General features: G+C 44.5%; 66 protein-coding genes, 8 tRNA genes and 2 pseudogenes (1 of these 76 cut by a window edge). 16 read left to right on the top strand and 60 right to left on the bottom strand.

Annotated elements, in window-relative coordinates:
- A protein-coding gene (locus tag HUG20_RS04300) for an arsenic resistance protein (RefSeq protein ID WP_200088441.1) crosses the window boundary here: on the top strand, positions 1-684 show its 3' portion. Its footprint begins 264 nt before the window's first position; only the last 684 of its 948 coding nucleotides appear in the window; its start codon lies beyond the left edge, outside the window; it ends in the stop codon at positions 682-684.
- Positions 685-993: 309 nt separating this feature from the next.
- On the opposite strand, the gene HUG20_RS04295 is transcribed toward HUG20_RS04300, so the two are convergent.
- The 7 genes and pseudogenes from HUG20_RS04295 to HUG20_RS04265 all read right to left on the bottom strand — a co-directional run bounded on the left by HUG20_RS04295 (position 994) and on the right by HUG20_RS04265 (position 4,845).
- A complete protein-coding gene (locus HUG20_RS04295; RefSeq protein WP_200088440.1) occupies positions 994-1,278 on the bottom strand; it encodes a hypothetical protein in 285 nt (94 codons plus the stop codon).
- Positions 1,279-1,435: 157 nt separating this feature from the next.
- Positions 1,436-1,627: a hypothetical protein gene (locus tag HUG20_RS04290; protein WP_200088439.1), complete on the bottom strand. Its 192-nt coding sequence runs from the start codon at positions 1,625-1,627 to the stop codon at positions 1,436-1,438.
- Positions 1,628-2,185: 558 nt separating this feature from the next.
- Complete coding sequence (locus tag HUG20_RS04285; RefSeq protein ID WP_200088438.1) at positions 2,186-2,782, bottom strand: class I SAM-dependent methyltransferase; 597 nt, start codon at positions 2,780-2,782, stop codon at positions 2,186-2,188.
- A 56-nt stretch (positions 2,783-2,838) separates the two neighbouring features.
- Positions 2,839-3,012, bottom strand: coding sequence for a hypothetical protein (locus HUG20_RS04280; protein ID WP_200088437.1), 174 nt, complete (start codon positions 3,010-3,012; stop codon positions 2,839-2,841).
- Between the two features lie 62 nt (positions 3,013-3,074).
- Positions 3,075-3,147: pseudogene (locus HUG20_RS19905) on the bottom strand (arsenate reductase/protein-tyrosine-phosphatase family protein); the annotation flags it as partial.
- Between the two features lie 34 nt (positions 3,148-3,181).
- Positions 3,182-4,479: pseudogene (locus tag HUG20_RS04270) on the bottom strand (arsenic transporter).
- Between the two features lie 15 nt (positions 4,480-4,494).
- On the bottom strand, positions 4,495-4,845 hold the full coding sequence (locus HUG20_RS04265; protein ID WP_200088436.1) for an ArsR/SmtB family transcription factor: 351 nt from the start codon (positions 4,843-4,845) through the stop codon (positions 4,495-4,497).
- Between the two features lie 172 nt (positions 4,846-5,017).
- On the opposite strand from HUG20_RS04265, the gene HUG20_RS04260 reads away from it, so the two are divergent.
- The 3 genes from HUG20_RS04260 (at position 5,018) to HUG20_RS04250 (ending at position 6,485) form a co-directional block, all read left to right on the top strand.
- On the top strand, positions 5,018-5,344 hold the full coding sequence (locus HUG20_RS04260) for an ArsR/SmtB family transcription factor (RefSeq protein ID WP_200088435.1): 327 nt from the start codon (positions 5,018-5,020) through the stop codon (positions 5,342-5,344).
- A gap of 90 nt (positions 5,345-5,434) precedes the next feature.
- Positions 5,435-6,322: a permease gene (locus HUG20_RS04255; RefSeq protein ID WP_200090379.1), complete on the top strand. Its 888-nt coding sequence runs from the start codon at positions 5,435-5,437 to the stop codon at positions 6,320-6,322.
- 13 nt (positions 6,323-6,335) lie between these two features.
- Positions 6,336-6,485, top strand: coding sequence for an alcohol dehydrogenase (locus HUG20_RS04250; protein WP_200088434.1), 150 nt, complete (start codon positions 6,336-6,338; stop codon positions 6,483-6,485).
- 348 nt (positions 6,486-6,833) lie between these two features.
- On the opposite strand, the gene HUG20_RS04245 is transcribed toward HUG20_RS04250, so the two are convergent.
- The 10 genes from HUG20_RS04245 to HUG20_RS04200 form a co-directional block, all read right to left on the bottom strand.
- Positions 6,834-6,971 carry a hypothetical protein gene (locus HUG20_RS04245; RefSeq protein WP_200088433.1) on the bottom strand — a complete coding sequence of 46 codons (138 nt, stop codon included), beginning with the start codon at positions 6,969-6,971 and terminating at the stop codon, positions 6,834-6,836.
- 510 nt (positions 6,972-7,481) lie between these two features.
- Positions 7,482-7,569: transfer RNA gene (locus HUG20_RS04240), tRNA-Leu, on the bottom strand.
- 94 nt (positions 7,570-7,663) lie between these two features.
- Positions 7,664-7,748, bottom strand: a tRNA-Leu gene (locus HUG20_RS04235).
- Positions 7,749-7,786: 38 nt separating this feature from the next.
- Positions 7,787-7,861, bottom strand: a tRNA-Gln gene (locus HUG20_RS04230).
- A 16-nt stretch (positions 7,862-7,877) separates the two neighbouring features.
- A tRNA-Asp gene (locus tag HUG20_RS04225) sits at positions 7,878-7,953 on the bottom strand.
- A gap of 54 nt (positions 7,954-8,007) precedes the next feature.
- A tRNA-Val gene (locus HUG20_RS04220) sits at positions 8,008-8,083 on the bottom strand.
- Positions 8,084-8,091: 8 nt separating this feature from the next.
- Positions 8,092-8,166, bottom strand: a tRNA-Glu gene (locus tag HUG20_RS04215).
- A 99-nt stretch (positions 8,167-8,265) separates the two neighbouring features.
- Positions 8,266-8,356, bottom strand: a tRNA-Ser gene (locus tag HUG20_RS04210).
- 2 nt (positions 8,357-8,358) lie between these two features.
- Positions 8,359-8,433 (bottom strand) — tRNA-Asn (locus tag HUG20_RS04205).
- A gap of 154 nt (positions 8,434-8,587) precedes the next feature.
- Entirely contained in the window at positions 8,588-9,037 is a 450-nt protein-coding gene (locus tag HUG20_RS04200) for a SprT family protein (protein WP_200088432.1), read from the bottom strand.
- Between the two features lie 107 nt (positions 9,038-9,144).
- Here HUG20_RS04200 and cmpA point away from each other — a divergent pair, with 107 nt between their 5' ends.
- Complete coding sequence (cmpA, locus tag HUG20_RS04195; RefSeq protein ID WP_200088431.1) at positions 9,145-9,288, top strand: cortex morphogenetic protein CmpA; 144 nt, start codon at positions 9,145-9,147, stop codon at positions 9,286-9,288.
- Positions 9,289-9,348: 60 nt separating this feature from the next.
- Here cmpA and HUG20_RS04190 read toward each other — a convergent pair whose 3' ends face one another.
- The 14 genes from HUG20_RS04190 to acpS form a co-directional block, all read right to left on the bottom strand.
- On the bottom strand, positions 9,349-11,523 hold the full coding sequence (locus tag HUG20_RS04190; RefSeq protein WP_425504091.1) for a Tex family protein: 2,175 nt from the start codon (positions 11,521-11,523) through the stop codon (positions 9,349-9,351).
- 71 nt (positions 11,524-11,594) lie between these two features.
- Complete coding sequence (locus HUG20_RS04185; protein WP_200088430.1) at positions 11,595-12,215, bottom strand: PP2C family serine/threonine-protein phosphatase; 621 nt, start codon at positions 12,213-12,215, stop codon at positions 11,595-11,597.
- Entirely contained in the window at positions 12,215-13,012 is a 798-nt protein-coding gene (gene sigB, locus HUG20_RS04180; protein ID WP_200088428.1) for an RNA polymerase sigma factor SigB, read from the bottom strand. Before sigB ends, HUG20_RS04185 begins: the two co-directional genes overlap by 1 nt.
- Entirely contained in the window at positions 12,966-13,454 is a 489-nt protein-coding gene (rsbW, locus tag HUG20_RS04175) for an anti-sigma B factor RsbW (RefSeq protein WP_200088426.1), read from the bottom strand. The genes sigB and rsbW overlap by 47 nt, the downstream gene beginning before the upstream one ends.
- Entirely contained in the window at positions 13,451-13,783 is a 333-nt protein-coding gene (locus tag HUG20_RS04170) for an STAS domain-containing protein (RefSeq protein ID WP_200088424.1), read from the bottom strand. The genes rsbW and HUG20_RS04170 overlap by 4 nt, the downstream gene beginning before the upstream one ends.
- Before the next feature lie 116 nt (positions 13,784-13,899).
- Positions 13,900-14,910 carry a PP2C family protein-serine/threonine phosphatase gene (locus HUG20_RS04165; protein ID WP_200088422.1) on the bottom strand — a complete coding sequence of 337 codons (1,011 nt, stop codon included), beginning with the start codon at positions 14,908-14,910 and terminating at the stop codon, positions 13,900-13,902.
- A gap of 12 nt (positions 14,911-14,922) precedes the next feature.
- Complete coding sequence (locus tag HUG20_RS04160) at positions 14,923-15,324, bottom strand: anti-sigma regulatory factor (RefSeq protein WP_200088420.1); 402 nt, start codon at positions 15,322-15,324, stop codon at positions 14,923-14,925.
- Positions 15,325-15,326: 2 nt separating this feature from the next.
- The gene (locus HUG20_RS04155; RefSeq protein ID WP_200088418.1) at positions 15,327-15,683 is read right to left on the bottom strand and encodes an STAS domain-containing protein; all 357 of its coding nucleotides are present in this window, start codon (positions 15,681-15,683) and stop codon (positions 15,327-15,329) included.
- A gap of 76 nt (positions 15,684-15,759) precedes the next feature.
- On the bottom strand, positions 15,760-16,611 hold the full coding sequence (locus tag HUG20_RS19365; protein ID WP_200088416.1) for an STAS domain-containing protein: 852 nt from the start codon (positions 16,609-16,611) through the stop codon (positions 15,760-15,762).
- 162 nt (positions 16,612-16,773) lie between these two features.
- A complete protein-coding gene (locus HUG20_RS04145) occupies positions 16,774-16,911 on the bottom strand; it encodes a hypothetical protein (protein WP_200088414.1) in 138 nt (45 codons plus the stop codon).
- 250 nt (positions 16,912-17,161) lie between these two features.
- Entirely contained in the window at positions 17,162-17,419 is a 258-nt protein-coding gene (locus tag HUG20_RS04140; RefSeq protein WP_200090377.1) for a CopG family ribbon-helix-helix protein, read from the bottom strand.
- Between the two features lie 306 nt (positions 17,420-17,725).
- Entirely contained in the window at positions 17,726-18,862 is a 1,137-nt protein-coding gene (alr, locus tag HUG20_RS04135; protein ID WP_246476533.1) for an alanine racemase, read from the bottom strand.
- 733 nt (positions 18,863-19,595) lie between these two features.
- A complete protein-coding gene (locus tag HUG20_RS04130) occupies positions 19,596-20,633 on the bottom strand; it encodes a LolA family protein (protein ID WP_200088410.1) in 1,038 nt (345 codons plus the stop codon).
- A 680-nt stretch (positions 20,634-21,313) separates the two neighbouring features.
- Positions 21,314-21,676, bottom strand: coding sequence for a holo-ACP synthase (acpS, locus tag HUG20_RS04125; protein ID WP_200088408.1), 363 nt, complete (start codon positions 21,674-21,676; stop codon positions 21,314-21,316).
- Between the two features lie 102 nt (positions 21,677-21,778).
- On the opposite strand from acpS, the gene HUG20_RS04120 reads away from it, so the two are divergent.
- Positions 21,779-22,558, top strand: a complete 780-nt coding sequence (locus HUG20_RS04120) for a rhomboid family intramembrane serine protease (protein ID WP_200088406.1) — start codon at positions 21,779-21,781, stop codon at positions 22,556-22,558.
- Positions 22,559-22,708: 150 nt separating this feature from the next.
- On the top strand, positions 22,709-24,031 hold the full coding sequence (locus tag HUG20_RS04115) for a S8 family peptidase (RefSeq protein ID WP_200088404.1): 1,323 nt from the start codon (positions 22,709-22,711) through the stop codon (positions 24,029-24,031).
- A 34-nt stretch (positions 24,032-24,065) separates the two neighbouring features.
- Here HUG20_RS04115 and HUG20_RS04110 read toward each other — a convergent pair whose 3' ends face one another.
- Together HUG20_RS04110 and HUG20_RS04105 are read right to left on the bottom strand one after the other, a co-directional pair.
- A complete protein-coding gene (locus HUG20_RS04110) occupies positions 24,066-25,334 on the bottom strand; it encodes a hypothetical protein (RefSeq protein WP_200088402.1) in 1,269 nt (422 codons plus the stop codon).
- On the bottom strand, positions 25,297-25,863 hold the full coding sequence (locus HUG20_RS04105; RefSeq protein WP_200088400.1) for an RNA polymerase sigma factor SigX: 567 nt from the start codon (positions 25,861-25,863) through the stop codon (positions 25,297-25,299). Before HUG20_RS04105 ends, HUG20_RS04110 begins: the two co-directional genes overlap by 38 nt.
- A gap of 213 nt (positions 25,864-26,076) precedes the next feature.
- Here HUG20_RS04105 and HUG20_RS04100 point away from each other — a divergent pair, with 213 nt between their 5' ends.
- The 3 genes from HUG20_RS04100 (at position 26,077) to trhA (ending at position 28,535) form a co-directional block, all read left to right on the top strand.
- Positions 26,077-26,709, top strand: coding sequence for a GerMN domain-containing protein (locus HUG20_RS04100; protein ID WP_200088398.1), 633 nt, complete (start codon positions 26,077-26,079; stop codon positions 26,707-26,709).
- Positions 26,710-26,908: 199 nt separating this feature from the next.
- Positions 26,909-27,493: a cell wall hydrolase gene (locus HUG20_RS04095; protein ID WP_200088396.1), complete on the top strand. Its 585-nt coding sequence runs from the start codon at positions 26,909-26,911 to the stop codon at positions 27,491-27,493.
- Between the two features lie 394 nt (positions 27,494-27,887).
- Positions 27,888-28,535: a PAQR family membrane homeostasis protein TrhA gene (trhA, locus tag HUG20_RS04090; RefSeq protein ID WP_200088395.1), complete on the top strand. Its 648-nt coding sequence runs from the start codon at positions 27,888-27,890 to the stop codon at positions 28,533-28,535.
- 59 nt (positions 28,536-28,594) lie between these two features.
- Here trhA and HUG20_RS04085 read toward each other — a convergent pair whose 3' ends face one another.
- The 3 genes from HUG20_RS04085 to HUG20_RS04075 form a co-directional block, all read right to left on the bottom strand.
- Positions 28,595-29,428 (bottom strand): CAP domain-containing protein, encoded by an 834-nt coding sequence (locus HUG20_RS04085; RefSeq protein ID WP_246476532.1) that lies wholly within the window; start codon positions 29,426-29,428, stop codon positions 28,595-28,597.
- Positions 29,429-29,666: 238 nt separating this feature from the next.
- Positions 29,667-29,804, bottom strand: a complete 138-nt coding sequence (locus tag HUG20_RS04080; protein WP_200088393.1) for a hypothetical protein — start codon at positions 29,802-29,804, stop codon at positions 29,667-29,669.
- 104 nt (positions 29,805-29,908) lie between these two features.
- Positions 29,909-30,559, bottom strand: a complete 651-nt coding sequence (locus HUG20_RS04075) for a TVP38/TMEM64 family protein (protein ID WP_200088391.1) — start codon at positions 30,557-30,559, stop codon at positions 29,909-29,911.
- Positions 30,560-30,659: 100 nt separating this feature from the next.
- Between HUG20_RS04075 and HUG20_RS04070 the strand changes: the two genes are divergently transcribed.
- Entirely contained in the window at positions 30,660-31,535 is an 876-nt protein-coding gene (locus HUG20_RS04070) for a Cof-type HAD-IIB family hydrolase (RefSeq protein WP_200088389.1), read from the top strand.
- 84 nt (positions 31,536-31,619) lie between these two features.
- Here the strand turns inward: HUG20_RS04070 and HUG20_RS04065 are convergent, their stop codons facing one another.
- The 6 genes from HUG20_RS04065 to HUG20_RS19075 form a co-directional block, all read right to left on the bottom strand.
- Positions 31,620-32,888 (bottom strand): NCS2 family permease, encoded by a 1,269-nt coding sequence (locus tag HUG20_RS04065; protein WP_200088387.1) that lies wholly within the window; start codon positions 32,886-32,888, stop codon positions 31,620-31,622.
- A gap of 85 nt (positions 32,889-32,973) precedes the next feature.
- Complete coding sequence (locus HUG20_RS04060) at positions 32,974-33,156, bottom strand: SE1832 family protein (protein WP_200088385.1); 183 nt, start codon at positions 33,154-33,156, stop codon at positions 32,974-32,976.
- Between the two features lie 678 nt (positions 33,157-33,834).
- Positions 33,835-35,190 carry a peptidoglycan-binding domain-containing protein gene (locus HUG20_RS04055; protein WP_200088383.1) on the bottom strand — a complete coding sequence of 452 codons (1,356 nt, stop codon included), beginning with the start codon at positions 35,188-35,190 and terminating at the stop codon, positions 33,835-33,837.
- Between the two features lie 242 nt (positions 35,191-35,432).
- Complete coding sequence (locus tag HUG20_RS04050) at positions 35,433-35,966, bottom strand: GNAT family N-acetyltransferase (RefSeq protein ID WP_200088375.1); 534 nt, start codon at positions 35,964-35,966, stop codon at positions 35,433-35,435.
- Between the two features lie 24 nt (positions 35,967-35,990).
- Positions 35,991-36,974, bottom strand: a complete 984-nt coding sequence (locus HUG20_RS04045) for a M20 family metallo-hydrolase (protein ID WP_246476531.1) — start codon at positions 36,972-36,974, stop codon at positions 35,991-35,993.
- A 14-nt stretch (positions 36,975-36,988) separates the two neighbouring features.
- The gene (locus tag HUG20_RS19075; RefSeq protein ID WP_246476530.1) at positions 36,989-37,213 is read right to left on the bottom strand and encodes a hypothetical protein; all 225 of its coding nucleotides are present in this window, start codon (positions 37,211-37,213) and stop codon (positions 36,989-36,991) included.
- Positions 37,214-37,333: 120 nt separating this feature from the next.
- Here HUG20_RS19075 and HUG20_RS04040 point away from each other — a divergent pair, with 120 nt between their 5' ends.
- A complete protein-coding gene (locus tag HUG20_RS04040) occupies positions 37,334-38,692 on the top strand; it encodes a DHA2 family efflux MFS transporter permease subunit (RefSeq protein WP_200088373.1) in 1,359 nt (452 codons plus the stop codon).
- A 224-nt stretch (positions 38,693-38,916) separates the two neighbouring features.
- On the opposite strand, the gene HUG20_RS04035 is transcribed toward HUG20_RS04040, so the two are convergent.
- The 5 genes from HUG20_RS04035 to HUG20_RS04015 all read right to left on the bottom strand — a co-directional run bounded on the left by HUG20_RS04035 (position 38,917) and on the right by HUG20_RS04015 (position 42,027).
- A complete protein-coding gene (locus HUG20_RS04035) occupies positions 38,917-39,114 on the bottom strand; it encodes a YwbE family protein (RefSeq protein ID WP_200088371.1) in 198 nt (65 codons plus the stop codon).
- Entirely contained in the window at positions 39,111-40,019 is a 909-nt protein-coding gene (locus tag HUG20_RS04030) for a DMT family transporter (protein ID WP_246476529.1), read from the bottom strand. The genes HUG20_RS04035 and HUG20_RS04030 overlap by 4 nt, the downstream gene beginning before the upstream one ends.
- Positions 40,020-40,130: 111 nt before the next feature.
- A complete protein-coding gene (locus HUG20_RS04025) occupies positions 40,131-40,406 on the bottom strand; it encodes an HU family DNA-binding protein (RefSeq protein ID WP_200088367.1) in 276 nt (91 codons plus the stop codon).
- 95 nt (positions 40,407-40,501) lie between these two features.
- Positions 40,502-41,293, bottom strand: coding sequence for an SDR family NAD(P)-dependent oxidoreductase (locus HUG20_RS04020; RefSeq protein ID WP_200088365.1), 792 nt, complete (start codon positions 41,291-41,293; stop codon positions 40,502-40,504).
- Positions 41,294-41,436: 143 nt separating this feature from the next.
- Positions 41,437-42,027 carry a TetR/AcrR family transcriptional regulator gene (locus tag HUG20_RS04015; protein WP_200088362.1) on the bottom strand — a complete coding sequence of 197 codons (591 nt, stop codon included), beginning with the start codon at positions 42,025-42,027 and terminating at the stop codon, positions 41,437-41,439.
- A gap of 105 nt (positions 42,028-42,132) precedes the next feature.
- Between HUG20_RS04015 and HUG20_RS04010 the strand changes: the two genes are divergently transcribed.
- Positions 42,133-42,474 (top strand): DMT family transporter, encoded by a 342-nt coding sequence (locus HUG20_RS04010; protein ID WP_200088360.1) that lies wholly within the window; start codon positions 42,133-42,135, stop codon positions 42,472-42,474.
- Positions 42,471-42,788 (top strand): DMT family transporter, encoded by a 318-nt coding sequence (locus HUG20_RS04005; RefSeq protein WP_200088358.1) that lies wholly within the window; start codon positions 42,471-42,473, stop codon positions 42,786-42,788. Before HUG20_RS04010 ends, HUG20_RS04005 begins: the two co-directional genes overlap by 4 nt.
- Before the next feature lie 27 nt (positions 42,789-42,815).
- Here HUG20_RS04005 and HUG20_RS04000 read toward each other — a convergent pair whose 3' ends face one another.
- The 7 genes from HUG20_RS04000 to HUG20_RS03975 form a co-directional block, all read right to left on the bottom strand.
- A complete protein-coding gene (locus tag HUG20_RS04000) occupies positions 42,816-44,300 on the bottom strand; it encodes a BCCT family transporter (RefSeq protein WP_200088356.1) in 1,485 nt (494 codons plus the stop codon).
- A 205-nt stretch (positions 44,301-44,505) separates the two neighbouring features.
- Positions 44,506-44,634: a hypothetical protein gene (locus HUG20_RS19360; protein WP_281392507.1), complete on the bottom strand. Its 129-nt coding sequence runs from the start codon at positions 44,632-44,634 to the stop codon at positions 44,506-44,508.
- Between the two features lie 280 nt (positions 44,635-44,914).
- A complete protein-coding gene (locus tag HUG20_RS03995) occupies positions 44,915-45,289 on the bottom strand; it encodes a hypothetical protein (RefSeq protein ID WP_200088354.1) in 375 nt (124 codons plus the stop codon).
- A 4-nt stretch (positions 45,290-45,293) separates the two neighbouring features.
- Entirely contained in the window at positions 45,294-45,503 is a 210-nt protein-coding gene (locus HUG20_RS03990) for a hypothetical protein (protein WP_200088351.1), read from the bottom strand.
- 64 nt (positions 45,504-45,567) lie between these two features.
- On the bottom strand, positions 45,568-47,214 hold the full coding sequence (locus HUG20_RS03985; RefSeq protein WP_200088350.1) for a glutathione ABC transporter substrate-binding protein: 1,647 nt from the start codon (positions 47,212-47,214) through the stop codon (positions 45,568-45,570).
- A 151-nt stretch (positions 47,215-47,365) separates the two neighbouring features.
- Positions 47,366-48,526, bottom strand: a complete 1,161-nt coding sequence (locus HUG20_RS03980; protein WP_200088348.1) for a lactate 2-monooxygenase — start codon at positions 48,524-48,526, stop codon at positions 47,366-47,368.
- A gap of 302 nt (positions 48,527-48,828) precedes the next feature.
- Complete coding sequence (locus HUG20_RS03975; RefSeq protein WP_200088340.1) at positions 48,829-49,359, bottom strand: hypothetical protein; 531 nt, start codon at positions 49,357-49,359, stop codon at positions 48,829-48,831.
- Between the two features lie 198 nt (positions 49,360-49,557).
- On the opposite strand from HUG20_RS03975, the gene HUG20_RS03970 reads away from it, so the two are divergent.
- A complete protein-coding gene (locus HUG20_RS03970; RefSeq protein ID WP_200088338.1) occupies positions 49,558-50,931 on the top strand; it encodes a dipeptidase in 1,374 nt (457 codons plus the stop codon).
- 15 nt (positions 50,932-50,946) lie between these two features.
- Here the strand turns inward: HUG20_RS03970 and HUG20_RS03965 are convergent, their stop codons facing one another.
- The 3 genes from HUG20_RS03965 to tatC are packed head-to-tail and all read right to left on the bottom strand — an operon-like array spanning position 50,947 to position 52,064.
- Positions 50,947-51,087 (bottom strand): hypothetical protein, encoded by a 141-nt coding sequence (locus HUG20_RS03965; protein ID WP_200088336.1) that lies wholly within the window; start codon positions 51,085-51,087, stop codon positions 50,947-50,949.
- A 24-nt stretch (positions 51,088-51,111) separates the two neighbouring features.
- The gene (locus tag HUG20_RS03960) at positions 51,112-51,291 is read right to left on the bottom strand and encodes a YfhD family protein (protein ID WP_200088334.1); all 180 of its coding nucleotides are present in this window, start codon (positions 51,289-51,291) and stop codon (positions 51,112-51,114) included.
- 38 nt (positions 51,292-51,329) lie between these two features.
- Entirely contained in the window at positions 51,330-52,064 is a 735-nt protein-coding gene (gene tatC, locus HUG20_RS03955; RefSeq protein ID WP_200088332.1) for a twin-arginine translocase subunit TatC, read from the bottom strand.
- A gap of 140 nt (positions 52,065-52,204) precedes the next feature.
- Between tatC and HUG20_RS03950 the strand changes: the two genes are divergently transcribed.
- Entirely contained in the window at positions 52,205-53,143 is a 939-nt protein-coding gene (locus HUG20_RS03950) for an aldo/keto reductase (protein WP_200088330.1), read from the top strand.
- A 103-nt stretch (positions 53,144-53,246) separates the two neighbouring features.
- Here the strand turns inward: HUG20_RS03950 and wrbA are convergent, their stop codons facing one another.
- From wrbA to HUG20_RS03935, 3 genes are all read right to left on the bottom strand, one after another.
- Entirely contained in the window at positions 53,247-53,858 is a 612-nt protein-coding gene (gene wrbA / locus HUG20_RS03945) for an NAD(P)H:quinone oxidoreductase (RefSeq protein WP_200088328.1), read from the bottom strand.
- 49 nt (positions 53,859-53,907) lie between these two features.
- Positions 53,908-54,339 (bottom strand): MarR family winged helix-turn-helix transcriptional regulator, encoded by a 432-nt coding sequence (locus HUG20_RS03940; RefSeq protein ID WP_200088326.1) that lies wholly within the window; start codon positions 54,337-54,339, stop codon positions 53,908-53,910.
- A 96-nt stretch (positions 54,340-54,435) separates the two neighbouring features.
- The gene (locus tag HUG20_RS03935; protein WP_200088324.1) at positions 54,436-55,344 is read right to left on the bottom strand and encodes an aldo/keto reductase; all 909 of its coding nucleotides are present in this window, start codon (positions 55,342-55,344) and stop codon (positions 54,436-54,438) included.
- Between the last annotated feature and the right edge of the window lie 88 nt (positions 55,345-55,432).

Below are 55,432 nucleotides of genomic sequence, written 5' to 3'. Positions count from 1 at the left end.
CTCGCCGACTATCCTGCATTATGGATAGGATTTATCATGTTCATGGTTACACCGTGTACAGATTGGTATTTAGTTTTCACAAAAATCGCTAAAGGCAACATGCCATTATCGACCTCTGTATTGCCCATCAATTTACTTCTGCAAGTGTTATTGATCCCAGTGTATTTGTTTATCTTTGTAGGTACGATGGAATCTGTTTCCCTTTCAACCGTTATCGAAAGTGTTGTATTGGTTTTAGTCGTACCATTTACCATTGCTCAATTATCGCGTTATTTATTAAAAAACAAGAAAACATTTTTAAACGATAAACTGATTCCTTTTTTCTCTTCGGTCCAAATTATTTTTTTAGCATTAGCCATTACAGCAATGTTTGCTTCAGAAGGATCTTATTTAATGAACAATCTAGAGGTCATTTTAATCTTATTGATTCCAGTCATGCTTTTCTTTTCCATTAACTTTGTTGTGGCACAAACGGTTGGAAAAGCATTGAAGTTTTCTTATGAAGATACAGTGAGTCTAAGTCTGACCATCATTGCACGTAATTCCCCTATTGCTTTGGCGATCGTAATAGCAGCCTTTCCAGATCAACCATTGATTGCGTTGGTCTTGGTGATTGGACCACTCATTGAGTTGCCTATATTAGCGATTGTATCTCGAATCTTGCTTTCATTAAGAGAGAAATGAAGCAATTAAAACAACCAATCCCTCCTTCTCCACAAGCTCAGCGGACTGCCGGAATTCTTCGATTACATCAAAGACAGCATTGCTTTTGAAACGCGTGATAAATCGAATATCGCCGGTTCGAAGTACCGATCAAAGGCGTCATAACTCATTCTAACCGCGATCAGACAAGTACAGGGCATCTTTTCCTTATTTGGGACGATAAGTTGCCCATCGACAGAGGACAGGCAGAGCGGAATGATGGAAGCATCCACAAGATAGATGGGGCTCATCTACCTGTAAATGATAGCGGGGATGAATTTCTCGCTTCATTTAGTTCACCATATCGGAAAATAAGGTCCGGCTCACATCAGCGCCAATGTCACGCAAGCGGCGTGTAGGCTGTGAGCTGCTAATCGAAGAAAGATTCACGCTTGCTTGGAGTTCTTCGCTATTCTTGAGGGTCAACGCTAACTGCTTCGCGTTTGGCATTCGGTAGATCTGTGCATCAATCATCAGAGCAACCAATTTTTCATAGGTACATTTTCTAAAACCTCTTTGATATTTAACGGGGTATATAGCTTCCTTAAATGTGGTTGTTGTGGTAGTCTTGTCCATGTAAACTCCTTATAGCGAGAGATTTGAATTTGGATGTGGACCACCTTCACCTCTCATATAAGGGTTTTTATTGTTTTTGGACAAAAATTCCGATAAAATTTTTCATTGAATTTCGAGTCTTTTTGTTTGATAAATAGTGTTTCTATCTACATTTATACTATTCAACACCAAAATTGCGGAATAAAGAAGCATGAAGGTGATCAGCCTTATCCGTGTGCATCTTCTTTCTTTGCTCACTCATGAAATCATTAATCGCATAAGAATAAGCATAATGTTCAGTAATCCCTGTTTTTTTCAGTAGATTCTCCGCTCGACGTTGAACTTCCATCACACATTCCAGTTGGTCCATCGCTTCTTCTTCCTTTCAATTTACTTTAGATTTTATTATATTAATCCTCACATTAGTTTAAGATCCCTTGATTTATATTACATTTTCATTACATTTACATATCATTTTAAACTATTTTATTACATATGTAAAATTTATCATTTCAAAAGACAGCTCTCAGAGCAAATACTTATTTTCAATTGCCCCTGCCACTTGCTGTTAAAGTCGGGAAAGATGTGATCGAAGAAGGTAGAAATACAATCACCTTATGATAAATTGTTCTCGAATTTCATCGTGACTGTAACGTTTACAAAAGGTTCAGCTTTTTGCTTTCATCCTACCCCTGATTATTGCCGGTTTTTTTACGATCAATCAGCATATAAGCGGCTACCTGTTCATGTTACTATCTGCGGCCGCATTGGACGAATATCAGTTGCAAAAGAAGAAAGAAATGTATGAAAAAATGACTGCGCTTTCCTATCAGTCTCCGTGTTTTTCCTCCGCTGGCTAGTCAAAATCATAAGTGTTCACTTTTATCAACGATAGATTTTGGTGAAGAGCCAACAAACGCGCTCGAAATCACCTTATACTACTGGCTATAAACATTGAGGCATCTTGGTTCATAAAAATACGATTTCCGCTATAAAATGTCTTAATTTTGATGGATTTGAACCCTACCTCGGATAATAGTTTTTTTAAGCTTTCATGCGAAAAACCATTATGAACCCTTGGATGATTCACTTTATTGTTTTTGTCAAAATCAATAATAATTAATTCGCCGCCATTGTTTAAAACGTTATATAATTTTTGTAGAATTTTTTTAGTATCCGGGATATGTAGGAGGACTAGTGACATTAAAATTATGTCTGTCTTAAGATTAGGTGTTTCTTTGATAAAATCTGAACAAATCACCTTGGAGTTTGTAATTCCCCTGCGAAAAATTTTTTCTTCCGCTACCTCCAACATTTGTTTTGATGAATCCACCAACAAAACAGAATCCACCATGTCTGATAACTCTAAACCAATTAGACCAGTTCCACTCCCATAGTCCATGAAAGATTTTGATCTGCTATTTCGTAATTTTGGTTTTACTTCCTTAACTATAACATTGGCTAGTTCAATTCTTTCATCTGTATCATATTTTTTTGCCATCTGTTCAAAAACATTGTTTTCCATACTCTGCTCCTTTAGCCTAGGTATATTTCTTTTCAAACTTCCCTACTTGGTTTGATTTATTCCGCAATATGATCCGATTGCAGAACATATTGACGAACGGTCAATCCTCCTCTCGTAAAACCGGCGCTGCGGGGGCTTGACGCGTCCGTTTCTCGCCATTGCAGCACCGTCCCTCCGTACGTTGCCAGAAGTGCAAGAGTTTTTTGCTTATAGGATGGATTTCCTTGCATCCAACTTTGACAACACCAACGGAAAATGCTTATGTGCCAGTCTTTTTCCGTTATTCAGCAGTCCCTAAATAATGCTTTGCCCAACCTTCTGCAATTTTGGCTTCGACAAGAATTCTTTGTGCAAAGAAAGTAGATCGTTTTTTAGCCATGATGGGTTTTCTCCTTTTCTTTAACCAATTACCATTAACCAGAGATACAGACCGAGTAAGGTGATAAATAAGACAGGTAATGTGATAACAATGCCTGTTTTAAAGTACGTCCACCAGGAAATCTTTACACCTTTTTGGCTAAGCACATGAAGCCACAATAGGGTGGCTAATGATCCGATAGGTGTGATTTTCGGCCCTAGGTCAGAACCAACCACGTTTGCATAAATGAGCGCTTCTTTCATTAATCCGGTTGCCGCCGTTGCATCAATCGCAATGGCGTTAATCATAACTGTTGGCATATTGTTCATGACTGAAGATAGAATAGCTGCTAAAAACCCCATCCCCATCGTTGCGGCAAAGACGCCTTGTTGTGCTACATATTCAAGTCCTCCAGCTAAGAGGTCTGTTAATCCTACATTTTGAAGGCCAAAAACGACGACATACATTCCGATAGAAAAAAAACAATATTCCATGGAGCACCTTTCATCACCGAACGTGTAGCAACGGCGGGACTCTTACTAGCAATCGCTAAGAAAATAAGTGCAATGATCCCCGCGACAATGGATACAGGAATATGCAAAATTTCACTTACAAAGTAACCAACAAGCAGAACCCCTAGTACAAACCATGATAAACGAAACATTTTCCCATCCTGAATAGCTTCTCTTGGTTTTTGTAACTGCTCGTAGTCATACCGCTTGGGAATGCTCTTTCTGAAATACAGATAAAGAACAAGAATACTCGCTCCTAATGCAAAGAAATTCGGGACAATCATACGTGTCGCATATTCCACAAATCCTATCCCAAAGAAGTCTGCCGATACAATATTTACAAGATTACTGACGATCAAAGGAAGCGATGTAGTATCTGCAATAAATCCACTGGCAATAATAAATGGAAAGACCATCTTTTCGTTGAAATTCAGCGAACGAACCATGGCGAGAACGATCGGTGTCAAAATAAGTGCCGCTCCATCATTTGCGAAGAACGCTGCCACAATGGAACCCAAAATACAAACATAGACGAACATAAGCACAGCGTTTCCTTTAGCCGCCCTTGTCATATGTAAAGCTGACCATTCAAAAAAACCAATCTCATCGAGGATCAAAGAAATGATAATCACAGCAATAAACGTTAACGTAGCATTCCACACAATGCTCGTGACTTCAATGACATCACCAAACGAAACAACTCCCAAGAGTAACGCAATGATGGCACCACCACAAGCAGACCAACCAAGATCAAGGTTTTTAGGCTGCCAAATGACTAACACAAGCGTAATGATAAATATCACTGACGCTAAGATGACTGAAAGCAACGCTTGATTCCTCCTTTAACAGCAATCAACAGGGGTTTCTTTCTTTAAAAGTTCCAAATACTGTTGATCATAATCATCAATTTGATCCAAAATAGCTTGAATGACAGCAACTTTCGGTGCAGATCTATCCATGGAATAGAATCGCCATTGCCCACGGCGATCTTCTTCGACAACACCTGCTTGCTTCAACTTACGGATATGTTGACTTACTGCAGGTTGACTGATTTCAAACATATCAACGAACTGACAAACACAGTATTCCTTTTTTGAAATAAGCTTCATCATCAACAACCGTGTAGGGTCACTGATGACTTTTAAAGCGTCAGCCACTTCAGTGGAATTTAACCTTGTATTTAATGTGCTCATATGCATTCTCCTTTTCATAAGCATTATATAACTACCTTATTATATAAGTCAATCGCTATAAACAACTAGTCCTTTTCATCAAATTTTTTTGTTCTAAAGGTTGCATTTTCTTTCTATCAGGCATATAATTCAAGTAAATCAAAAAAAATTGATTTGAAATGAGGCATTGAACATGAAAGAAACCATGGCTACATCAAAAGTTGACCAAGATCAGCTTTTTCAAACATATAAAGGGAAATTTAAAGCCCTTGCGGATGAACTTCGTCTAAAAATCATGTATGAATTGAATCAACGTGGCCAAGTATGTGTTTGTGATCTAACAGACATTGTTGGATTACCACAATCGAAGCTGTCCTATCATTTAAGAATATTACTCGATGCGAATTTGATTCTACAAGAAAAAATCGGCACTTGGAATTACTATCGTTTGAATGAAACCGAAGTTAAAAACTTGTTATCCGAAGAACTCTGCTGTATTTTCTATCCAAATAGCCCCTAATCACTGGGGATTACTTTTTGATTATTTAATCAAAAAAAGTTGATGAAGTAATCGCTTATATATCAAAAAAAATTGATTTATAAGGAGCCAATCATGGATACCTTTTTAAGCTTCCTAAACACCTTTTTCATTCTGTTTTTAGAACTGACCGCTTTGTTTATACTCATTAGTTTTTTGGTCAGTTGGTTACAACAAAAGGTGACAGAAGATCGAGTTAGACGCATCCTTAATCGACCAAATAACTGGATTGGCTATCTCTATGGCGTAGGGTTAGGGTCACTAACCCCCTTTTGTTCTTGTTCAACGATACCAATTTTAGCAGGATTGTTATCTTCTAAAGCTCCCTTTGGACCGTCGATGTCATTTTTAATTGCTTCTCCTCTCTTGAATCCAGTGATCATTATCATGATGTTGACCTTGTTGGGATGGGAATTAACCTTATACTACGCAATCGTCATAACCATTTTTTCTATACTTATTGGTGTTGTATGGAGCGCTTTAGGTCTTGAGCAATCGGTGAAAGAAGTGAGAGTGAGAAAGAAAGGGAGTTCAAACGAAGATCAAAATATTTCCAAATGGAAGTTGGCTCTTCAAGATACATGGACGTTCTTTTATCCTTTATTTCCTTACTTGCTTATCGGCGTTTTTATTGGAGCATTTGTTTATGACGTCGTTCCGCAAGAATTTATTGTTCAATATGCCGGAGGAGATAATCCCTGGACGATTCCCATTGCATCAGTGATCGGGATTCCCATGTATATTCGCGCAGAAACCATATTGCCGATTGCGGGCGCCTTAGTTAGCCAAGGGATGGATTTGGGAGCTGTGATTGCCCTTTTAATCGGCGGTGCCGGGGCGAGTATTCCAGAGGTTATTTTATTAAGCAAATTATTTAAACGAAAATTAGTTGTGGCTTTTGTCGTTTCCATTTTGATTGTTGCTATTGGTACAGGATTTATCGTGCAGATCATCCTATAAAGGAGGTGACCCCATGGCCCAAAAAGAATCTAGCTTGAAGAACTTCTTCTCAAAAGCGAAGCCGACTCAAAAAGATTGTTGCAGTGTAGAAATTGAAGAAGTTGAATCCAGTCAGGAGAACTGCAGTGATTCTACCGATCAACAGAAGAAAAACGCGGAATAACATTGTGAAACGCAATGGATAACGACTGGTTTCGAACCGTGTTCAAGGGGCTTCATTTTAAGAAGTCCCTTGTTTTAGTTGAAAATACAATTGAGTGATCCAGAGATTTTTCGTTCTCCACGATGTAATTCAATCATCTCTCTTTTTCAAAAATAGCAAAAGGAGATGGCTGACCGATTGGACGATCATGCTTAGATAAAACCGAACTCGTGTCGGGCAGTCATACATATCGTAGCCAATTGCGTTCATATGATTCCTTTTTGGTTTTTCGTAAGAGTGTATCAGCAATATCTATGGTGGACATGTTTTGAAGTTCATTGGCGCTTAAATTCAGCCCCTTTTCAGCGATCATTTGCCGCCCAACGTCACGGATATAATCGTACATAATGTGGCCATCGGATGTGCATTGATACGCTGGTAATTCATGGACGGCAACATGTTTAACGGGTGCATCAATAAAATTAATGACATAACGGCCGCAAACAAGTAATCCATCTCCTGTTTCCCATGTATCCGGTTCATCCGGCGTTTGACCATCAACGTCGTTCGTACTTTTTTGACGGAATGTCGTTCTTTTATTTTAACCTCCCTCCTTTAGTTAGGGATTGCTGAACAACTTGCAGCTATCAGCTGAAGCCGCTTCCATGGCTTCGTTTTTCCGCTGAAGTCTCGCTATTGCAGCGTCATCCCTCCGTACGTTGCCCGAAATGCAAGGGTTTTTTTGTTTATAGGATGGATTTCCTTGCATCCAGCTTTGACAACACCAACGGAAAATGCTTATATGCCAGTCTTTTTCCGTTATTCAGCAGTCCCTAAATACCGAACTCCTTGCCAAACCATCATATTCAATACATTTTCGCGCCTGTTCATATTTTTATTATATCAACCACCGTGTCTTAGAATTATGTGAATCGATTATACTTCCTTGGACAAATTTTCTAATCAAAATATAAAAAAACCAACACGCTCAAAGTGTTGGTGTGTCAGTATCTTTATTGGTGCGGTCGAGTGGACTTGAACCACCACGGGATTTAACTCCCACTAGGCCCTCAACCTAGCGCGTCTGCCATTCCGCCACGACCGCAATTATAACAATAGAAAAAAGTCTTAAATCATACTAGTTATATCTTTCGCCAGGCCCTCAACCTAGTGCGTTGTGTCATTTCAATACAATAAAATGGTGCGGGCGGTGGGACTTGAACCCACACGTCGTAAGACACTAGATCCTAAATCTAGCGCGTCTGCCGATTCCGCCACACCCGCTTGTGCAACGTCCCCAGCCGTTCATAAGGGGATATAAATGGCTGGGCCAGCTGGATTCGAACCAGCGCATCTCAGGATCAAAACCTGATGCCTTACCGCTTGGCTATGGCCCAACAATAGAAATAAAGATGGCGGGCCTGACGGGATTCGAACCCGCGATCTCCTGCGTGACAGGCAGGCATGTTAACCGCTACACCACAGGCCCTTGTTTGATAATGTTAATGGGTGTTTCCCTTCCTTCTCATTCGTGAGGAAGACATGGTGGAGGGTGACGGGCTCGAACCGCCGACCCCCTGCTTGTAAGGCAGATGCTCTCCCAACTGAGCTAACCCTCCACTGGAAATGGTGACCCGTGCGGGATTCGAACCCGCGTTACCGCCGTGAAAGGGCGGTGTCTTAACCCCTTGACCAACGGGCCATGACGGATATCAGATGTCGGAGGCCGGATGTCGGATTTAATGTACGAATTGGCAAACCAATTCGATTCATTCCGGCTTCTGACTCCTGTAATCTGGAATGGCGGAGAAGGAGGGATTTGAACCCTCGCGTCGCTTGCGCGACCTACACCCTTAGCAGGGGCGCCTCTTCAGCCACTTGAGTACTTCTCCGCTGGCTCCACAGGCCGGACTCGAACCAGCGACCCATCGGTTAACAGCCGATTGCTCTACCACTGAGCTACTGTGGAATGTGAAATAGGTTTAGTTCGTTTTCGACAAATAAGATAGTACATGAATTCAACGAGCATGTCAACTCATAATTGCAAGCAATTGGAACTATGTATTCCGCTTTAAGCGACCTTTTATAATGTACCATAGGAACGTAGCATCGTCAACGCTCTTTCATGATTTTTTTAGTCTCCCACTGCAAGCCCCGCAAACGTATCGGGCCGTATCCATCGCTCGCTTCCGCGGATAAACATGGCCACAATCTTCACATCGATAGTAATATTTAACCGGCAGCGTTCTTCTCATGCCGGGAACCGTTTGGCAATGCCTGGATCCACCCACTTTTTTTAGCAAGTGTTTAAAATCCCTGTCTCTATGTTGGTAGCCCTTGTCCTCTAAATGAAGATGATAATGACACAATTCATGTTTGATAATCGACTTTAATTCCTCGCGGCCGAAGTGCTCTTCATGTTTGGGGTTTATTTCAATGTTATGGCTTGCAAGCATATAGCGTCCGCCGGTTGTTCTTAAACGTGAATTAAAGCGAATATGATGCCGAAACGGCTTCTTAAAATAAAGGTCGGACAAATTTTCCGTTAATCGTTGCAATTGCTCATCCTTCAATCTTGTTCGTCCTCTCTAAAGCGATAAATCATGCTCAACGTTTACAAGCCTTGCGGCATATAATAAAGGAAAGCCTTTAAGGTCTCATGAACAAGGAGGGATCTCAAGTGCCTTACTGGCTAAAAAAACAATTGGCAAAAGCCTATTTTGAAAAAAACCGCTATGAGATTGTCATGCTTAACCAATGTTGGTTCGCGTATTTGAAACGCAATGCTCCAACAAGCGCTATAACAATGGAAAATACGAAATAAGTCTCTTCATACATGTTATCATCCGAATTCCCGTTTTGGAAGAAAAAAACCTGCGGATGCTCACGCAGGTTTTTTCATCGTCAGTGCAATTCTTCCCTTTTTCAAATCAACATCATCCACCCACACACTAACGATGTCGCCGACAGCGACCACTTCTTGTGGGTGCTTAACGAAACGATTGGCAAGCTTTGAAATATGCACAAGGCCGTCTTCTTTTACTCCAACGTCAATGAATGCACCGAAATCGACGACATTTCGGACGGTCCCTTGGAGCTCCATCCCTTTCTCCAAATCCTCCATTGCCATAACGCCCGTTTTCAACAATGGCTGTGGCAAGTCTTCACGGGGATCACGATTCGGGCGAGCCAGCGCTTCCGCAATATCTTGCAACGTCATTTCTCCAACATCCAATTGTTCCGATACCTCGGAAGTATCAAGCAGCCCTACTTTTTCCTTAATCATAGTTGAACCGAGGGCATTTTCGAAAACGTCCATCTCTTGTAACAATTGTTTGCTAACTGCGTAGCTTTCCGGGTGGATCGGCGTTCGGTCGAGTGGCTCGTCTCCGTCTGAGATTCGCAAAAAACCGGCTGCCTGTTCAAATGTTTTCGCCCCTAAACGAGGTACCTCATTCAATTGCTTTCTCGTATTATACTTTCCGTTGTCTTCACGGTATTTGACAATTTGGTTCGCAACCGTTTTATTCAAACCCGACACATGTTGAAGCAGGCTTTGCGAAGCTGTGTTCACATCGACTCCCACTTGGTTGACCGCCGTCTCAACCACAAAATCCAGGGAACTTCCTAGTGATTTGGCACTGACATCATGTTGATATTGACCGACCCCGATCGATTGGGGATCGATTTTCACAAGCTCGGAAAGAGGATCCTGAAGTCTTCTTGCAATCGAAATGGCACTTCGTTCCTCAACTTCCAACTCGGGGAATTCCTTACGGGCAATGTCTGATGCAGAATAAACACTTGCACCTGCCTCATTAATGATCACATAGGCTGCCTCGGAATCCGATTCGGATAGAAACTCCGAAACAAACAATTCCGTTTCCTGTGAAGCCGTTCCATTCCCGATGGCAATCACCTTACACTGGTACTTTTCCAACAAGGATGCCAGTTCCTTGGCGCTTTTTTCCTTTTCATTTTTCGGAGGTGTGGGATAAAAAACACCCGTTTCCAACATTTTCCCCGTTTCGTCAATAACTGCCCACTTGCAACCGGTACGATAGGCAGGGTCAATGCCGAGAACCATTTTTCCCAAGAACGGCGGTTGCAACAATAATTGTTTTAGGTTATCCGAAAAAACACGAATCGCCCGATCTTCCGCTTTTTCGGTCAATTCATTTCGAATCTCTCGTTCAACTGCCGGGGCAATCAAACGCTTATACCCATCTTTGATCGCCTCTTGAACCATAGGAACAGCTGGCGATCCAAACCGCTTGATGACGAGATTTTCGATTTTATTGATTAAAAATGAAGCGTCTGCATCCACGTTCACTTTTAGAACGTTATCCTTTTCTCCTCGGTTCACCGCTAAAATCCGATGCTCAGGCATCCGGTTTATTCGCTCGGAATACTCATAATACATTTCGTAAGTACCAGCTTCATCTTTTGCGTCTTTTTTGCGTGCGGTCTGCAACTGCCCGTTTTGAAAGGTCAGTTCCCGAATCGTTTGTCGAACGGCCGGATCATCTGCCGTCCATTCCGCGATAATGTTATTCACTCCTTCCAATACAGCGGCACGATCGTTAAGATCCTCCTCCGGATTAATATATGTATCCGCTTCTCGTTCTACGTCAATCTCTCGCGGCAATTGGAATAGACGCGTGGCAAACGGCTCCAACCCTTTTTCTTTGGCAATCGTAGCTTTTGTGCGTCTTTTTTGCTTGTAAGGGCGATAGATATCCTCTACATCTTGTAGCTTGGTCGTTGAATGGACCGCTTCGGCCAAATCATCGGTAAGTTTTCCTTGCTCGTCGATTAAGCGAAGGACCTCTTGCTGTCTATCGTGAAGTTGATTCGCATATTGCCATTGGTCCAGCACTTCCCGAATATTCAGTTCATCCGCATTTCCGGTTTGTTCTTTCCTGTAACGTGCGATAAAAGGAATCGTGTTCCCATCCTCATGCAGATCAATAATGGCTTTCACATATTGTTGTCCCGTTGTTATGCTGTGGGCAATCCGCTCGATCGTCTTTCCTGTATCAATTGTGGCAGTTTCCAACGGCCATCCTCCTTTGTAGATTCAAACTAAACCGGCATACGAAAACCGCTTGTCTACGATCGACAAAACGGTTATTGGCTTTGGATATGCCCGGACACAATCGTTATGTCATCTTTTCGCGCGGTGTCATTAGAGCCAACCATATTTTGCATAAATTCAGAAGGTACTGCGGCGTACTGAACGAAGCAATCTTTCATATTACGCACTTCTGCACCATCGGAATATAAAGCAAATGAAACTTTTGAATCAAACGGATAATTGTATATTTTCGGTGTGATGCGACGTCCCGCAAGAAAACCGGTACCGGGGATTGGACGATAACACTCCCTATCATCAACGTTTAATATACAACCGATGTTTCCGATGTTCCCATATAAGATTCTTTTCGAATCATAATCGATTTTTAAAATCGTCATCACGACGCCCCGTTCTCCACATAGCGCTTCATTACAGGCAGAAAACAAGCCTTCAAGGCTTGTGCCGCCATGTTGTTTTTCAATGGTGTTTACGGCTATAAGAGCCGAACGGTTGGCATTTCCCCCACTCCCGAGGCCATCGGCGATGGCAACGAGAAAGTACCTGTCATTCTCAGTCATGTAGTATGCATCGCCGCATATCGAGTACCCATGTTTTACCTTTTGGTATACGGCGGTTTTTCCATTGAGATGTTCCTTTTCGACAATGTTGACCATCACAGACACTCCGATGGTTCGACGCGGATTGAATCACGCAATTTATGCAGTGCCCGCCGTTGCAAGCGGGAAACGTGCATTTGCGAGATGTCCAGGCGTTCGCCTGTCTCTTTTTGGCTTAGGTTGTCAAAATAGGTACAACGTAAAATTTCTTGTTCGCGGTCGGTGAGTACGGTAAACGCTTTTTCCAAAAGAAGGCGTTGGTCGGTCTTTTCAAAACCATCCTCCGTTGAACCAACGAGGTCCAACAACGTTACTTCGCTTCCTTCGGCATCCGCTTCAATGGAACGATCCACAGAAAGCGCCTGATAGCTTTTGCCCATTTCCATCGTTTCCAACACTTCTTCTTCCGTAACTTCTAAATAAGCGGCGATTTCAGACACTTGTGGCGAACGTTGGTATTCGGTTGTTAACTCTTCCACAGCGTTTTTGATTCTTGGCCCTAATTCTTTTATTCGCCTGGGCACGTGAACGCTCCACGTTTTATCTCTAATAAACCGCTTGATTTCACCTACAATCGTAGGAACCGCAAATGACTCAAATGATCGCTTGTAGGCAGGGTCGAAACGGCGAAGAGCAGCGAGCAAACCGATCATGCCGACTTGATAAAGATCGTCATCGTGGCCTTGGCTTCGGGAGAATTTACGCGCAAGCGATTGGACGAGTGAATCGTAGTGACGGATTAACGCTGTTTGAATCTCCTCTGTCGGATTTTGTTGAAAGCTTTCAATCCATCTATAAATTTGCGCTTCATCGATGTTTGTTGATTGTTTCTGTTTCGATTCCGTTGGTCCCATGCGCTACCCCATCCTTTTGAAAATACTTCTTCATTACAATGGCCACGCCTTTATTTTTTCTGATTTCGACGTCATCCATTAATGTTTCGATAAGGAAAAGGCCTAGGCCGCCTTCATTAAGTTTCTGGATAGGCTCCTCTGGCTTAATCGGACCCCTGTATTTTTTTAGTTCTTCTACATCTACATTTGTCCCATTATCGGCAATTTTGAACTCGACAAATTGATCATGGACATGAAACTGCAGCGAAATTAAACCTTCATCATCGTAAGCGTGATCAACGACATTCGTACAAGCTTCGGCAATCGCGACTTTAATATCCTCAATCTCATCATAAGTGTAACCAACTCGATTCGCAACCCCTGAAACCGTCAGTCTGACAACCCCTACATATTCCGGTTTGGCAGGTACCTTCATTTCAATGAGTTCCTCGCACACAGTCATTTCCCGGCACCCTCCCTTCGCTCCTCAATATCGATCACTTCATCAAGCCCGGTAATCGAAAAAAGTCGTTTCACGCGCTCATTAAGGGATACAAGACGTAGCGTTCCATTATTTTGATCCGTCGATTTCAACGCACCGACGAAAATGCCGAGACCCGTGCTGTCAATGTAATCGACGCCCCCCAAATCAACGGTGACCGATGGCTCCTGTGCCTCGACCAAGGGCATCAATGCTTCTTTTAATTGCGGAGCCGTATAAGCATCAATTTCCCCCGATACGAACATTTTCGTTTCATTGCTCAACGTTTCTGTTTTTACATCCAAGTTCATTTTATTTCCTCCTCTTGATGGATCTTCACGCGATGGTATTTTTATAAATAGATAAATGCATCTAAAATAAAACGGCCCGATAGGCCGTAATTGTTCATACCCAGTATTCTTTTAAGTTAAACGTTTCGCCGTAAAATAATAAGGGTAAAATCATCATGAAGTTGAAAGTCCTGCCATTTTTCCAAGTCTTGATAAACATGGTCAACCATTTCCTGCGCACTTTTATTTTGGTATAAACGAAGGAGTCTCATCAGCTCCTTCCGTTCCAGAAATTCGTCACCTGCCCTGCATTCCGTAACGCCATCAGACAGCAAGACAATATAATCCCCGGGAGAAATCGCCAATTGATACTCTCTGTATTGTGTGTTGCGGGAAATGCCGAGGGCCATCCCTTTGGCGTATAATTCTTCAAATCGGTCTTCATGGGAATTATAATAAAAACCAGGCTCATGACCGGCACCAGAATAAGATAAATGATTTGTACGGAAATCATAAGACGCATACATCATCGTCACAAACATGTGGGCGGCAATGTTTTGCTCGACAGTCCGATTCAAGCTTGCCAACAGTTGGCCCGGTTGCATTAATCCTTCAGGAAGGCTGTCCATCGCGTATTTGATCATTGACATGCAAAGAGCCGCGGGGACCCCTTTTCCGATAACATCGGCAATCGCGATACTGATGCTTTCCTTGTCCGGTTGGATGATATTATAGTAATCCCCATTCATCTTTGAAGCGGGGACACTGATCACTCCTATGTCTAAACCGTCGCTTTGCGGAATCTCCTTGGGCAAAAATGTATCTTGCATATTAGCCGCCACATCGATTTCCGATTCAAGCTCCAGTTGTTTTTGTTTCAGAATTTGGTGCTCGCGATATGCCATTCCGTAACCGATCATCACTTCCAACAAAAACTCGAACGATTTCCGTGTTTCAGGCGACAGATCGGGATACAACTCTTCAATGACTTCAAGATGAATGCTTACAATCTCTTCGGGCGCAATGTCTTCTTCAATAACTTTTTTGCTGAATTGTTGCGCATCATACAGGCTTTGCTCACTTTTTTGATGAAGAAAATTGTAAAGGATATGTTTGTAACTGCTTTGCAGCACTTGATACGCTTCCATCTTCACACCTCCCTACCGGAGCCATTTAATTGCGGTAATAACTGTCCCCTTGCCGGGCTCGGATTCAATATCAAATTCATCCATTAACCGCTTCGCCCCAGGAAGCCCTGCTCCCAGGCCATTTGATGATGAATGGCCATCTGTCATAGCCTCTCCTAAATTTTCAATGCCCGGTCCTTCATCGCGGGAAACAATTTTAATACCTTTTAAACACCCTCGCTCCACAACTTCCAAACCAATCATGCCATTGTCTGTATATAAATATATATTTCGTGCCAACTCCGATATGGCGGTTGCTATTCGAGCCTGATCCACATTGTTGAAACCTACTTCTTTTGAAAGCTCACGGCCGGCTTGACGCGCCGATACGATGCCCCATTCCGTTCCTATTTCAACAGAGGATTGCGTGCGCATGATCAACCCTCCAATTCCTCTTGCAATTTCTCAAGCCCTTGCTCCAAATTTAGTGCTGTAGGAACTCCGCTCAGTGTGACACCCATCTCAACTAATGTAATGGCAACGCTTGGCTGTATACCGGTCAAGACGACTTTCGCACCCATTAGATTGGACATTTCAACAACGTCACCGATTATTTTTGCTATATAGGAATCGATCATCTCAACGGATGTCAAGTCAACGACAATGCCCTCGGAACCTTCTTCATGGATCCGGTTTAATAGATCCTCTTGAAATTGAAGGGCTGTCTGGTCATCCAGTTCTACTTGAATCGAAATCAATAAATACTTCCCTAGTTTTAATATTGGTATTCTCATAATGCATGCCTCCGTACTAGATGTGAAAAGTAAGAGATGGGAGGTGAAAGGTGGGAAATGCAACCGGCATACCTACTCATTTTTCAGAAAAACCAACCTCCGGCTGTTTTATTTTGTCGGTATATGCGCGCGGAACTTCTTTAATCTCGCGATTTGTTATTTCCAAGGCTGCTTCGACGCCCTTTTGTAACGTACTTTTTGTCGAGAAATTGCGTAAATCGATCCCCAAACTGACGATTGTTTGGGCAATTTCAGGCCGTATGCCCACGAGAATGCAATGAACCCCCACAAGCCGCACTGCCTCATATACTTTAATAATATGGTGGGCAACCATCGTATCAACGACCGGCACGCCGGTAATATCAATCAATATCACTTGGGCACGGTTATCGACAATCCCTTGCAATACATTTTCCATGATATGCTGGGCACGCGTGGTATCAATCGTACCAATTAAAGACATCACGCTGACGTCGTCAAATACCGGAATCAGGGGGACGGATAGCTCCTTAAGCGCATGATTTTGTATGTGAATCACGTTTTCCCTCATTTTCGCAGACTCGTCCACCAATTTGCTGATTAAGTCATCCATCCGAGCCTCAAATTCCAAAATACGTTCTTCCGTATATGCTGCGGCCAAATCATTTCTAAGCATGCGCCGAAAAGCATGCAAACCGCGAATAAAATTTCCTAACGATAATTCATGATAGATCATACGTTCGGAAAGTCGCCGTAGTCGTTCTCCTTGCCCTCGCTCTTCGGTGTAGATGTCAGTTAAAATAATATCTATCATTTCAATTTTTAGTTCGTCTGCCAGAACCTCTGAAAGATGCGCATTATTAAATGCAAGTGGATCAATATCTTCTTTCCATCGAGTAATATAGTAATCTCTTCTTTGATGTATAAAATCTAGAACCGAAGAACTCATTCATATGCCTCCCATATTGCAATCTAACCCCGAACATTAGTATATAGATTAATTATTTCATTATTTATACATAAACGCAAACCCTACGTCCATAAAGTTCATGCGTGTCGACGCAAGACAAAAGGGATTCATACTTAGGGATTGCTGAACAACTTGCAGCTATCAGCTGAAGCCGGGATGCCGCTTCCATAGCTTCGCTTTCCGCGGACGAACGGTCGGCCAAGCCATTGCAGCATCATCCCTCCGTACGTTGCCAGAAGTGCAAGGATTTTTTTGTTTACAGGATGGATTTCCTTGCATCTAACTTTGACAACACCAACGGAAAAAATGTTTATGTGATGTGCCAGTTTTTTCCGTTATTCAGCAGTCACTAGTTAGAAAAACTTGGCTTCCGCCAAACTTTTATGGCGAAAGCCTTCGCTGCATTTATGCAGCTAAGAGAGAGTGATTTATACTTTCTTAGCTACCAAAAAAAGTTGCTACCGATCTTCATTGATCGAAGCAACTGTAATCCATAGGGGTCGTCTTATATAAAATGATAAGAGAAAAACTAAAGTTGGACCCCTTTGATATTCGTGTGATGAACCTGCGATTCTGCTTCCTCTTCCAACTGAAACGACTCATCTGCGATGTTCAAATTGATGGTGGCCATCTCAATATAGCCCCTTTGCATGGACTCCCGCACGACCTGTTTACGCTCATGCAAATACTTTGTCGCCGCTTGGTGAATAAAATCACTGCGGTTTAACCCATCGCGTTTTGTCATCCGGTCCACCTCTTGTAATAAATAGTTCGGAAGGCTGATCATAATTTGTCTGCCATTCTCCTGAGACAAGTTGGACACCCCCTGCAAACACCACTCGGACACGTTCTTTGATTACTCTGTACATATAATAGCATCCAGCCCCCCATTTTGCAAAACAGTTTTTCCTCATCTTGCTACCAAAAACTACGGGTTTTATCAGCGTAATTCGACGTGTTTCGAAAAATTCCTGCATAAATCTTAGAAAACTTGGCTTTTCGCCAAGCTTTTATAGCGAAAAGCCTTAGTTGCACTTATCTGCCAAAATTAATCATATTTTTTATGTGCCGTCAATGCTCATTTATGAAGCGTTTACTTATATACACGGGGGATCCTGGCATTCAGGGTACAAGGGATTTCATACGTGATGGTGGAGAGGCGTTCCGATACTTCTTCTATGCTGATTTCTTCACGTTCCTGCTTTCCGATTAACGTTACTTTCGTTCCTACCGGAGCTTTCTCGGGAAGTCTGATCATCATTTGATCCATGCATATTCTGCCAACAATTGGACAGCGCTTCCCTTCCACAAGCACTTCCCCCCCATTTGTCGCATTCGCTCTTAACCATCCATCCCCATAGCCGATCGGCACCGTTCCGATCCATTCTTCTTCGTTTGCTTGATACGTAGCTCCATAACTGATGAAGGTTGCCGGCTGTACTTTTTTTACATGTGTCAATCGGCTATGCAGTGACATTGCCGGTTTTAGAGGAACCGGAATATCCGACGCCGTCTCAACCGCGGGAACAAGGCCGTACATCGAAATGCCAAAACGGATCATATTATAATCATTTCCCGGGTAACGCAAACTCGCAGCACTATTGCTGTAATGAACATATGGGATGTGTCCGGCTGCTTCTTTCGCCAAAAGAACAAACGATTGAAACGCTTTTAATTGCCGGGACAAATAATCGCTTCCCCATTCATCTGCGGTTGCCAGGTGCGTAAAAATTCCGGTCATCTCAAACCTTTTGTCTTGCTTCAATAGCTTTATCATGTTCAGCAACGTCTGTTCATCCGTTAATCCAATTCTCCCCATCCCCGTATCACATTTAAGATGCACATGCAGCGGTGGATCCGGATCAAGATAGCTCCCCGCCTCCGCTAGCCACTCTTGTTGAAAAGCCGTAACTGCAATACGGTATCGTTGGGCAACAGATGCATCTTGGGGATGAATAGGACCGAGTATTAATATTGGGACATCTATACCTGCTTCCCTTAGTTCCAGCGCTTCTTCCAAAAGAGCCACACCAACCCATTCCGCCCCTGATTCGATCGCCGTTCGGGCAACGGTTATCGCTCCATGGCCATAACCATCCGCTTTTACTACTGCCATTACGTGAACATCCGGATGATGAAGCGTTTTAACTGCTTTCACGTTGTCTGCTATTGCGTTTACATCGACTTCTATCCATGTGTCTCGATACGAATTGACCTTATAAGTGTCCACAATGATATCTCCTTGTTTACCGATCTGTTCATTGTTTATTATTGGACGCTTTATCATCGATGTCAAGGTATCTTTTTATTATAGAGTAGGATAACCTTTCTCAAGGCTACCTCCGGGTAGAATGGCCACCCATTGGTGCCCTAAACCCCCTCAGAACCTGGCGTGCAGATTTCCCGCACCAGGCTCTTCAGAAATGGTTTTACAGCATTGCGTAGAATTTCAGTTTCCGATACGGAATTGAAATTTTCGGACGCAATAATGGAAACAATGTCCGCAACTCATGGAATTTCTCCCACGTGACATATCCTTTTCGACTCCGACTGCTTAACATTTTCCGCCAATACTTGACGGTTGCTTCGTAGACTTTAACAAGGGATTGAAAATTCCCAGCTACGCCGCCGTACTTCACACTAATGCATTTGGGTCTGCATCTCCGACTGCGGGTCTCTCGATTCTCCGCATCTCCTTGAGACACCACCTCACGATGCCCTAGATTAGTCTTCACCAGTTGTATCAGCACTCTGGTGGAAGGACTTTCAGCTTCGAGATCACATACTTTCCAGGATTTTCAGAACCGTGTTTACCCAAAGTAACGTGTCCCAATCCTTTAACAGTATGTTGAGTGTAGTTCCCTACACTAGGTGCGACTGCCCGTCGCACAAAAAAGACCCAGAAAATACTCTGGGTCTGGCCCGATTATATTACGGGACTATTTATTTTCGTTCATGCCGGGTTATTTTGCCGATGTAGATGTCATGGATTCAGCGACGGCGGACATTTCTTCAGACTCCATCGAATCGGAAGCAATGATAAACTCAATCCCGTCACTCGTCCAGGTCAGCGTCTCCTCTGACATGACACCTACCACATCCCCCAACACTTCAGGCTCTCCATAACCCAATTCCGTTGGCGATGTTCCGGAAGCGGCAGAAATGCTTGCCGGCTGTTGGATAATAGTAAACGGTTGGTCCCCCTCATAGGTTAAAATCACACGTTTCCCTACATCTGTCTCAACTTCTTCACTTTCTGCCAACTCTGTATTCGCCGGTTCATGGGATGGCATAAGCACGTCGAAGGTTGTTTCATCCTCTTCTTCCTCTTCAACCGCCGCCGGTTCTTCCCCTTCTTCCTCGCTCTCCATATTGGCATCCATATCGAATGCTTCCCTTTCCAATGTTTCGTTGAGCGTGAACGATTCGAAGACGACTTCCACTAGGGTATTATAATCCTCGTCAAACACTCGAACCGCGTGAGGGGACAAATCATCGCTATTGAGCACAATTTCTTGTTGATGAAGGTTTTGATTTTGATAATTCGTGTTCGTTTCAAATACGTACCGATCTTCTTCCACGGCAAATTCGCGTTCGGTATCTGTTAAAATATCTCCAATTAACGACTCATACAAATAGATTTGGCTGTTATTATTCGGCCAGTCGCTTTGAAACCGAAAACTTTTGTCCAGTGCCGGAGTAAGCAGAAAAACACCTTCATCATTCCGCAGGATCATTTGATTCTGTTCCTCGTCTTCATTTTGCAGTTCCACACGATAGTACCGGTTTTCTTCGTTTTGCATATGCGCAATCTCTACGTCGTATTGCCGTGGCTCTTGTCCTGTTTGCATCGTCATTGTCGCTTCCGTCTGATAACCACTCATCGTCTGTAAAGTCTCATCCAGCTCCTCAATGACTTCTTCTTGTGATTTGTCACCGCAAGCTGCCAGCAATAAGACCGAAGCCAATGTAACCAAAGATAGCCATCTTGCTTTTTTCACCGAATATCTCTCCTTTGCCTCATTTATAACGACAAAGGAGGGTACCTTTTTGAGCAGCTGTTTAAAGATCGATAATGCAAGTGGTGGGGGTGAATTCTCTTAGTGGGTGACATTGCTTTCTCACCATCGCAAGGCCGATCCTATTTTGTCACGGGAAACCGACGTGATGGCACGAAAGCAACTACCGTCTTGCCACAATGGGTATGAGAAAACTAGGCTTTTCACCAAGCTTTTATCGCGAAAAGCCTTAGTTGCACTTATGCAGGTAAGAAAGTTGATTTATACTTTCTTACCTGCCAGGAGATAGCTAAGACTCACGGCCAATATTCCATTTATTACTCCTTATTATCCATCACCCATGATGGCAGCACCCCGCAATCCAAGACATTCAGAGAAACAACATTTTGTCATTTCCGTCCCTTTCCACCTACACGACAGGCCCCTCCTAACCGCAATACATCATATGAGACAACCTAAGCACTTATGCCGGCTCGTCTGCAAGCGAAGCATTAAATGCGGAAAATATAGAGGGGTTTGCACCGATCTATTACAAAACGCTTGAAATGAGTGGCCGTCCATCGTTGCTGCGTAAAAATGACAACGCGCCTAATATATCGTCGTCACCCAATGATTGTGGTGCCCTAATGTGCGCTAATTGCCTTTGGCTGATATAGTCTAACCTACGATTTTTCCAAGATGACTTGCCCGATTGCGTAGTCACGGGAATGAGAAATGGAGGCGTGCACGCGGATCGAATCATCGAGCTTCGGACAAATAAGCAGGGGTGCTCCGCTTTCTGTATGAAAAACCTCCACGTCTTTCCAGTTTATCGCTTCACCGATCCCGCTTCCATTCGCCTTTGCGAATGCCTCTTTAATCGCGAATCTTCCGGTGATAAATTCTATTTTTCGGCGATCGGTCATTTCCTCCAACCTTTTTTGCTCTTCCGCTGTTAAAATTCTTGTTATTAAACGTGATTGTCTTGAAATGACCGCTTCGATTCTTTTACATTCCGCAATATCGATGCCGGTACCTACAATCATTTCTGCTCCTCCTCATGTTCTCTTTCTCATTCGATCATGCCTATCGTCATATGGTAGAATATTAGGAAGCGTCGGAAACAGCTCTTTGGAAAGGGTGGTCTAATGTTCGTCCGTAATGAATCATTTTATTCATTTACGCGTAATTATCCGGTTATTACGACATTGCTCAGCATACATTTAATTTTGTTTCTCGTTGTAACACTCGGTCAGTGGGGGATATTTCCTCCCGGTCTTTTTGTTGAATATTACTTCGTCGGTTTTAACGCCGCGATCTTCGCCGGTGAGTGGTGGCGGCTGTTTACACCGATTCTTTTGCATCTGGGGTTGCAACATGTGTTGTTTAATTCATTTGCCCTTTTTTTGTTCGGACCTGCACTCGAACAAATGTTGGGAAAAGTAAAGTTTGTTGCTTTTTATTTTCTAACGGGGGTTACGGCGAACGTGGCCACGTTTCTGTTGGAGGATCTTTCTTATCGCCATGTTGGTGCTTCCGGCGCGATTTACGGACTACTCGGGTTATATGTTTATATGATGCTGTTTCGAAAAGAGCTAATTGACCCCCAAAGCCGACAAATTGTTACCATTATTCTCTTCATCGGTATTATCATGACGTTTTTAACGCCCGGCATCAATATTTTGGCACACCTTATCGGTGCATTAGCAGGGATGGCCTTTGCTTCGCCGTTCTTAAAAAACGCCCGGCCGTTCATCCCTTATCAACGGTTCAGGCCGCCGAAGGATGGCGATGGTTCACCTCAATTTGATCCTACCCGCTGGAACAAACAACGAAAGCCTCGAATCAATGGCTCGTTGATCGCTAACACATTGGGGATCATCTTCATTATTCTCGTCATTGCAGGTGTTTTGGCAAACCTCTTTTAGTTAGAACATCTAATAAGCGGGCAAATTCCCGCCGATGCCAAGCATAAACAAATCAATCATTTTTGTCTCTCTCTAAACAAAAACCGCCCCGGTGCTGGTACGACAAGCATAGTGTGCTTGTAACACCAGCAAAGAAAAGGGGCTTTTTCTATGTTTCATTTGTCTACCGTAAAGATTGCCCGTGCATATGGACCTTTGATAGATACTCATCTTAGGCATGCATTGATCGGGGCAATCAGACCGTTACGATTCACCCCGTGTTTTCTGCAAAATATGACAGATCACTGGATTCGCAGCACAAAAGCTTTTCCCGTCCTCGTTAAATTCAAGCGTGGTTCAGACTGTTATCAAAACGGGAGCGCCGTATTCCAATATATTGCGAAGAAGCATGTTCGTTGCAAAGTGAAGCAATCGTTTCCGCGTTTTTCATGCCAAAGCGGCATATTAACAGCTCAAGCACTCGAAAAACTATGTAATAATTGCGATGATATCGAAAAAATCTATTTAAATCGTTCTGTAAGCGCATTGCTCAATACCGCTACAAAGACAACACGTTCCGCCCTTTTGCAAGAAAGCGATCTCACCGGTGAAGGGTCAACAATCGCCATCCTTGACACCGGCGTGCATCCGAGTCAAGATTTCACCGAACCGGAAAATCGAATTGTAGCTTTTAAAGATTTCATCAACGATCGTACCGAACCATACGATGATAACGGCCACGGCACACATTGCGCAGGGGACGCGGCCGGGAATGGGTATCTATCCGACGGGAAATACGTAGCCCCGGCGCCGAATGCGAATATTGCGGGTGTTAAAGTGCTTAACAGATCAGGAGCCGGTCCATTATCAAACATCATTGCCGGTATTGATTGGTGCCTGGAAAATAAAGAAGAATACAATATTGATATTCTATCTCTTTCCTTGGGAAGCCCGGCCTCTGAACCTGCCGATGATGATCCGGTTGTGGAGGCAGTGAACGAAGCCTGGAACGAAGGGATGGTCGTTGTTGCTGCCGCCGGGAATGAAGGGTCGAGTTCCGGCACTATTTCTTCTCCTGGCATTAGTCCACAGATTATTACCGTAGGTGCCCTCGACGATCAAAACACTCCGGAGCGCGCCGATGATACGGTTGCCGGTTTTTCCAGCCGCGGACCAACGATCGATGGAGAAACGAAACCGGACATCCTTGCGCCGGGCGTCGATGTTGTTGCCGTTCGATCTCCGCGTTCATTTCTCGATAAAGTAACAAAATCCAGCAGGGTCGATAATCATTACACTGCCATGTCCGGTACATCGATGGCCACACCGATCGTTGCCGGCATTTGTGCTCAACTGTTGGAATTAAACAGTGACTGGGAACCGGACGACATCAAAACAAGATTGCTCGAAGGAGCAGAAGATATGGGGCTTGACGAAAACACACAAGGCGCAGGCTCCGTAAATGCAATGGAAAGCGCATCGGATTTTGTATAGGTCCTCTGCCGGAAGCCCCCACGGGTTTCCGGCATTAATTTGCTATTTCTCCGATATAGTTTGGAGAGGCGGGCGGATCGATGGTTTCGCTTAAATCATACGGTCCGATCTGTTCGATTTCGTCCATATCCCCATCAAATTCGACATCATGATAGCCAAAATCAGCGGCCGTCAATAAAACGCCTTCGACAAACATCAATAATTGTGTTTCATCATTTTCGCTCCATTCATCCAGACCGGAATATGATAACAAAACACTTTCTTCGTCACGTTCATCCACGTTGTCCAGTTCAACATAGGGAGGGATCACCGACTCGACATATTCATTTTCTTCCGTTTCCATCCGCTGTAACGTTTCTTCCAGGTTCTCATCGGAGGCATCTTCCATATCCAAGCTTTGCCCGGTTACAAGATAAGCATTTCCTTCACCGGCCTGAAAAACATAGTATCCAGCGGATGCTTCGAAGTCAGCATCTTCCTGTTGGAACCAATCCTCCCATTCGGACGGCCAAGGTTGCTCTATATCGAAGCGGGCAATTTCCTCTAATCCTTCACGGATTTTCACATCTTCCTGCTCCTGTTCTTCAATGTCCAGTAACGGAGACGCTTGCAACCCAAGTGCATTCGGATCTATACGATCGAGCATCTCGTCGGCGCCGTTCTCCTCTGCATCTCCGGAATGATCAACGGTAATGGGCACGATCGTTTCATTGTCGGGAGCTAAAAATGGCAAAGCAAGGAGTTGTTGTTCGTTTTGAGAAGCCGCAGACCGGTAATCAACGTCAGCATATACTTCATCCATTTCCACTACCCTTCGATCAATGGAATCCTCTTCTATATTTTCCTCTTCCGTGTCTTCCTCTTGCTCACCTTCCTCTCCATTGCTATCGACCGGAGGTTGTACGTCTTCTTCTCGAACCCCTTCTTGTATTTCTTCTCCATCTTCTTCAATGACGGTCTCTTCCTGTTCATCCTGCTCGTCTTCCATATCTTCTTCGGCGTCTCCATCCTCTTCATCCATTGCAGAGCTATCTTCTTCACGTTCCGTTGTTGGCTCAGTGCCGAATTCTCCTTGGGAGGATGGGGAAGGGCCCTGGGAGACAACAATCACCGTCAATACGACGACGGCAGCTGACGACAGTCCCCATACAACCGGCTTTCTGAATCGACGAACCGGCTGCTTGCGTTCGTTCATTTTCAGCTGGATATTGCGATAAATCTCCTCTTTGCTGCGTGTATCTTTGATTCCATCAAGCGCCTTTAAATTACGTTCGATTTCGTCTTCGCGATGATTGCGTCTCAAGGTTTCCCTCCTCCCTTTCATCTGTGTTCAAAGTCTTTCTAAGCTGTTGAATGGCCCTGTGTTGGGTTGTTTTAACCTTGCTCTCGGACCACCCTAACGATTCGGCTGTCTCCTTAACGGATAATGACTGGATAAAACGAAGAATCAGCACTTGACGATGAGCGAGTGAACAAGTGCCAAGGGCTTCATAAACGACCTGAACTTCAGCCTTCTTCACCGCAATTTCTTCAGGCAAAGGATCAGGATCGTGGGTGTCAATTTTTTCGTTCGACACGATTGTCCCAAACCATTTTCTTTTTTGTCGGTTTTCTTTTCGAATATAATCAATCGCCAAATGTTTCGCTATTGAAAATAACCATGTTTTTTCATTACTCTTTCCATCAAAATTTTCGTACGATCCCAAAACTTTTATATAGACGTCTTGCACAAGTTCTTCGGCTACATTTCGATCCCGTATCATGTAATAAATAAATTGATATATGGATTGGTGATATTCTTCATAAAGACGGTCAAACGTACGATCAGCCACTTCCGTTCCCCCTAACAGTCGTTTTTTAGCCGGAAGCGTTACAATTTTTCATATTGTTTATCATCATTTTTTGACATTCAAAATTAGCAGTCTACGCCATTATAGCACGGATTCATCGTCCTGCTAGAGCCTCATTAAAGTTTTGACAAACAAGAGGGGGTTTCTTAAACTAAAGTGGCTACATTTTAGTTGTACTGGGGAGGAGAATAAAAAATGAAACGACCAATCATCTTTGTTGTTACCGCTGCTATGGCGATGACAGTCGGCGCATGCAACAATGCAGATGACGATTCAGCAAGCGACAATGATCAGGAACTGCCTGCTGAAACGGATGAGGAAACAGATGATTCGGAAAATGAAACAGAAGAAGAAGGAACCGCAGAAGATGACATAGAAGAGGAAAATGAAGACGGCACAGCCACGGAAGAAGTCGATTTTCTTTTCTATGATGAAGAAGCGTTGAACATGTATCGGGAAACTCGAACAGTGACTGCTGCATCCACGGAAGAATTGCCCGCTTCCGCAGTGGAAGAATGGTTGAGCGGGCCGGAAAATGACGAATTGACATCCCTCACCGATGAGGGCGTGGACGTTCAATACGTAGATGATCAAGATAGCATTGCACACATATCATTCTCTCCGGAAATCACCGATGCCAATTTCGGTTCTTCTGCGGAAACAGCCTTCTTAGACCAAGTAGCGCACATTATGGCTCAGTTTGGATATGACTCAACCCAATTTCTTCTCGACGGAGAAATACAGGAATCACTATTCGGACACATTGATACTTCGGAGCCTTACACTCCGGATGATAGTTTGGATACTTATGATGAAATAAATGAATAAAAATCGGTATTATGCCGGTTTTTTTTGCTGTTTAATGTTACAAGCCTTTGTAACGCAAATGTTAAAAATATAGGTCTTTCCTATTGAAACAACCTTTCTTTTGTCATTTTGTGTAATTGGGATTCATTACCTGATGCAATAGTCCTCGTTCCTTGTTACCTTAATATTGCACATATTGATAGAGGAGGTACATAAATCTATGAAACGATTAAAATTGGCGGCTTTGCCGCTCGCCGCATTTTTTGCTTTTACAAGCGTATCGGAGGCCAATGCCGATACGCACGAAGTCAACGAGGGAGAATCGCTTTGGTCGATCGGATTAGACCATGGCGTTGCTACCGAGGACATTAAAGAAACAAACGGAAAATCCGAAGATGCCGTCTCTCCGGGAGAACAACTGGACATTCCAGAATCCGTTTCAGCCGAAGAAGAAGCGCTTCTCGCCCGTATCATTCAGGCTGAGGCAAATGGGGAGCCTTATGATGGAAAAGTAGGCGTTGGAACCGTTGTGCTTAACCGCGTGGCTGCGGATAACTTTCCGGATTCCATCCATGAGGTTGTCTATGAAGTTGAAAGCGGGAGTTACCAGTTTAGCCCTGTCCTTGACGGAACGATCGATCAGCCGGCTGACGAAGAATCGAAACGAGCCGCTCGCGAAGCGATCGTCTTTGACGGGCAAGGACAAGGGTCCACTTACTTCTACAATCCTGCAGAAGCATCAAACCATTGGAATGCCACAAGAGATGAGACAATTTCAATCGGGGATCACGTCTTTGCACGTTAAATGTTATACTTGGAACCGAGAATCGGGGATGTAATATCGTCCCCGGTTTTTTTATCTTGAAAAAAACAGGGTCAACACTAAAATCAATGGTTGATATTCGTGATTAAATATGGTAGCACCATTAGCGAGCGAAGGAAAAACTCGTAGACTCCTGTGGGAAAGCGCAGGGCGAAGACCCCGCAGGAAAAAAGCGAACGTCTTTTTTTCCGAGGAGGCTGAGCTCGCCTTTTCGCGTTAAACATTTATTCATTCTATTGTAGTTAGGAAAATCGGGTACGGGAGCATTTCCCGCTCCTATGTGCCCTGTTGTTTTCCGTACCATCTCATCCTTTTCACATTCGTCTTATCTTTCGTTATAATAAGGACAGAACTGAAAAAAGGGAGGACGCGGATTTTGCTTGATCATTCCAAAATTTTTACCAAAAAAGAAGAGATAGCAAACGCCGTCACCCATGGGATCGGAAGCCTTCTAAGCATCGCGGCACTTGTGCTGTTAATTGCATACGCAACACACATCGGCACCCCTTTACACATCGTCAGTGTTTCCATTTTCGGTGCCACAATGTTATTGCTCTATGTATGCTCTACGTTGGTACATAGTTTTCCGAAAGGGAAAGCCAAAAACCTATTTGAAATACTCGACCATTCTTCGATCTACTTGTTTATTGCCGGAACGTATACTCCTTTCCTTTTTCATGTACTGGAAGGAGCTATAAGTTGGACATTGTTTTTCGTCATATGGGGGCTGGCAATCACAGGGATTGTATTTAAAGTCTTTTTTGTTAGGCGCTTCCGGGTGTTGTCTACGCTCGTTTATATTGGAATGGGCTGGATGATCGTTATTGCGTGGGGACCCCTTGCCGCTGTAGTTCCAACGGGAGGATTAGTGTTACTCGCCATCGGTGGTGTGTTCTACACGACAGGCGCATTTTTTTATCTATGGGGCCGCTTTCCTTATCATCACGCCATTTGGCACGTATTTGTCATTGCCGGTTCCGCTGCCCACTTTTTCGCGATCCTTTTTTATGTTATTCCCCTTTAAATCTCCATAAAAACAACAGGGGAACTCCATGGAGTTCCCCTGTTTCATGGCATGTTTTCCTATTCGGTTATGAACATTTGCGTCCAATAATCGCCGTAGCTGCCACCTGCAACATGGCCGATACCGATGTGTGTAAAGTCTTCATTAAGAATATTGTCGCGGTGCCCATCCGAATTCATCCAACCTTCAACGACCTGTTCAGGGGATTGCTGGCCGGCGGCAATATTTTCACCTGCACCCATATAATCAATGCCGAACTCATCCATCATATCAAATGGCGATCCGTAATTCGGGCTGTCGTGGGAAAAATAATCGCTGTCGCGCATATCTTCAGATTTTACACGGGCTACATCGGAAAGATCGCTGTGCGCTTCCAACGGCTGAAGACCTTGATCTTCTCTTTCTTCATTCGTCAAGCGAACAACTTCTTGCTCAAATTCACTTTCCGTTTCGAAGTTTTGATCATTATTTTGCTCATTGTCTTGTTCATCAACTTGACCGTCGCCATGTTCTTGCTCGTCGTCATTTCCTTCTTCTTCATTGTTTTCTTCCGACTGCTCTTGCTCCGGTTGTTCTTCTTCAGACGGTTCTTCTTCCGGTTGGCCCTCTTCTTTCTCATTCTCTTCATCAGTTTCATCTGCAGGTTTGTCTTGGTCTTCTTGCTCTTCATCTACGTCTTCCGGGGATTGAAGATCGAGCTCCTCACTAATGACTTCGAACTTATCTTCTACCGTATCCCAATCTTCGCCGGAGACGTTAAAGCTTCCGGCATAACCGAAAACGGCTATCGATCTATGATCATCTCCCTCTATGTATCTGACATCCTCTTCCTCTGCCATCGCTCCCGCCGGAACGAGTAAAAAAGCTGATAATGCTAATAAATATTTTTTCATGCATAAGCACCTCCTGTACGCATTATGGCAACGCAAAACGCCCATGAAAAGGGGAGGGAAGATTATACCATGGTCCAAATGTTGGCACCGATAGAAAGATTGCGAAAGATATTTACAGGAGCTTTTCGAAGATTTCAAGACAATGAAAATAAGACTACATTTCATTAAAAACAATATCGATCGTGTTAAAAAAATAAGCACCGGCTTCATTCATAAGCCAGCGCTCATATGTCAAGTTTTAAATATCTCCTTCTTCACCCATGTCGTCGCCTTCTTCAGGCATACCGGGATCATCATCCATATCTCCATTACACGCTGCGAGCATTCCTACCGCGAATACAACGGAAAGCAAAGAATACAACCATTTCTTGTTCATGTTGGTGCCCTCCTTTTTGTAACTCAATAATCTATATCCATTTTAGCAAAAAGATATGCGTTCAACTCCGCTTTTCGAGATTTTTTTACAATAACACGATTTTTTTATATATTGCAGGCACGTCGTTTGACAACATAATAATAGAGCAAACCGGCAATAAGCAAAACCAACGCAATCCCAAAAATGAGCAGCAATACTTCCGTATCCCCGGCGGCAACACTACTCCCCATTAAGGTAAAAGCCATGGCCCCTGGCAAAATGCCGATTGCTGTCGCTGTAATATATTTAAGAAAAGGTGTCTGCGCGAATCCGCAAACATAACTGATCAGATCAAAGCTGAGCATCGGGATGAGTCGTAAAAATAACACATAGTAAAACCCATAGCGCAACAGCTGGTTTCTAAATTCGAGCAACCTCCCGCCCTGCATCTTTTTTTCGATCCAACGGCCCCCGAGATACTGCGCCATAAAATAGCCCAAAGCAGCAGCAAAGAGCGAACCGATGATGGTGAGTACCACTCCGCCCCACAGGCCAAAAAGCAGCCCGCCGACAAAACCAACAACGGAAGCCGGAGCAAAAAAGACGGGGCGCAATCCGCTGAGAAGAAGAAATAACAGTGGCGCAAAAATCCCAAATCCTTCTATATAATCACGAAGACGTGCCGGACTCCAGGCATCGCCGACTTGCGAGGCCAAATAAACGATCACGATCACAGCAATGCCGACGAAGATCCCTTTTACCTTTCCCTTGTCCATACAAAACCGTCCTTTTTCACTCTCAATAACATTTCCTTTTCTTCCAACCCGGACTGTTGTAGAATAATAATGGTATCCTCAGATAAAGTAGGTGGTAACGGTGAAGTTAGTAGCGATCGACATGGACGGAACATTATTACATACAGAGAAAGAGATCAGTGATCGCACGGTTTCCGCGGTTCAGCATTTACAACGTCAGGGACACGCCTTCATCATAGCAACCGGCCGCACCTTGCAAGACGCAAAAAACATTGTCACAACCGCCGGCATCCCGGCCGACGGTTATATTTGCGCAAACGGTGCAATGATCGCCGACCACAAAAGCCATATTTTGACGGAAAAACACCTTGGCCTTCACGTTGCCACCGATATTGCATCCTGGCTGCACGAACGGCATTTTTATTTTCATCTGGCTACGTCCGCAGGGCTTTATACGGCGGACGACACCTACCAGTTCTTTTTGGATGATCTTAACGCGTATGCCCACGAAAAAAACGACGGCGGGAAAATGGCAGCCATCATACGGGATCAGGCCGATCGCCAGCTCAATAATATGGGGGTTAAGATGCTTCCGGCCCCCGAAGATATCCCAAGTTATGATTTTACCGCTTATAAATTTCTCGTTTTATCCCTATTCCCTCAAAAATTACAAACCATTCGCGCCGCTTGGAAATCAAATCCGAGCATTGCACTGACATCTTCGGGCAGGGACAACATTGAACTCATGCCTTTTGATGCCGAGAAAGGCAGCGGATTGACGTTTATGGCAAAGAAGCTGGGCATCGCTCCCGAAAACACGATCGCGATCGGCGATAATTATAATGATTTATCCATGTTTGAAACAGCCGGTCTCAGCATCGCAATGGGCAACGCAGAAACAGACGTAAAACAATACGCCGATATGGAAACTGCCGACAATGATGAAGATGGCGTGGCAAAAGCAATTGAAACATACATTTTGGGTACCCCGCAATAATGTTCGTCTATTGGTTTATGCGCTCGGCACGTTTGCTATGCCCGAACCTCTCATCCGTTCACGTGATCGAATGTTTCTTTTCTCCTATATAACCAATAGAACATAATTACAAATAAACAACAACGCGATCACATATTGATAAGGGTGCACTTCACTTCGACGGCCCGTCGCCCATTTTAAAAGCGGATAGAGAATAAAACCGGCGGCCAATCCATCGATAATCGAGTAGGTGAGCGGAATGAGAATCGCCGTTAACCCAGCGGGAAACCATTCTGTAAAATCCCCCGGGATATCGCGCAATTTTTCCGCCATCGACATACCGACGATCATTAAAATCGGCGCGATCGCCGCCTCCGGAATAGCAGAAATAAACGGCATTACCGCGAAGCTTGTCAAGAAAAGAAAACCGGCGGTCACAGCGGTCAATCCTGTTTTTCCCCCTTCGGCGACTCCGGCCGCGCTCTCGACGACTAGCACCGTTGGCGAAGTGCCAAACAAACCGCTGACCCCAGCGTTGATCGCGCTTGTTTTATACACCTTACTGACGTCTTTATTGTATGGGACGAGTCCGTGCACAAGCCCTAACGTGTCAAAAAGAACCAGCAGCGTTAATGAAAAAACAGCCATCCAAAATGGGGCGTGCAATAGCCCGCCAAAATCAGCTGCGCTAAAAATCCCAAGGTATCCGCCCAAATCCGGTGGCTCACTCTCCGGTTCTCCGCCGAATCCGGTTATATAAATGACCGCTGTTGTTAACAAAAGACCGATCACAAACGCGCCTCTTACTTTTTTTACATAAAGAATTAAGATAAGCAATAAGCCAAAAATCGTAAATGCGAGTGATGGAGAATCAATCGGAGCGAGGCTGATTAACGTTTCAGCGTCCGCTACAATTACTTCGCCCATTTGTAAACCAATCATTACAAGCAACAAGCCAATCCCCGCGCTGATGCTGTATTTTAACGATGCCGGCACAGCATCGGACAGCCTGGCTGCGAGCGGCGTAAACGTGGCAACCATGAGGAGCACACCTGACACAATGACAACGGCAAGCCCCATTTGCCAGCTTAAGTCATATCCTTGGACGAGCGTATACACAAAAAAAGCGTTAATCCCCATCCCCGGCGCGAGCGCTAGAGGCACATTCGCATATAATCCCATTAGCAAACTGCCAATGACAGTGACAAGGACCGTCGCGATCATGGCATATTGAAAAGGAATGCCGCTGTCAGCTAAAATCGTTGGATTGACGATAATGATGTGCGCCGCTGCAAAAAAGATCGTTATGCCGGCGACCAATTCTTGTTTGATCGTTGTATCATGTTCCCGTAGTTGAAATAGCTTTTGCAGCATCAGCATTCTCTCCAGTCTTCCGCGCAAAAAATACGAGCTCCCTTCATCAAAAGGGAACCCATGAGCATGAACAAAATTACTTAGGTTATTGTTTCGATTCTTTTAACTGTTGACGAACACGACTGATCTCTTCCTCCAATTGACGGAGCTGACGCACCACTGGGCGTACATTCCCGCCAATGGATTCCATTTTTTCCACGTCACCTTGAATACGAACATAATCCGATTTTAATAGCTTTAATTCATCTTCCAATTCTTTCACTGTCATGATTAAGTGCCCTCCGTTTTGCTTTGCCTTTAACGTAACATCTTCGGCCAAGAAGGGCAAATGGCAGACAAAAAGGGGCAGTGCTGACGAATGACCGATGTGGAGACATCCGACCCCAAAGCGTAAAAAGCCCTTCGGCATGTGCCTCATATCAGATTAGCTCTCGAGATTGAGCTTTGAAGACTCTTTGTGTTGCACGGAAGATATATGAGTCCTCAGGATTGAGTTTAGCGGACTCTATTCGCTGATTGGGAGTCATTTGAGTCCTCAGATTTAGGTTTAGTGGACTCTTATCGATGCTTCGGAGCCACACGAGTCCGCAGATTTAGGTTTAGTGGACTCTTATCGATGCTTCGGAGCCACACGAGTCCGTAGATTTAGGTTTAGTGGACTCTTATCGATGCCTCGGAGCCACATGAGTCCGCGAGTGCAACAAAACACGATAAGTTCATCATCATTTTCTTCTTTCCATGGGTTTCGCAACGGGGCATTCATTCCCATTTTAGGGATTAGGTTGGAGTTTCCGCTAACTTTGACAACACCAACGGAAAATGCTTATGTTCCAGTCTTTTTCCGTTATTCAGCAGTCCCTATGTAGGTAAGAAAGTTGATTTATACTTTCTTACCTACCATAGAAAAATCCCCTGCTATCAGAGTAGCAAGGGATCATATATATTCTTAATCTAGCACGGTAACTTCAACACTTTGACGGCCAAACTGTTCGGCTTCTTCTTGTGTTGGAACATGAAGATCGATACTTTCGCCAGTGATGGCTCCGCCTGTGTCACCTGCAACGGCTTCGCCATATCCTTCAACATGGACAGTGGAGCCAAGTGGGATGACATTAGGGTCAACCGCTACAACGTTTGCGTCACGATCGTTGTTGAGATCAATACCTGTTGCTGTAACGCCGCTACAGCCATCACAATTTGCAGTGTAAGCGGTAGCGTCCATTGTGTACGTTTCGCCTTCCACATCGGAAGAAGTCCCATTACTTTCGGTTCCTACGTCTTCATCTTCTTCTTCTGTAGCTTCTTCCTCTACAGGTTCTTCTTCCGTTGCTTCTTCTTCGGTTCCTTCATCTTCTACTGCGTCTTCTTCTGTTCCTTCTTCTTCGGCAGCTTCTTCTTCTACAGGTTCTTCTTCTGTTCCTTCTTCTTCGGTAGCTTCATCTTCTACTGCGTCTTCTTCTGTTGCTTCTTCATCCTCTGTAGCTTCTTCCTCTACAGGTTCTTCTTCTGTTCCTTCTTCTTCTGCTGCTTCATCTTCTACTGCGTCTTCTTCCGTTGCTTCATCCTCTGTAGCTTCTTCCTCTACAGGTTCTTCTTCTGTTGCTTCATCCTCTGTAGCTTCTTCCTCTACAGGTTCTTCTTCCGTTGCTTCATCCTCTGTAGCTTCTTCCTCTACAGCTTCTTCTTCCGTTGCTTTGTCCTCTGTAGCTTCATCTTCTACAGGTTCTTCTTCCGTTGCTTTGTCTTCAGTGGCCTCATCCTCTGAAGCATCCTCTTCTACTGCTTCGGAGTTTCCGTAGTATAACGCTCCAAACGTTTCAGGGCCGGCCAATCCATCGACTGCAATATCAGCATCGGACTGGAATGATTTAACGGAATCGTGCGTTTCGCCATCAAAATATCCATCTACTGAACCGTTATAATGACCGGAATCCTGTAGCGTTCCTTGCAAATCGGTAACGAGTTCATTTTCGTCACCTTTTCCGAGTACTTTTAGTGCACCGAGCGTTTGCACGCCCGCCAAGCCATCTGCAAGTAATTGCTGGTCTTCTTGATAATTGGTAACAGCATCGGTTGTTGAGTTGTCATAGACACCACTGGCATCATTTTGTTGCAAGTATCCTTCTTCAACGAGTAGGTCCTGCAACTTTTCGACGTGACTATTCTCTATGCCATCGGTAAGTAATTTGTCCCCGAAATCACTCGCATCAGCGGCTATCGGTCCGGCAAAGAAAACAAACCCTGCGGCTACAGCAGACAGACTATAATTTCTTAGCCTGTTTGTCGCTTGTAACTTCAGCACCAATCAACGCCTCCTCTTGGTAATTAATGGGCGAAAGCCTTTCAACCACCCAGAAGCATCCTAACAAGCTATGAAAAAGTAAGCAAGTGGAAATCGCTAATTTAAACCAACTGCAATGGAATTGTAACAGAGGAAATACTAGGTCATATCCCCGTATTTTGTTTGCAACGACTAGAAAAAGAGACTCTTATGAAGTCATCCGAAAATCTATCCTTATTGTGAAAAATTATGTGAAAATCCGCTCACTGGAGCAATAGTTCAACTTCGGCTACATGAAACGTCATCACCCATTCCTTGAGGTCCACGCCATCCACCGTCCATGTATCCAATCGCAAATAATGAGGATTCAGTTTTTCATAAAATGGAAAGGAAGGGTTATCGGCGAGGGCAACAACCTTAAATGTCTTCCACCCTCTCTCGTGAAAGTTCACGAGCACATGTCGCAAGAGCGCGCGGCCGATGCCATGTTGTTGGTTGTTTTTCAGAATGTATATTGCATTTAATTCCCCTTCCGCCGGTTCTTTGTCATCAGCCTGATCGCAGATGGCAAAACCGACAATCTCTGATTGGTCATTGACAGCTACGAGTCCATAGTTAGACTTCCGGGGATATTCAGTAAGAAGGTTTTCCCAATGTTTTTCACGCTCCGACACCTGTAAGCGGCCCAAGAAACTTTGGGGGACGATCCCTTTATAAGTCGTGTGCCAGCTATGCACATGCACATAAGCAATGCCGTATGCATCCCCTTCCTTCATCTCGCGAATCGTATAAGCCATATGGTGAGGCACCTCTTCTTCCCGTTATTTTTCGTCCGCCAACCGCTTAGCTGCCCGGAGCAACACATTCGCCCCTTTTTCAATGTCGGCATCACTCGTATATTCCTCTTCATGATGGCTTTTCCCGTTGGCGCTCGGCACGAAAATCATGCCCGTTTCCGCAATCCGGCTCATATTTTTCGCATCGTGGGAAGCACCGCTGTACAATTGTTCCGCTTCGTATTCAAGCGATGACGTTTCCTCTAAAAGGATGTTTCGGATCCTTTCGGGAAAATGAACCGTTTCCGTTTGCGCATTCGTCTCTAGCGTAAAATCAACATCATACATTTTCGACGTATCGGATATAATTTTGCGAATGGCCATCGGGACTCCTTTTCGCATATGGTCGTCGGGATGGCGCATATCAATGGTAAAGGTAACATCACTTGGAATGACGTTCGGTGCACTTGGCGCGACTTGCAACGTACCGACGGTAATCACCAATTCCTCGACTGATGACGCATACTTGGATAGGGCGGTAACCATGGAAGATGCTGCGACGAGCGCATCTTTACGGCCGGACATGGGGGTTGTTCCCGCGTGATCCGCTTCCCCTTTAACATGCACAGTCAACCAAGCCAAACCTTGAATCCCTTGGACGATGCCAATGCTCTTTTGGCGTTGTTCAAGCACCGGTCCCTGTTCAATATGTAACTCTATGAATGCATGTGCATCCTTTATACGATGAGCCTCTTTCCCTTGGTAACCGGATTCGTGCAATGCCGTTTCAAAGTTTATTCCCTCGGCATCTACCGTTTCATAGACACTTGTTTTCGAGACATCCCCTAGCGCAGCGCCGGAACCGAGCAACGGAGGCATGAAACGTGCCCCTTCTTCATTCGTAAAATTAACAATTACGATCGGACGTTCTGTTTTTATGTCCTTATCATTCAGCGTGCGAATTACTTCCAATGCCGTGAGCACACCGATGACCCCGTCGTATTTTCCTCCATACGGTTGGGTGTCCAAGTGTGATCCGATTACTACGGGGAGAGATCAGGTTTTGTGCCTTCACGCCTGCCGTAGATGTTGCCGAAATCATCGACCGTTACCTGAAGGTCTGCCGTCTCCAGCCATTGAACGAACGTAGCGCGCATTTCCGTGTCTTCCTTTGACAGGGTTAGCCGATATAAACCGCCGTTTTCTGTCGCACCGATCGCAGCACTCGTATTTATCGTTTCCATGAGTCGCTTCAAATTGATCATCATTTCTAGCCTACTCCCTTTCCTATTGGGGATCGTTTCTGAAGCCGTATAAGTTCTATATAATCGCCATTCATTGTTATACTTTTAAGAGTTTACACCAGTCTGATAAAGGAAGTCCTTCCCATGCATTCAAACAAGCGAACAAAAATACAGCGACGTTTGATCGTCGCGATCACCCTTTCCGGTTCTTTCCTATCCGTTCTCATGCAGTTTTTGCTTATTACAGCATTCCCTAGAATCATGGTTGAATTCGACGTGAACGCAAGTGAAGTTCAGGGCTTGACGACGATTTATATGTTAATGATCGCTATCCTGATTCCAATGACGGCATTTTTAATCGATACGTTTAAAACAAGAACATTAATGATGAGTGCGATGTTTTTGTTTTCCATAGGCACATTGTTTGGGTTGCTTGCGCCATCGTTTGAAATGCTAATGGTAGGGCGCATATTTCAAGGAGCCGGGTCCGGCATGTTGATGCCGCTCATGCAAACCTTGCTTTTATTGATTTATCCAAGGGAAAAACGAGGATTTGCGATGGGGATGGCAGGGCTTGTCATTAATGTTGCGCCTGCGATCGGCCCGCCTATATCCGGCGTTATCGTCAACGCTTTCGAGTGGCGTGCGATTTTTTTGTTAACGCTTTTGATTGCTGTGGCTATTATGATTCTTATGTTTCTATTCATGCGTAACGTCACCGAAAGAAGAGATTCAAAGATTGATGTTCTTTCTATCCTATTGTCAACCGTCGGTTTTGGCGGCATTCTTTATGGGTTCAATACAGAAGGAGTCGCTATGATCGGCATCGGGAGCATTACACTGATCTTGTTCGTCATCCGGCAGTTCCGTTTGGAACAGCCAACTCTGGAATTGCGTGTGCTCAAAACGCCTATATTCGCCTTGGTTGCAATGGTTTCCATTCTTTCTTTTAGTTTGTTAATTTCAATTGAAACCATCTTGCCAATGTATGTGCAGAACGTTCAGGAGCACTCTGCATTGTACGCAGGAATCGTGGTATTTCCGGGAGCAATGACCCTCGCAGTTATGTCGCTCCTGGCAGGGAAGCTGTTCGATAAATACGGCGGAAAACGCATGGCCCTGATCGGTTTTATTCTGATCGCGACGTCTACGCTCAGTTATTTTTTCCTGCTTGATGTTCATACATCTCTTGCGTTTGTATCGGTCTTATTCATGTTCGCCATGGGTGGCGTTGCGCTCATTAACATGCCGATTATGACTACGGGCATCAACGCATTGCCGGATGCTTTAGTCGCCCACGGCACGGCGATTATCAATACGGCCCGTCAATTCGGAGGATCGTTAGGTCTTACCTTCATTATCTCATTCATCAGCCGACAAGCTACGGTAGATGACGCCGCAGACGCACTCCACTTTTTGAACGGTGTGTCACATGCTTTTTTTGTCGCTTTTTTGTTTGCGTTTGTAGGCTTGTTGCTCTCTTTCATGCTTAAAAAAGAATAGAGGAATGTGGGTCAACACTAAAACATACGGTTGACAAATAAGTCCCTTAACAAAGTTAAACGTTCTTAAAGTGGAAAAAAGAAGTTCGCTTTTTTCTGCGGGGTCTTCGCCCTGCACTTTCACAGGAGTCTCCGTGTTTTTCCTCCGCTAGGCTAGTGTGATCACCATAATTATCCATTTATATCAACCATAGATTTTGGTGAAGAGCCAGGAATGTTTTTTATTTATGCATTCACTTTTTTCACCCTGCCGACTTGGCCATCCATTAGTCTCACTTTAATGCCATGAGGATGCGTCGGAGCATTTGTTAAAATCTCTTTCACTGTACCACTCGTTCTTTTTCCCGTTCTTTGGTCTTTTTTTAAAACGATTTCGACGTCAGCGCCGGTGTGGATGTTGGCTCGTTTTTGCCCGTCAGTCACTGTTGAACGCCTGCCTTTCTTTTGCTTATTTTATGGGAGTTTCGTGTTACAAGTATAGCAGAGTACAATACCAGTGCGATGCCGATAACTTGCCAGAACATGAGATAATCCCCCAAGAAAAGAACACCGGTGATGACCGCCACAATTGGCTCAACGGTCCCTAAGATGGATGCATTGCTTGCCTCGATATGTTTCAACCCCGTCGTATAAAGCAAATAGCCGAGAACTGTTGAGACGATCGTGAGTAAAAGTGCGGAGATCCAAACATCAGGATAAATAAACGCATCTAATTTCCCCCACGCATCACCCGTCAAAACCATAAAGATTCCGGCATAAAAAAACGTATACGTCGAAATCGTAACCGCGGAATAGCGATCGGCTACCGCCTTGCCGAAAATACTGTAGAGCGCGAAACAAAAGCCTGACAATATTCCCATAACGAACACGTGAAACGGCACCTGCGCTTCCCAAAATGGCAACAATCCGACGACGAAGGCGCAACCAACAATCGCCAAAACCAACGCAAACATTTTCCGGGAAGTAAACGGCTCTTTAAAAAAAAGACGGGACAATACCGTTACAAACAACGGTCCTGTATACAGCAATGTTACCGCCAGTGACAACGAGGATTGCGCAAATACTTCAAAATAAAAATAATTAAAAAAAACCATACTTAAAATTCCGGCTCCGGCAAAGAATAAATGATCACGAAAACGAGTACGCAATTGCGGCCGAAAAAAAAGAAGCATCAATAAAAAAAGAAAAGCGAAGGAAAGGACCGCGCGGATCGCGACGACATCCCAAGCCGTGAATCCCCGCACATAAAGAGGAGCCACAAATATGCCGATCAACCCCCACGCGGCAGCTCCCGACAGCGCGCAAAGGTATGCCTTTGTTTTAGACATTTTCCTCCCTCGATTCATAGAAATAGAAACATCATCATTTACTTTAACATATTTTCATTCATTAAAAAGAAACCGGCCGCTTCTTTTTAATGAAGCGGCCAAAGACTCTCCTTAAACATTCACGGCTTCTTTTAATCGTTTGCCCGGCTTGAATGCGGGCGCGTGGCTTGCCGCAACTTGAATTTCTTCGCCAGTACGCGGGTTGCGAACTTTTCTCGCCTCGCGCTTTCTCGTTTCAAACTGCCCGAAGCCAATCAATTGAACACGCTCTCCCGTTTGCAAATTTTCCGTGATGGCATCAAACGTGGCGTTCACCGCAATTTCCGCCTGTTTTTTTGTGAGGTCGCTTTTTTTGGCAACGACGTTTACCAAATCTGATTTGTTCATGCTTTTTCCTCCCATACGTTTAGGTTAATCATAGTTTGGGAGATCTAGCAGATATTTATACATGTTTTGACGAATTTTACCTGTTACGCAGAGGCTTATTTGGATCCTGTTCGGGACATATTTCTTCTCATCAATGTTGACATAATTCTTAATATTGCTGTTCGGGAAAAGATTCTCGGTGATAATGAAATAAGATAGTTGAGTTTCCCGTCCACGATATAATTTTTTCCTCTGTTCAATGCTTTATAGCTTGTGCGCACCACTTGCCCGGTCGTTCGCATACCGCCCATTGTAATCGTATCGGGGGCTGACTCAAAAAAATCGGTTTTAGTGGTTCCAGGGCAAACCGCCAAGATCCGTATGCCTTTGCCTCTGTATTCCTTATGCAAACTTTCGCTAAAAGATAACACAAAAGCCTTCGTCGCTGCATATACACTCATGTATGGAATAGGCAAAAAGGAAGACGTTGACGCGATATTGATAATCGCCCCCGAACCCTTGCTATCCATATCCGGGAGAAACTTTTGGGTCATGTTCACAACTGCATTCACATTGAGCATGACTTGTTTATGCGTATCCGTCTCGGAGCTATCCAAAAAGTCACCTGTCGTCCCAAAACCGGCATTATTGACTAGCATATCAACGCCGAGATTTTTTTCCGTTACTTTTTCGTATACATACTTAGCAGACCACTCTTCACTTAAGTCTTGGACAATCACGGTTACATCGACGTTGTATCGCTTTTGAAGATCTGTTGCCAACTGATCCAACTTGTTTTTTGAACGGGAAACCAGGATTACATTATATCCTTTTTCCGCAAAAAAATAGGAATACTCTCGGCCGATACCGTTTGACGCCCCAGTGATTAGCACTGTTTTTTTCTGCAACCTGCAACACCTGCCCCGTTTATGTTAGCTTAAGCCTACAATGGTTGGCGGGCGTTTTTCAAGTTACCATAAGGACATTCTCCTGATCTGCCATGTCGGTTGTTTGCTGGCTCCCGTATTCGGGTGCCATGAACCGGAGGCATCTACTGCCCAACAGATATTCCTCTCCAAAATACGCTCCATGATCCTTCAAAACGCACTCGAAACTCTTCTCCCCCATAGATAATGCTTTCCATAAACAAACCGTCCATTAAACAATAAAAGGATGCCCTGAACATAGCGAAAGGTAGATGATGGAGTGCCTCTTCACATTCCGCTCGGTCATAAATCACTTGCAATAGCTGATCGATGGTTTGATCCCCGTGCTGAACTAACGTTTGCAATTCTTTTTCAAGGCCTGTCGGTGGAAATAGCAGCAAGCGTCTATAAATCATCCCTTCGTGTTCCCGAATAATAAAAGATGTACTTTCCTTTAATACTAGATATAATCTTTTTTCTATTTTTTCATCTTTGTGTTTTTCCCAACTGTCCGTCATCACTTCCAGCATCTCACTCAATACTTTTTCAGCCACTGTTAAAAATAATGTCGCTTTTCCGGGAAAATGATTGTACAGCGACGGTTTTTGAATTCCAACCATACCTGAAATTTGGGCGAGCGTCGTCCCTTCATAGCCACGGGTGGCAAATGAAGAAAGTGCCGCACGGATTATTTTTTCTCTCGTATTTGTTGCCATTTTTCCCTCTCCTTTAATACCAATCGATTGCCAAACCCATTATTGCGTGTTAGACTAACTACCGTTAGTTTATAATAATCATACCAAAGATAGAGGTGTTTGCATATGAATGGACGATGGTTTCAGGTTGTCATAGCCGCTGCCTTTGAAGTGGGCTGGGCAACAGGACTCAAATATGCGAATGATTTTACGGCGTGGACGTTAACGGTTATTGCTATTGTTGTTAGCTTCTGGTTGCTCATCAACGCGGCAATGGCACTCCCAACCAGCACCGTCTATGCTATATTTGTCGGTTTGGGATCGATAGGCACCGTCCTTGTCGATATCATCCTTTTCAACGCGCCGATTAATGTTTGGATGCTCTTTTTCGTTGCGTTGCTCCTCGTCGGCGTAATTGGATTGAAGATGGTCACAGGAGAAAAAGAACCAAGGAGGGCTTCTTCATGAGTTGGATTGCGCTTATTGTTGCCGGACTCTTTGAAGTTGTCGGCGTGACCGGTATACAAATGATAACAAAGCGACAAAAATATTTAGGTTTCACCGTTCTTATTGGCGGATTTATCATCAGTCTAAGTTTGCTGTCCATCGCGATGAATGCCATTCCGTTAGGCGTCGCTTACGCGGTATGGACGGGCATTGGCACCGTTGGAAGTGCCCTCGTCGGCATGATTTTTTATAATGAATCAAAGGACCGTCTGCGATTACTTTTCATCGGACTCGTGATTATCGCCGTTGTTGGATTGCGTCTCGTTTCAAATTAATAGCCATCAACATTATTTCCCGGGAAATCATTTGTTCCGGGCTTTTTTTCCTTCTTTGGTCATGACGACAATTAATCCTAAAGTCATGAGTAACATAACGATCGAAAAAGGTAGCGCAGCGATGATTAACGCATTTTCCAATGCTTGCAATCCACCGGAGTAAAGCAAGACGAGAGCGGTAACGGATAACAACACGCCCCAAAGTAATTTTAAACGGGACGGAGGTGTATCCGACCCATTTGTTGTGAACATCCCCAGCACGAGCGTTGCGGAATCTGCCGACGTAATGAAAAAGATGATGAGCATCGCCATTGCCAATATCGATAACAGCATCCCGAAGTCCACGTTCATAAACATGCCAAATAGCATAAGTTCCTCCGATAATGATGCTAGATCAGCGCCACTTTGCTCTATGCTGATGGCCGAGCCGCCAAAAACGGTAAACCATATAAAAACAATAAACGATGGTACGAGCAGAACCGCAAATACGAATTCACGCACACTCCGCCCACGGGACACTCGCGCAATAAACGTCCCTACAAACGGTGCCCACGCGATCCACCACGCCCAATAAAAGAGCGTCCAATCATTGATCCAATCCCTGATTTCCTCATCAAAAGGCGCGATGCGAAAACTCATTCGCGGTAGCGTTTGGATGTAATTACCCAGTGTATCTGTAAAAAGGTTTAAATTAAAAATCGTCGGTCCAATGAACAACACGAGGATGAACAATACTACAGCAACCAACATATTAGTATTACTTAAGAAGCGAATCCCCTTCGATAAACCTGACCATGCCGAAATCATAAAAAGAACGGTAATAATGACCACGATGATCACTTGTGTGAAAAAATTCGAAGGCAAACCAAATAAATAAGCAAAGCCGCCATTCAATTGTGTTGCTCCAAATCCAAGCGACGTTGCCACACCGATCACTGTTGCAATCACCGCAATAATATCGATGATCTTGCCGACAACGCCCTTCACGGCGCCTCGAAAGATAGGCTGTACCGTCGAACTGATTAAGGCAGGATGGTCATTGCGAAAATGGTAAAAAGCTAACGCCAAGGCAAGAATGCTATATACACCCCAGCCGTGCAATCCCCAGTGAAAAAAAGAGAACGTTAACGCATTGGTGGCTGCTTCCGGTGTATCGGTCTCCCCTATCGGCGATTGTATCGCGTAATGGCTTAATGGCTCATAAGCGCCAAAGAATACGAGCCCAATGCCCAATCCCGCGCTAAATAACATCGTAATCCAGGAAATCCTTCCAAATTCAGGTTCTTCATCCGGCTTTCCCAATTTTAATTTCCCTGCCGGACTGACGAGAAAATACAAGCTCGTGAGTAAAAATAGGGTAACGAGCAGAAGGTAATACCACCCGAACGTTTCACTAATCAACCCTTGCAATCCCCCGGTAAAACGCTCCAACTGTTCAGGAAACAAAAAACCGATCGCCACTACTATTAAAATGATGATGATGGAAAAAATCAGCACGCTATATTTTTTCATATTGTATTCGGGATCCTTTCAGTCAAATTATCGCTCATCCTTAACTTGACCCAATCTCAGCAGCAATATGAATATGGATAAAGAAAGAAGCGAAAACAGGCTACTGGAACCGCATCAACCGTTCCTCCGATCGCACTAAAAAAAACTAAGTCTTTCACCATAAAAACTTGGCGAAAGACTTAGTTGCATTTATCTTTCAATCCCCTTAATAAATGATTTCCGTTCGTGTATGTATCTCATCCAAAAATTCTTCATCAGGATCAAAGTAAACTTCATTATAGTCAGCGACAAACGCATCATTTTCAATATAACCAACGCCCCAAGTAGGGTCCATTTCCAGCTATTCCCCATCGCCCTTCACATCCACCCAGGCATGTCGTTCTGCCCCGGCATTACCTGCGACATAATTCTCTTCCATTCCGAGTGCCCGAAGCATTGCCACCGCTATCCCGGCACACGCCTTCTCTTGTTTCTAACGTTTTCAGCGCACTATGATCCATGTGAACCTCTCCACCTAAATCGAAGATTTTGATGGAGTACCCCTTATCTTAAATACAGCACAAACAAAAGCGGCTAAAACGCATTCGACGACTCTATTGCCTTCGTAAGGCTAATTAATGAAGACAAGGTCGTGTAGTCCTTTTTGCCACATCAGGTACTTTTGCCTGAAGGGACAACCATTTCGTTTCCGATATGGATTTTTGAATGCCACGAACAAAATATCGTGCGCCGATATTATACGAAGCTGATAAATCGGCATGATAGACTTTGCCCGTTGTAAATGTGGCGAGGTCTTTTTTCCAATTTCGCTCGACTTCTCCTGAGCCATTAAATGCCAACTTGCTTGTATTACGAGCATTCACTCTTGACATACGCATACCGAGATAATACGCCATTTCCGTTACTTTGTTCTGAATCCCTTTCTTTCGCCAGTAACGTAATTTGAAGCGAAGCTTCCTTGCGCCCCAAAACCCTTTCGGCGTTTTCATTTTATCAAGGTACCCCTGTCGCAAAAGAACGATATTCAGATGTTTCGACCGTTAACACGTCATTTCCGTATCCCGTAATTTCAACTGGTTCCGAATCAATATCGTATACCTCGTTGAGATCTTCGCCCCCGCTTTCTTCTTCTCCATTCTCATCCGAACACGCCGAAATCAATAAGAGAAAAACTCCCGTGATTAACCCCTTGCCCCATCTCATGAAACATCCCTCCGATTAAAAAAGAGAAGCCTCATAGAGGCTTCCAATACAGTTACAAAAGCGATTAATAGCCGTCGCCTTCCACATCATCGTCGACGAGTTCAACTTCTCGCAAATCATAATTAGCGTCTGCTTTGTGAATCAGTCCTTCAACGCTGTCGGAAATCCCTGCACGGAAATCATCGTGGATCAACGGAAGTATTGTCGCATCATCTATGATGATTTGCTGTGCTTCTGTATAAATCTCAATTCGTTCATCGTCATCTGCTTCTTGACGACCGGCATCCAAGAGCTCATCGACCTCTTCGTTATCATAAAATGTTCGGTTGCCCGGCGCGCCCTGATTGTCGGAATGGAACAACGGATGCATCGCGTAGTCCGCATCACCGGTTACGGCCGTCCAACCGAGCATAACCATTTCAAATTCGCCCTCAGCCGTTGTGTCAAGCAAAGCGCCCCATTCTTGTTGTTCAATGGAAATATCCACACCGATGTCTTGCAAATTATCCTGAACAATTTCAGCAATTTGCAAATTCACCTGATCGACATCTTCAACGAGAAGCGTCGCTTCAAATCCATCCTCGTAACCTGCATCTTCCAACAAGGACTGCGCCTCATCAGGGTCATATTCAATCGATTCTAAATCGTCGTTGTAACCAAAAACAAGTGGGTTTAACGCGCCAATGGCTTCTTCCCCATATCCTTCAAAGATCCCTTCAATGATCGTGTCTTTATCCACTGCCATGTTAAGGGCACGCCGGACATCCCGATCGTCAAAAGGTTCCGCTTCATTGTTCATGCCAATGTAATCCATTCGTACACTTTCCACTGCAGAAACATCTACGCCATCCATACTTTCCAATTGGTCCATTTGCGACGGTTCAATATCATCCGCAATATGGGCCTCGTTATTTTCAAGCATACTCATTCGGGTTAATTGCTCATCCACGACTTGATACGTAGCCGAATCAATGGAGACTGCTCCACCGTGGTAATCATCAAATCGAGTAAGCACGGCTTCATTTCCCTGATCCCAGTTTTCCAATTCAAACGGTCCGGTACCTACGGGTTCCGTATCGAGGTTGCGATCCCCATTTTCCTCCTCTTCAATGGCTGCTGCGCTCATCATTCCGCCACCATCATGAGCTAAGTGAAACTCTAATGGTGCGAAAGGATATTCCGTTGTAATATGCACCGTATGCTCATCAACTGCTTCAACGTTCTCAATCATCTCATACATGAACAGTTTCTCAGAAGCAAAATCCTCATCGGTGACACGTTCGAGAGTGGCCACAACATCGTCTGCATCGAAAGGTTCCCCATCATGAAAGGTGACGTCTTCTTTTAAGTTGAACTCCCATGTATCGTCTTCAATTTGCTCGTAATCTTCCGCCAACTCCGGTTGCACTTCCATATTTTCATCAAAATCTACGAGTTTATCGTAAATTTGAGAACGCACCTGTGTAGAAGATGTATCATTGGACCCATGAGGATCAAGGTCAACAGCATCCGATCCCATCGCCAAAATCAAATCCCCGCCATCGCTGGCTGCAGCTTCGTCATCATCCTCTTCCACGTCTTCGCCGTTTTCCGTGTCACCCTCACCGTTTTCTTCATCGGCATCTTGCGGATCGTCTGTACATGCCGCAAGCACACCACCCAACGAAAGTACGAGCACACCGCCTACCAATTTGTGTTTAAATTTTTTCAAAATATTGCATCCCCCTGTCTGATTTTAATGACAATAATGCCTTTCTCTATTTCTCCTTTATTGTAGCCGTTTATTCGTAGATTCTCAAGAAAAATTTTTCGTTTTTCATAATTTGCCGATTTAATAAATGGGAGACAAAAGTTTTGCGTCATTATTCCATTAACATGGAGGCATCGATATCCGTAACGGCCTTTTTTCCTGCCAGTGCCATCGTCATGTCCATATCCGCAATCATGTTTTGCAGGACTTCTTTCACCCCTTTTTCACCAGCCACAGCCAACCCATACATCGGCGGTCGCCCTACGAGCACTGCTTTCGCTCCGAGGGCAATAGCTTTTACAGCATCCGCACCTCTCCGTATCCCGCTATCCATGAAAATAGGCATCTGCTCGCCGATAGCCTCGGATATACGGGGCAATGCTTCTAGGGCACTAACCGCTCCGTCGACTTGCCGGCCGCCATGGTTCGACACAATGACACCGTCCACGCCGCATTCTGCGGCTCGTTTTGCATCATCGGGATGAAGAATGCCTTTTAACAAAATCGGTAAACGCGTATGTTCCCTTAAAAATTCAAGGTCATCCCACGTCAAGCCCGGATTGCCAAACGTTTGCGCCCAATGCATGATAGCTGCCGTCGGATTCTCTTCAGGGGATTTGGAAAGTTTAGAACGAAAAGCAGGATCGGTAAAATAGTTCCCTACGCCTTCTCCAATTAAAAACGGCAAATAGACATTTTTTAAATCCTTTTCCCGCCATGCCAACATGGGAGTGTCCAACGTGACGACAATCGCAGAGTATCCCGACGCTTCCGCACGCCCGACAAAACTGGCGGTGACGTCCGGATCTTTGCTCCAGTACAATTGAAACCAACGTTCTGCATCTCCCATGACTTCCGCGATCGCTTCCATTGATTTTGTCGATGCAGAACTTGTGATATAAGGGACTCCCAGTTTTGCGCTCGCTTGTGCAGAAGCCAGTTCCCCATCCGGATGAATAATCGATTGCACTCCTATAGGTGCCAGCAAAAAAGGAAAAGGAGCGGTTTTGCCAAATAAATCAACCGTCAAATCACGATCTTGCACATCCCGAAGCATTCTCGGTGTGATTTTCCAACGATCAAAAGCTTGTAGATTTGCCTTCATCGTGCTCTCTCCACCCGCACCCCCGGCGATGTAGTAAAAAGGGCCGTCGTCCAATAGTTCGCGGGCACGTGCCTCCCATTCCTCATAAATCACCGGAAGCCTGTCCGGATTCGGGTTTTGCATCGTAGCATAGATTTGATATTGAATTTGGTTTCCGAAATTAGACATTTGTGGACTCCTCCCTCTAATTATGTAAGCGCCCACAAAAAATTATAGACTACATAGAGATAGATAGACAATGGTATCGTTTAGAAAATGGTCCGATGTCCCCACTGGCATAAACGAGCGATGTTCGAGTGCATCAGTATCCATTTTTCACATGAAGGGACAGTCAAACTGCCCCTTCATCAATAAATTCTTCCATTTCTCAAAACCGTCATACGTTTCATCGGTTTCGACGCTTTCTGCCTCAACATCCTCGTCGACAATTCTTCATTCGTTATCAGATCGCCGCCCGTCTCAAACGAGCATTACAAATCTGTATCGTCCAGCTCTTCCTCTTCCTCTGCCTCAACGCCGTATTCTTCCCATAACGCTTCTCTTCGTTCATCAAAGGCTTCTTGCATTTCCATTGCTTCTTCCACATATTCACCGCTTTGGATACCAAGCTCCGACGCTTCATCTATTTGCCCTTCCGCTCCCAACTGAAAGGCCTCCTGTTGCACTTGCATCCCTTCATGCAACTGGTCCACCATATCGATTTGCATTTGATTTAATTCCTGTACGTCTTCCTGCTCCAATTCAATCTCTTCGAGAAATACCGACATTTCATCGATTTGCGGCATAATCTCTTCCTCCATCAGATCGTAAGCTTCTTCAAAACCGCTGCTCGTTTCGCTCAATTGCGCAACTTCTTGGGTAGACGCATCGTATTCCTCTACCATTGATTCAAACTCCAACCAATAATCGTTGTGATAGTCGACCAATTCATCCGTAACGGGACTACTACATGCGCTCAACAGCAAAACAAACGCAATCAGTGACCATGCATTTTTTTTCATATGTAACGCTCCTCTCTTTTTCTAAAAATGACACGATGTATAACTACACAATCATTATATAGATTAAGCATAAAAGATGCATCCATTTTCTTTATATTTTTTCCGTTATTTAATCGGATTTTGCTATCGACTTCCGATCCCTCTATACTTCCGTTACAATAGAGTGATGAACATGAGTAAGTCGAGGAGGATTCCGTCATGCAAGATGTAAAAACAGTTTTACAAACAGAGAAAGACCGCCACCTGCGAGAGCTAAAAGATTTGCTCGCCATTCCGAGTATCAGCGCCTCACCGGAACATAAAAAGGATATCGAAAAAACGGCCAAATGGATGGCAGACGCATTAAAAAAAATCGGGATGGAAAATGTATCCATCATGCCGACGGAAGGACATCCGGTCGTATACGGCGATTGGTTGCATGCGGATGGGAAACCGACCGTGCTTATTTACGGCCATTATGACGTACAGCCGGTCGATCCGTTGGAACTCTGGGAGACACCGCCTTTTGAAGCGGACATCCGCGACGGGAAAATCTATGCTCGCGGCGCAACCGATGACAAAGGGCAGGTGTTCATGCACCTAAAAGCAGTGGAAACGTTAATGGAAACATACGGAGAGTTGCCGGTGAATGTGAAATTTTGCATTGAAGGCGAAGAGGAAATCGGCAGTCCGCATCTCGATGCCTTCGTTGACAAAAAGCAGCAATTGCTAGACGCAGATGTCCTCGTTATTTCCGATAATCCTATGCTTGAAAAAGGACAACCAACGGTTTGTTACGGCCTGCGCGGTCTGGCCGGGCTACAAATTGATGTGACCGGCGCGAAAGGAGACCTCCATTCCGGCCTATACGGCGGCGGGGTTCCAAACCCATTACATGCACTCGCCAATGTACTTGCATCCATGCATGATGACAAGGGACGCATCAGTGTTGACGGTTTTTATGAAAACGTCATCCCGCTGACTGCGGAGGAAAAAGAAGCGTATGACGCCCTTCATTTTGATGAAGAAGCAACACGTACCGAATTGGACGTACCGGCGCTCTACGGCGAGGAAGGATACACGTTTTTGGAAAGAACATGGGTACGGCCAACACTTGAAATTAATGGCATGCACGGTGGCTTTCAAGGCGAAGGCATCAAGACGGTCCTGCCATCGAAAGCAAGCGCAAAAATCAGTTGCCGGCTCGTCCCGGGACAAGACCCTGACCATATTGTGCAATTGCTGGAACAACATATCCAAAAGCATGCATCAGATGCCGTCACGGTTGAAACAACCCATTTTGACAAAGGAAAGCCTTTCGTTACACCTTTCGACCATCCTGCGATACAAGCAGCCGGCTCCGCGCTTTCCAAAGCGTATGGGGCAGAGACCGCTTACACGCGGATGGGTGGTTCGCTTCCGATCGCGGAAACATTTAGCGATATTCTGGATATCCCGATTGTTTTGATGGGATTCGGGCTCCCCACAGAAAATTTCCATGCACCAAATGAGCATTTCCATCTCGAGAATTTCGACAAAGGATTGGAAGCCATTTGCGACTATTACAGTTCATTGGCTGAAAAACTGCAGTAAAAAAACCGATCCTTGCTATCGTGCAGGGATCGGTTTTTTTGTAATGTGGTCGTTAAACCATTTATGGCGACCTGCCGGTGTCAGCCTCCGTTTAGGTCGGCATAAGTCGTTCATGGCTACCCAATCCGTTCCATCTTCTCCAATTTCGGGTTCCATGAACCGCCCGCTCACTCGAAAAAGTTACTCCTTTTCTCTTTGCTCTGCTCTCTCCGAGTGCTGCCTGGCCACGATATCATCGTGATCTGCCAGTTCGGAAGCATATTCGACGTAAATTCCATCCTTTTCTTTCAGATATTCGGGGGTTTGTGATAACTTCGATTTGTCTTTGCCTTTGTTATTCCTTGATTGTCCTCTCGCCAACGTTCTCCCCTCCTTTCCCCCTTAATTTTCTACGTATTTTATACGGTTGCCTCTTCTTCCTGCTTACGCTTGTACACCCGGATCGACAGTAGAATACCTATTTCATACAAAATAATAAACGGCAGAACGATAAGAACATCCGTTAAAAAATCCGGCGGTGTAATCAATACCGAAATGCAAAACAAAGCAAAATATGCATATTTGCGAACGTTTCTCAACGAATAGGGATTCAAAAGGCCAAATGACGTTAAACACATGAGCACGACCGGCAATTCAAACAAAAACCCTACCGGCAGAGTGGACATAACCATGAAAGAAAAATACTCCTGGGCGGTGATCATCATCTCAAAGTGCACTTCCCCGAGGTTCATAAGAAATGAAAACGCGAGCGGATGAATAACAAAAAAGCCAAACGCCAACCCGGTCACAAAACAAAAGAATATCGCCGGTATATAATTGAACAATGCAGCGGCTTCTTTTTCACTTAACGCCGGTTTTACAAAACGCCAAGCTTCAAACGCCAAATACGGCGCTGACAAACCGAGCCCAAGAACGCCCGATAAGGTAAAATAAAGCCGCAACGAATCGAGAGGGCCGAGCATCACTAAATGATGATCTCCAGTTAAAAAATCCACATAAAAACGAAGCAAAATAAAGATAACGATAAACATAAACGCAAAAACGAGCAAACTCCGAATAACGGCGCCCCGTAATATAATAATGTGTTCCATTGCCGGTTGCTTGTCCATCGCGGCGCTTTCACCTGTAGCCATGTATAGATCCCCTCCGCCAAATCTTTTCCAAACATTAAGATCCCCGTAAATTATGGAACTTATTCAATGTTTATCCGATAATGCTTCAGGGAATAGTGGTGGTTGTTAAAAGTTTGACTAGCGTAAGGAGTGAACACCATATGGCAAATCACATTCATTTAGGAAAATCAGATGTATCCGTGAATCCAATAGGACTCGGAGCGAACGCGGTCGGCGGTCACAACATTTACCCGAATATGTTGGATGAGGAACAAGGAAGAAATGTTGTCCGTACTGCACTCGACAACGGCATCGATCATCTCGACACCGCCTATATATATGGACCCGAGCGCTCGGAAGAGCTGATCGGTGAAGTAGCGAAGGAATACAAGCGGGAAAACATCGTGATTGCTACCAAAGGCAGCAATCAATTTGTCGGAGGAGAAACGGTTGTAGACAATTCACCGTCTTTCTTAAAAGAAGCAGTGGACGCTAGCCTTCGGCGCCTTAAAACCGATTATATCGATTTATTTTACATTCACTATCCGGATGAAAATACACCGAAAGCTGAAGCCGTCGGTGCATTGAAAGAATTGAAGGATCAAGGGAAAATCCGTGCGATCGGCGTATCCAACTTTTCCATCGATCAATTGAAAGAAGCTAATAAAGATGGATATGTAGACGTATTCCAGGGGGAATACAACTTGTTGATCCGCGAAGCAGAACAAACGCTGCTTCCTTATACTGCACAGGAAAACATCACGTTCATCCCCTATTTCCCACTTGAGTCCGGTTTATTGGCAGGAAAATATAACGAAGAAGATACATTTGCGGATGTGCGCGCACGCAGACCTTCCTTTCAAGGCGAGAATTTCAAACGCAACTTGGAAAAAGTAAATCAACTTCGAGCTATCGCCACCGCAAAAGAGGCCGAAATCGCGCATATCGTTCTCGCGTGGTACTTCTCTCGCCCGTCGCTCGACGCGATCATTCCTGGTGCGAAACGGCCTGAACAAGTGGCGAACAACTTAAAAGTAGCCGATGTTCACCTAACAGAAGACGAGATTGAGCAAATCGACCGGATTTTTCCTAAAGTTTAACCTTCCATCAGAGAGAGTGGGTTTCGCCCTCTCTGATGGTTAGTTGCGCTTACACCGGGATTTAAAAAAACCAAACCCCAAAATCGGGCTTGGTTTTTTTATCTTACTGCTGGCCATTTTTCACCCAAGTAGCAACTTCTGCTGTTCGTCGCGCTTGGTGTTTAACCGCTTCTTCGATGTCTTCTTGTATATTCCCTTCGCCGTCAACCGTCGTGGAAGTTCCGTAAGGATTCCCGCCGGAGCTGAAAATCACTTCGTTGCTATATCCTGGTGGCACGATAATCGCGCCCCAATGCATCATGGTTGTGTAGAGGGCATGAATGGTTTCTTCCTGCCCACCATGTGGGTTCATCGCTGAAGACATGCCACTAACGACTTTATTGACGAGTTTTCCTGCGCCCCAAAGGCCGCCGCATTGATCAAGCAGTTGCTTCACTTGTCCCGGAACGTTTCCAAAACGTGTCGGTGTGCTGAAAATAAAGGCGTCTGCCCAGTCAAGATCATCCGGTGTCGCTACCGGGACGTCTTTCGTTTCCTCGAGATGCTGCTCCCAAGCTGGATTTTGCGCGATCGCTTCAGCCGGTGCGAGTTCTTGTGCCCTAACAACTTTCACTTCATGGCCCGCTTCTTTTAAAGCTTCTTCTGCCCAACGTGACATTTGATAGTTGGTCCCAGTTTGGCTGTAGTAAATGACGGCAACTTTTACGTTACTCATATAATCTTCCTCCTTATGTTTTCGACGGACGATGCCCGCTATATCTAATTTACTCATCAAGAGACAATCCTACTCGTTTTAGCAACTCAATCATCGTTTCTTTTTCTTCGTCGCTCAATCGTGCGAACATATTATGGACAGACGCTTGATGCTGGGGAAATACGCGTGCCATAAACGTCTTTCCTTCTTCATTAATGGACGCATACACGACACGGCGGTCCTCGGTGCAACGGACCCTTTCCAACATGCCTTTTTTCTCTAATTTGTCAACGACATACGTAAGGCTTCCGCTCGTTAGCAAAATCCTTTTACCGAGTTGTTGAATCGGTTGATCGCCTTTATGGTACAACAATTCCAAGACAGCAAACTCCGACGGCGTTAACCCGTAGCGCTTCATATCCGCTTGGGTTGCACCTGCGACTGCATGTTCAGCCTTCATTAACACGACGAGTAACTTCAACGATAAATCTTGTTCTTCCATAGTAGTCACTGCTTTCGGATTAATTATCTTGATTCCAAGATAAATCATATCAAGGTATAAGCAAGATGTCAAATATAAGCCAACGTTTTGTTTACACTACACGCGATGTTGTTCATAAACCTCTGCGGGAATGCTGTTTTGCAAACGTTCATATTCTTTATCCGTTAACGGATCCAATTCGGAAGCGCCGATATTTTCAAGCACTTGCTGCGGCGTACTCGCGCCCGCGGTTACCGAGGTAACTGCCGGATGCTTCAACACATATTGAATCGCCGTTTGCGCTGCCGCTTCCATTCCCCGAATTTGCTGCACTCTTTCGGCGGCATGCATAACTTTCTCACGGGTGTGTCCGAGAAAACCGTTCGCCGGCACTTTTTCCGCTGCTTTCATGCTCAACATCCCTTTTGCAACCGGCCCGCGAACAATAACACTAACGTCTTTTTCATATAAAAAATCAAGGAGTTCTTCTTCCGGGCGTCGGTCAAGCAGACTGTACTGCATCATTACGCTGGAAATCCCTGTGCCCGCATATCTTTTTATCACATTCGGACGAATCGAAGAAATGCCCCATTCCCGAATGTAACCATCTTGTTGAAGTTCCTGAAAAGCCTCGACCGTTTCATCGATCGGATCCTCGATGGTGCCACCATGCAATTGGTATATGTCAAGATAATCAATGCCGAGCCGGCTCAAACTGGCTTTGCAGGCTTCTTTAATATACGCTTTTGAAGGATCCCAAAACCAATCGTCTTTTCCTTTCTCCCAATGGTTGCCACCTTTGGAAGCCAAAATAAAATCATCTCGTCGCCCTTTGATGACCTTGCCGAGCATTTCTTCTATTTCCCCATATTTATATAAATCGGCAGTATCGAAGTAGTTCACCCCTTTTTCTAGTGCGGCATCTACAATAGCAGTCGCTTTTTTTTGATCGAGGGGTAAACTCATCGTCCCTAACCCTATTTCTGATAGTTGTATGCCAGTCTTTCCTAATTGTCGATATTGCATTATTCAGCCTCCTTCGGGTAGTCCCTGTTATGCCTTACCCTTTATGGATGCTTTTCATTCATCTGAATCCGAGCAGATCACAGCATTT

The sequence above is a fragment of the Salicibibacter cibi genome, assembly GCF_016495865.1.
Lineage (GTDB): Bacteria > Bacillota > Bacilli > Bacillales > Marinococcaceae > Salicibibacter > Salicibibacter cibi.
Note: the sequence above shows the minus strand (reverse complement) of the source record. Positions and strands in the feature narration are given on the sequence as shown.

Excerpts from the sequence above, each read along its gene's own strand:
- HUG20_RS03990 (WP_200088351.1), bottom strand. The coding sequence starts at position 45,503 with ATGAGATGGGGCAAGGGGTTAATCACGGGAGTTTTTCTCTTATTGATT.
- HUG20_RS04065 (WP_200088387.1), bottom strand. The coding sequence starts at position 32,888 with ATGCTGCAAAAGCTATTTCAACTACGGGAACATGATACAACGATCAAA.
- acpS (WP_200088408.1), bottom strand. The coding sequence starts at position 21,676 with ATGATTGTAGGTACCGGCATCGATATTGCGGAATGTAAAAGAATCGAA.
- HUG20_RS04165 (WP_200088422.1), bottom strand. The coding sequence starts at position 14,910 with ATGGAAGCGTATCAAGTGCTGCAAAGCAGTTACAAACATATCCTTTAC.
- HUG20_RS04140 (WP_200090377.1), bottom strand. The coding sequence starts at position 17,419 with ATGATCAGCCTTCCGAACTATTTATTACAAGAGGTGGACCGGATGACA.
- sigB (WP_200088428.1), bottom strand. The coding sequence starts at position 13,012 with ATGGGACCAACGGAATCGAAACAGAAACAATCAACAAACATCGATGAA.
- HUG20_RS04265 (WP_200088436.1), bottom strand. The coding sequence starts at position 4,845 with ATGAGCACATTAAATACAAGGTTAAATTCCACTGAAGTGGCTGACGCT.
- HUG20_RS04075 (WP_200088391.1), bottom strand. The coding sequence starts at position 30,559 with ATGGACAAGGGAAAGGTAAAAGGGATCTTCGTCGGCATTGCTGTGATC.
- HUG20_RS19360 (WP_281392507.1), bottom strand. The coding sequence starts at position 44,634 with ATGGACCCTACTTGGGGCGTTGGTTATATTGAAAATGATGCGTTTGTC.
- HUG20_RS04260 (WP_200088435.1), top strand. The coding sequence starts at position 5,018 with ATGAAAGAAACCATGGCTACATCAAAAGTTGACCAAGATCAGCTTTTT.
- HUG20_RS03965 (WP_200088336.1), bottom strand. The coding sequence starts at position 51,087 with ATGGAACCCGAAATTGGAGAAGATGGAACGGATTGGGTAGCCATGAAC.
- HUG20_RS03980 (WP_200088348.1), bottom strand. The coding sequence starts at position 48,526 with ATGTCTAATTTCGGAAACCAAATTCAATATCAAATCTATGCTACGATG.
- HUG20_RS04000 (WP_200088356.1), bottom strand. The coding sequence starts at position 44,300 with ATGAAAAAATATAGCGTGCTGATTTTTTCCATCATCATCATTTTAATA.
- HUG20_RS04145 (WP_200088414.1), bottom strand. The coding sequence starts at position 16,911 with ATGCAAGGAAATCCATCCTGTAAACAAAAAAATCCTTGCACTTCTGGC.
- HUG20_RS04095 (WP_200088396.1), top strand. The coding sequence starts at position 26,909 with ATGAAACGATTAAAATTGGCGGCTTTGCCGCTCGCCGCATTTTTTGCT.
- HUG20_RS04185 (WP_200088430.1), bottom strand. The coding sequence starts at position 12,215 with ATGGTCAACATTGTCGAAAAGGAACATCTCAATGGAAAAACCGCCGTA.
- HUG20_RS03950 (WP_200088330.1), top strand. The coding sequence starts at position 52,205 with ATGGCAAATCACATTCATTTAGGAAAATCAGATGTATCCGTGAATCCA.
- HUG20_RS04280 (WP_200088437.1), bottom strand. The coding sequence starts at position 3,012 with ATGCAAGGAAATCCATCCTATAAGCAAAAAACTCTTGCACTTCTGGCA.
- HUG20_RS04285 (WP_200088438.1), bottom strand. The coding sequence starts at position 2,782 with ATGGAAAACAATGTTTTTGAACAGATGGCAAAAAAATATGATACAGAT.
- HUG20_RS03970 (WP_200088338.1), top strand. The coding sequence starts at position 49,558 with ATGCAAGATGTAAAAACAGTTTTACAAACAGAGAAAGACCGCCACCTG.
- wrbA (WP_200088328.1), bottom strand. The coding sequence starts at position 53,858 with ATGAGTAACGTAAAAGTTGCCGTCATTTACTACAGCCAAACTGGGACC.
- HUG20_RS04040 (WP_200088373.1), top strand. The coding sequence starts at position 37,334 with ATGCATTCAAACAAGCGAACAAAAATACAGCGACGTTTGATCGTCGCG.
- HUG20_RS04030 (WP_246476529.1), bottom strand. The coding sequence starts at position 40,019 with ATGTCTAAAACAAAGGCATACCTTTGCGCGCTGTCGGGAGCTGCCGCG.
- HUG20_RS19075 (WP_246476530.1), bottom strand. The coding sequence starts at position 37,213 with ATGATGATCAATTTGAAGCGACTCATGGAAACGATAAATACGAGTGCT.
- HUG20_RS03975 (WP_200088340.1), bottom strand. The coding sequence starts at position 49,359 with ATGAAAAAAAATGCATGGTCACTGATTGCGTTTGTTTTGCTGTTGAGC.
- HUG20_RS04010 (WP_200088360.1), top strand. The coding sequence starts at position 42,133 with ATGAATGGACGATGGTTTCAGGTTGTCATAGCCGCTGCCTTTGAAGTG.
- HUG20_RS04015 (WP_200088362.1), bottom strand. The coding sequence starts at position 42,027 with ATGGCAACAAATACGAGAGAAAAAATAATCCGTGCGGCACTTTCTTCA.
- HUG20_RS04025 (WP_200088367.1), bottom strand. The coding sequence starts at position 40,406 with ATGAACAAATCAGATTTGGTAAACGTCGTTGCCAAAAAAAGCGACCTC.
- HUG20_RS04170 (WP_200088424.1), bottom strand. The coding sequence starts at position 13,783 with ATGAACTTGGATGTAAAAACAGAAACGTTGAGCAATGAAACGAAAATG.
- rsbW (WP_200088426.1), bottom strand. The coding sequence starts at position 13,454 with ATGACTGTGTGCGAGGAACTCATTGAAATGAAGGTACCTGCCAAACCG.
- HUG20_RS04115 (WP_200088404.1), top strand. The coding sequence starts at position 22,709 with ATGTTTCATTTGTCTACCGTAAAGATTGCCCGTGCATATGGACCTTTG.
- HUG20_RS04060 (WP_200088385.1), bottom strand. The coding sequence starts at position 33,156 with ATGACAGTGAAAGAATTGGAAGATGAATTAAAGCTATTAAAATCGGAT.
- HUG20_RS04160 (WP_200088420.1), bottom strand. The coding sequence starts at position 15,324 with ATGCGCACGCAATCCTCTGTTGAAATAGGAACGGAATGGGGCATCGTA.
- HUG20_RS04250 (WP_200088434.1), top strand. The coding sequence starts at position 6,336 with ATGGCCCAAAAAGAATCTAGCTTGAAGAACTTCTTCTCAAAAGCGAAG.
- HUG20_RS04295 (WP_200088440.1), bottom strand. The coding sequence starts at position 1,278 with ATGGACAAGACTACCACAACAACCACATTTAAGGAAGCTATATACCCC.
- HUG20_RS04120 (WP_200088406.1), top strand. The coding sequence starts at position 21,779 with ATGTTCGTCCGTAATGAATCATTTTATTCATTTACGCGTAATTATCCG.
- HUG20_RS03940 (WP_200088326.1), bottom strand. The coding sequence starts at position 54,339 with ATGGAAGAACAAGATTTATCGTTGAAGTTACTCGTCGTGTTAATGAAG.
- HUG20_RS19365 (WP_200088416.1), bottom strand. The coding sequence starts at position 16,611 with ATGAGTTCTTCGGTTCTAGATTTTATACATCAAAGAAGAGATTACTAT.
- HUG20_RS04080 (WP_200088393.1), bottom strand. The coding sequence starts at position 29,804 with ATGAACAAGAAATGGTTGTATTCTTTGCTTTCCGTTGTATTCGCGGTA.
- HUG20_RS03995 (WP_200088354.1), bottom strand. The coding sequence starts at position 45,289 with ATGAAAACGCCGAAAGGGTTTTGGGGCGCAAGGAAGCTTCGCTTCAAA.
- HUG20_RS04100 (WP_200088398.1), top strand. The coding sequence starts at position 26,077 with ATGAAACGACCAATCATCTTTGTTGTTACCGCTGCTATGGCGATGACA.
- HUG20_RS04085 (WP_246476532.1), bottom strand. The coding sequence starts at position 29,428 with ATGAAAAAATATTTATTAGCATTATCAGCTTTTTTACTCGTTCCGGCG.
- HUG20_RS04290 (WP_200088439.1), bottom strand. The coding sequence starts at position 1,627 with ATGGACCAACTGGAATGTGTGATGGAAGTTCAACGTCGAGCGGAGAAT.
- HUG20_RS04005 (WP_200088358.1), top strand. The coding sequence starts at position 42,471 with ATGAGTTGGATTGCGCTTATTGTTGCCGGACTCTTTGAAGTTGTCGGC.
- HUG20_RS04155 (WP_200088418.1), bottom strand. The coding sequence starts at position 15,683 with ATGAGAATACCAATATTAAAACTAGGGAAGTATTTATTGATTTCGATT.
- HUG20_RS04050 (WP_200088375.1), bottom strand. The coding sequence starts at position 35,966 with ATGGCTTATACGATTCGCGAGATGAAGGAAGGGGATGCATACGGCATT.
- HUG20_RS03935 (WP_200088324.1), bottom strand. The coding sequence starts at position 55,344 with ATGCAATATCGACAATTAGGAAAGACTGGCATACAACTATCAGAAATA.
- tatC (WP_200088332.1), bottom strand. The coding sequence starts at position 52,064 with ATGGCTACAGGTGAAAGCGCCGCGATGGACAAGCAACCGGCAATGGAA.